General features: G+C 36.7%; 46 protein-coding genes (2 of these 46 running past the window's edge). 27 read left to right on the top strand and 19 right to left on the bottom strand.

Features of this window, described 5'->3' with window-relative positions; genetic code table 11:
• The 8 genes from AQF98_RS05265 to AQF98_RS05230 all read left to right on the top strand — a co-directional run.
• A protein-coding gene (locus AQF98_RS05265) for a hypothetical protein (protein WP_152969639.1) crosses the window boundary here: on the top strand, positions 1-835 show its 3' end. The gene continues 2,771 nt to the left of window position 1, outside the view; only the last 835 of its 3,606 coding nucleotides appear in the window; its start codon lies off the left edge, out of view; it ends in the stop codon at positions 833-835.
• A 1-nt stretch (position 836) separates the two neighbouring features.
• The gene (locus AQF98_RS05260) at positions 837-3,452 is read left to right on the top strand and encodes a hypothetical protein (RefSeq protein ID WP_055130874.1); all 2,616 of its coding nucleotides are present in this window, start codon (positions 837-839) and stop codon (positions 3,450-3,452) included.
• Positions 3,449-7,636: a contractile injection system tape measure protein gene (locus tag AQF98_RS05255; RefSeq protein WP_055130873.1), complete on the top strand. Its 4,188-nt coding sequence runs from the start codon at positions 3,449-3,451 to the stop codon at positions 7,634-7,636. Before AQF98_RS05260 ends, AQF98_RS05255 begins: the two co-directional genes overlap by 4 nt.
• 114 nt (positions 7,637-7,750) lie before the next feature.
• Positions 7,751-9,874, top strand: a complete 2,124-nt coding sequence (locus tag AQF98_RS05250; protein WP_152969638.1) for a hypothetical protein — start codon at positions 7,751-7,753, stop codon at positions 9,872-9,874.
• Positions 9,875-9,877: 3 nt separating this feature from the next.
• Positions 9,878-10,702 carry a hypothetical protein gene (locus AQF98_RS05245; RefSeq protein WP_055130871.1) on the top strand — a complete coding sequence of 275 codons (825 nt, stop codon included), beginning with the start codon at positions 9,878-9,880 and terminating at the stop codon, positions 10,700-10,702.
• A 60-nt stretch (positions 10,703-10,762) separates the two neighbouring features.
• Positions 10,763-11,683 (top strand): hypothetical protein, encoded by a 921-nt coding sequence (locus tag AQF98_RS05240; protein ID WP_055130870.1) that lies wholly within the window; start codon positions 10,763-10,765, stop codon positions 11,681-11,683.
• Positions 11,673-13,031 (top strand): ATP-binding protein, encoded by a 1,359-nt coding sequence (locus AQF98_RS05235; RefSeq protein WP_055130869.1) that lies wholly within the window; start codon positions 11,673-11,675, stop codon positions 13,029-13,031. The genes AQF98_RS05240 and AQF98_RS05235 overlap by 11 nt, the downstream gene beginning before the upstream one ends.
• A 6-nt stretch (positions 13,032-13,037) precedes the next feature.
• The gene (locus AQF98_RS05230; protein WP_055130868.1) at positions 13,038-13,592 is read left to right on the top strand and encodes a hypothetical protein; all 555 of its coding nucleotides are present in this window, start codon (positions 13,038-13,040) and stop codon (positions 13,590-13,592) included.
• Here AQF98_RS05230 and AQF98_RS21800 read toward each other — a convergent pair.
• Entirely contained in the window at positions 13,589-14,356 is a 768-nt protein-coding gene (locus AQF98_RS21800; protein ID WP_082434912.1) for a MarR family transcriptional regulator, read from the bottom strand. The two genes, AQF98_RS05230 and AQF98_RS21800, sit on opposite strands and share 4 nt — an antisense overlap.
• A gap of 102 nt (positions 14,357-14,458) precedes the next feature.
• Here AQF98_RS21800 and AQF98_RS05220 point away from each other — a divergent pair, with 102 nt between their 5' ends.
• Positions 14,459-15,988 (top strand): GNAT family N-acetyltransferase, encoded by a 1,530-nt coding sequence (locus AQF98_RS05220; RefSeq protein WP_082434911.1) that lies wholly within the window; start codon positions 14,459-14,461, stop codon positions 15,986-15,988.
• Between the two features lie 4 nt (positions 15,989-15,992).
• On the opposite strand, the gene AQF98_RS05215 is transcribed toward AQF98_RS05220, so the two are convergent.
• A complete protein-coding gene (locus AQF98_RS05215) occupies positions 15,993-16,961 on the bottom strand; it encodes a GlxA family transcriptional regulator (protein ID WP_055130867.1) in 969 nt (322 codons plus the stop codon).
• A gap of 126 nt (positions 16,962-17,087) precedes the next feature.
• Between AQF98_RS05215 and AQF98_RS05210 the strand changes: the two genes are divergently transcribed.
• The 8 genes from AQF98_RS05210 (at position 17,088) to AQF98_RS22425 (ending at position 21,881) form a co-directional block, all read left to right on the top strand.
• Positions 17,088-17,582: a hypothetical protein gene (locus AQF98_RS05210; protein ID WP_055130866.1), complete on the top strand. Its 495-nt coding sequence runs from the start codon at positions 17,088-17,090 to the stop codon at positions 17,580-17,582.
• Between the two features lie 14 nt (positions 17,583-17,596).
• Positions 17,597-18,103: a DinB family protein gene (locus AQF98_RS05205; protein ID WP_055130865.1), complete on the top strand. Its 507-nt coding sequence runs from the start codon at positions 17,597-17,599 to the stop codon at positions 18,101-18,103.
• A gap of 176 nt (positions 18,104-18,279) precedes the next feature.
• Positions 18,280-18,705, top strand: a complete 426-nt coding sequence (locus AQF98_RS05200; protein ID WP_055130864.1) for a VOC family protein — start codon at positions 18,280-18,282, stop codon at positions 18,703-18,705.
• Positions 18,706-18,777: 72 nt separating this feature from the next.
• Positions 18,778-19,062, top strand: coding sequence for a hypothetical protein (locus AQF98_RS05195; protein WP_055130863.1), 285 nt, complete (start codon positions 18,778-18,780; stop codon positions 19,060-19,062).
• Positions 19,063-19,169: 107 nt separating this feature from the next.
• Positions 19,170-19,604: a DUF2147 domain-containing protein gene (locus AQF98_RS05190; RefSeq protein WP_055130862.1), complete on the top strand. Its 435-nt coding sequence runs from the start codon at positions 19,170-19,172 to the stop codon at positions 19,602-19,604.
• A 42-nt stretch (positions 19,605-19,646) separates the two neighbouring features.
• Positions 19,647-20,663, top strand: a complete 1,017-nt coding sequence (locus AQF98_RS05185; RefSeq protein ID WP_055130861.1) for an oxidoreductase — start codon at positions 19,647-19,649, stop codon at positions 20,661-20,663.
• Between the two features lie 235 nt (positions 20,664-20,898).
• Positions 20,899-21,477, top strand: coding sequence for a peroxiredoxin-like family protein (locus AQF98_RS05180; protein WP_055130860.1), 579 nt, complete (start codon positions 20,899-20,901; stop codon positions 21,475-21,477).
• 119 nt (positions 21,478-21,596) lie between these two features.
• Complete coding sequence (locus AQF98_RS22425; protein WP_055130859.1) at positions 21,597-21,881, top strand: DUF3892 domain-containing protein; 285 nt, start codon at positions 21,597-21,599, stop codon at positions 21,879-21,881.
• A gap of 73 nt (positions 21,882-21,954) precedes the next feature.
• On the opposite strand, the gene AQF98_RS05170 is transcribed toward AQF98_RS22425, so the two are convergent.
• From AQF98_RS05170 to AQF98_RS05145, 6 genes are all read right to left on the bottom strand, one after another.
• Positions 21,955-24,024 (bottom strand): carboxypeptidase-like regulatory domain-containing protein, encoded by a 2,070-nt coding sequence (locus AQF98_RS05170; RefSeq protein ID WP_055130858.1) that lies wholly within the window; start codon positions 24,022-24,024, stop codon positions 21,955-21,957.
• Positions 24,025-24,028: 4 nt separating this feature from the next.
• Positions 24,029-24,985 (bottom strand): FecR family protein, encoded by a 957-nt coding sequence (locus AQF98_RS05165; RefSeq protein ID WP_055130857.1) that lies wholly within the window; start codon positions 24,983-24,985, stop codon positions 24,029-24,031.
• The gene (locus tag AQF98_RS05160) at positions 24,982-25,554 is read right to left on the bottom strand and encodes an RNA polymerase sigma-70 factor (RefSeq protein ID WP_082434910.1); all 573 of its coding nucleotides are present in this window, start codon (positions 25,552-25,554) and stop codon (positions 24,982-24,984) included. Before AQF98_RS05160 ends, AQF98_RS05165 begins: the two co-directional genes overlap by 4 nt.
• Positions 25,555-25,637: 83 nt before the next feature.
• Complete coding sequence (locus AQF98_RS05155; RefSeq protein WP_055130856.1) at positions 25,638-26,435, bottom strand: SDR family oxidoreductase; 798 nt, start codon at positions 26,433-26,435, stop codon at positions 25,638-25,640.
• Positions 26,436-26,439: 4 nt separating this feature from the next.
• Positions 26,440-27,435, bottom strand: coding sequence for an NAD-dependent epimerase/dehydratase family protein (locus tag AQF98_RS05150; protein WP_055130855.1), 996 nt, complete (start codon positions 27,433-27,435; stop codon positions 26,440-26,442).
• A 20-nt stretch (positions 27,436-27,455) separates the two neighbouring features.
• Positions 27,456-28,142: a DUF6134 family protein gene (locus AQF98_RS05145; protein ID WP_055130854.1), complete on the bottom strand. Its 687-nt coding sequence runs from the start codon at positions 28,140-28,142 to the stop codon at positions 27,456-27,458.
• A gap of 240 nt (positions 28,143-28,382) precedes the next feature.
• On the opposite strand from AQF98_RS05145, the gene AQF98_RS05140 reads away from it, so the two are divergent.
• The 4 genes from AQF98_RS05140 to AQF98_RS05125 all read left to right on the top strand — a co-directional run bounded on the left by AQF98_RS05140 (position 28,383) and on the right by AQF98_RS05125 (position 34,949).
• Complete coding sequence (locus tag AQF98_RS05140) at positions 28,383-28,964, top strand: TetR/AcrR family transcriptional regulator (protein WP_055130853.1); 582 nt, start codon at positions 28,383-28,385, stop codon at positions 28,962-28,964.
• A 186-nt stretch (positions 28,965-29,150) separates the two neighbouring features.
• Positions 29,151-30,317: an efflux RND transporter periplasmic adaptor subunit gene (locus tag AQF98_RS05135; RefSeq protein WP_055130852.1), complete on the top strand. Its 1,167-nt coding sequence runs from the start codon at positions 29,151-29,153 to the stop codon at positions 30,315-30,317.
• A 41-nt stretch (positions 30,318-30,358) separates the two neighbouring features.
• The gene (locus tag AQF98_RS05130; RefSeq protein ID WP_055130851.1) at positions 30,359-33,535 is read left to right on the top strand and encodes an efflux RND transporter permease subunit; all 3,177 of its coding nucleotides are present in this window, start codon (positions 30,359-30,361) and stop codon (positions 33,533-33,535) included.
• Between the two features lie 10 nt (positions 33,536-33,545).
• Positions 33,546-34,949, top strand: coding sequence for an efflux transporter outer membrane subunit (locus tag AQF98_RS05125; protein ID WP_055130850.1), 1,404 nt, complete (start codon positions 33,546-33,548; stop codon positions 34,947-34,949).
• A gap of 366 nt (positions 34,950-35,315) precedes the next feature.
• On the opposite strand, the gene AQF98_RS05120 is transcribed toward AQF98_RS05125, so the two are convergent.
• The 3 genes from AQF98_RS05120 to AQF98_RS05110 form a co-directional block, all read right to left on the bottom strand.
• Complete coding sequence (locus AQF98_RS05120; RefSeq protein WP_055130849.1) at positions 35,316-35,666, bottom strand: hypothetical protein; 351 nt, start codon at positions 35,664-35,666, stop codon at positions 35,316-35,318.
• Positions 35,667-36,654: 988 nt separating this feature from the next.
• Positions 36,655-37,833, bottom strand: a complete 1,179-nt coding sequence (locus tag AQF98_RS05115) for a serine hydrolase (RefSeq protein WP_235524171.1) — start codon at positions 37,831-37,833, stop codon at positions 36,655-36,657.
• A 30-nt stretch (positions 37,834-37,863) separates the two neighbouring features.
• The gene (locus AQF98_RS05110; RefSeq protein ID WP_055130848.1) at positions 37,864-39,147 is read right to left on the bottom strand and encodes a pepsin/retropepsin-like aspartic protease family protein; all 1,284 of its coding nucleotides are present in this window, start codon (positions 39,145-39,147) and stop codon (positions 37,864-37,866) included.
• A 183-nt stretch (positions 39,148-39,330) separates the two neighbouring features.
• On the opposite strand from AQF98_RS05110, the gene AQF98_RS05105 reads away from it, so the two are divergent.
• The gene (locus tag AQF98_RS05105) at positions 39,331-41,604 is read left to right on the top strand and encodes a glycoside hydrolase family 95-like protein (protein ID WP_235524170.1); all 2,274 of its coding nucleotides are present in this window, start codon (positions 39,331-39,333) and stop codon (positions 41,602-41,604) included.
• Between the two features lie 37 nt (positions 41,605-41,641).
• On the opposite strand, the gene AQF98_RS05100 is transcribed toward AQF98_RS05105, so the two are convergent.
• Complete coding sequence (locus AQF98_RS05100; protein ID WP_055130846.1) at positions 41,642-44,038, bottom strand: TonB-dependent receptor domain-containing protein; 2,397 nt, start codon at positions 44,036-44,038, stop codon at positions 41,642-41,644.
• Positions 44,039-44,147: 109 nt separating this feature from the next.
• On the opposite strand from AQF98_RS05100, the gene AQF98_RS05095 reads away from it, so the two are divergent.
• Entirely contained in the window at positions 44,148-45,815 is a 1,668-nt protein-coding gene (locus AQF98_RS05095; protein ID WP_082434909.1) for a histidine kinase, read from the top strand.
• Positions 45,812-46,510 (top strand): LytTR family DNA-binding domain-containing protein, encoded by a 699-nt coding sequence (locus tag AQF98_RS05090; RefSeq protein ID WP_055130845.1) that lies wholly within the window; start codon positions 45,812-45,814, stop codon positions 46,508-46,510. Before AQF98_RS05095 ends, AQF98_RS05090 begins: the two co-directional genes overlap by 4 nt.
• A gap of 10 nt (positions 46,511-46,520) precedes the next feature.
• On the opposite strand, the gene AQF98_RS05085 is transcribed toward AQF98_RS05090, so the two are convergent.
• The gene (locus AQF98_RS05085; RefSeq protein ID WP_200911843.1) at positions 46,521-48,956 is read right to left on the bottom strand and encodes a TonB-dependent receptor; all 2,436 of its coding nucleotides are present in this window, start codon (positions 48,954-48,956) and stop codon (positions 46,521-46,523) included.
• A gap of 194 nt (positions 48,957-49,150) precedes the next feature.
• Between AQF98_RS05085 and AQF98_RS05080 the strand changes: the two genes are divergently transcribed.
• Positions 49,151-49,591, top strand: a complete 441-nt coding sequence (locus tag AQF98_RS05080; RefSeq protein ID WP_055130844.1) for a hypothetical protein — start codon at positions 49,151-49,153, stop codon at positions 49,589-49,591.
• 206 nt (positions 49,592-49,797) lie between these two features.
• Here AQF98_RS05080 and AQF98_RS05075 read toward each other — a convergent pair whose 3' ends face one another.
• Positions 49,798-50,586, bottom strand: coding sequence for a sensor histidine kinase (locus AQF98_RS05075; protein WP_055130843.1), 789 nt, complete (start codon positions 50,584-50,586; stop codon positions 49,798-49,800).
• A gap of 735 nt (positions 50,587-51,321) precedes the next feature.
• Positions 51,322-51,744, bottom strand: coding sequence for a hypothetical protein (locus AQF98_RS05065; protein ID WP_055130841.1), 423 nt, complete (start codon positions 51,742-51,744; stop codon positions 51,322-51,324).
• Positions 51,745-52,000: 256 nt separating this feature from the next.
• Between AQF98_RS05065 and AQF98_RS05060 the strand changes: the two genes are divergently transcribed.
• On the top strand, positions 52,001-52,666 hold the full coding sequence (locus AQF98_RS05060; RefSeq protein WP_055130840.1) for a response regulator transcription factor: 666 nt from the start codon (positions 52,001-52,003) through the stop codon (positions 52,664-52,666).
• Positions 52,667-52,882: 216 nt separating this feature from the next.
• A complete protein-coding gene (locus AQF98_RS05055) occupies positions 52,883-53,569 on the top strand; it encodes a hypothetical protein (protein WP_055130839.1) in 687 nt (228 codons plus the stop codon).
• Between the two features lie 130 nt (positions 53,570-53,699).
• On the opposite strand, the gene AQF98_RS05050 is transcribed toward AQF98_RS05055, so the two are convergent.
• The 4 genes in view from AQF98_RS05050 to AQF98_RS05035 are tightly spaced (at most 55 nt apart) and all read right to left on the bottom strand, a layout consistent with a single transcriptional unit that may run on beyond the window.
• Positions 53,700-54,155: a hypothetical protein gene (locus tag AQF98_RS05050; RefSeq protein ID WP_055130838.1), complete on the bottom strand. Its 456-nt coding sequence runs from the start codon at positions 54,153-54,155 to the stop codon at positions 53,700-53,702.
• Positions 54,156-54,210: 55 nt separating this feature from the next.
• Complete coding sequence (locus tag AQF98_RS05045) at positions 54,211-54,906, bottom strand: ABC transporter ATP-binding protein (RefSeq protein ID WP_055130837.1); 696 nt, start codon at positions 54,904-54,906, stop codon at positions 54,211-54,213.
• Positions 54,907-54,916: 10 nt separating this feature from the next.
• The gene (locus AQF98_RS05040) at positions 54,917-56,338 is read right to left on the bottom strand and encodes a DUF3526 domain-containing protein (protein ID WP_055130836.1); all 1,422 of its coding nucleotides are present in this window, start codon (positions 56,336-56,338) and stop codon (positions 54,917-54,919) included.
• 1 nt (position 56,339) lies between these two features.
• A protein-coding gene (locus AQF98_RS05035) for an ABC transporter permease subunit (RefSeq protein WP_055130835.1) crosses the window boundary here: on the bottom strand, positions 56,340-57,671 show its 3' portion. It continues 75 nt past the right edge of the window; 1,332 of the gene's 1,407 nt are visible here — the last part of the coding sequence; the start codon falls outside the window, past its right edge; the stop codon is at positions 56,340-56,342.

The following is a 57,671-nucleotide window of genomic DNA, read 5'->3' as shown; positions in this document are numbered from 1 at the left end:
ACAAGACTTTATGGGCAAGGGCAAAAAGTATTGGTTTTGTATTACCGCAGATACCAGTACCACCACATTTGCCAACGTGGTGTTTTTACAAACCAATGGTTTTGTAGTGCAACGTGAGGGTCACCCGTTTTTGTCAACGCAACTGCCAAGTCAAAGCATTACAAAACCTCAATTTGCTATTCCACAAATTGCAACCCTCATACAACCCTTCCCATCATTTGGCGGTAAGGTTGAAGAAAATACAACGCAAATGAACCAAAGGGTAAGCATGCGGTTAAAAACAAAAGACCGGGTGCTCACCAGTGAAGATTATTTCTGGACAATTAAGCAAAACTATCCTGATGTTTATTATACTAAAACCCTATTTGATAATCGGTTAAAAATAAGCAGGGTATACCTTGTAAAAGCCTATTCAAACTGGCAAGAAGCTAATGCCTTTACACCTTTGCTAAGCACTTGTCAACTCAAAGAAATCAATCAACTTTTAACGGAAGGCGCTTCAGGTTTGTCGCCAATCCAAGTCTCTAATTTTGAATTTAATCCTGTTTACATCACAGCAGATTTACTAATTAAACAAGGTTATGCTTGGGATGGGGTTAAAAGAACAGTGAACCAAGCCTTATGTCTTTATTTATCGCCCTGGATTGTCAGTGATCAACCTACAATTACCATAGATCAAGGGATCGATTTGGCTGCATTAATTACGTTTATCAAAGGCATTCCCGGAGTTGATGAGGCAAAAAATGTGACTTGGAATTATACCAACGAAATCAATTATGGAGCGGGAAAATTGATCGTGTCTTGTATGGAACATCACCTTAGTCAATTGAACTGATATGGAAGCGCAATATTATATCATAGCTGAACAATTGCCCCTTACGCAGGATTTCAAATCGCTGAAAGAGGAAGCTTTGGCTTTTATTCAGGAGCATGGCGGAAACGAGTGGACCAATTTAAACCCGAGTGATCCCGGAGTAACCATTTTAGATCAGGTTTGTTATGCACTTACAGAATTGGGCTATTGTAATGATTTTTCGATCAATGATATGCTTACCGCATCAAATGGAAAACTGAAAATCAAAAATCAATTTTATTTACCAGAACAGATTTTAACCAGCTCTCCAGTTACCCTAAACGATTACAGGAAATACTTAATTGATAATGTGAAGGGGCTTAAAAACGTAATGATCTATGCCAAATGCAATACATTTTATCAGGCCTATTTATCAATTGATGAACATGTAGTACAAGCAAGCGATCAAGACCTTGAAAAAGAAGCTTTTTATTGCCTGAACAAATGTAGAAATACCAGTGAGTTGTTTTTCATGCCCAAGGTGTATGAAAAGGTAAATAGGGTATTGATTGGTGAACTGGCCATTGAAAATGAAAGTGAATTGACCAATATTTTAATCGAGCTCAATACGGCCATTCAGAATGCCATATTTCCAAAAGCTGACCAAGTAAGTTACGATCACTTAAAGCAAGATGGTTACGATACCAATGAGATATTTAACGGGCCCTTGCTCCAAAATGGATGGATTACAACTGCAGCATTGGGTACCAAAAAAGATCAATTGACCATTGCCGAAATCACCAATGTAATGAGGTCAATTAAAGGGATCAGTACAGTTACTGGTTTGGCATTTAAAGAAGGGCAGGATCAGCCAGCAACAAGGGAACATGAAATTCTCCATATTGATTTAAGTGAGCTCACCATCAACTATAAAGGGAACAGTATCAATTTTGATCTCCAATTGGCACTGAACCAAACTAGGCCACCAGAAATGCATATCGTTTTGGGGGCTGCGGTTAACATTCAAACCACTTTGCCAAAAGGTAAATACAGAGATATCAATAACTATTATTCCATCCAAAATACTTTTCCAGAGCTGTATGCCGTGGGTGCCAATGCCATTACTGCTAATGCAACTCCGTTTCAAATAGCGCAATCCAGACAGTTAAAAGGATATTTAACCTTATTTGATCAGGTACTGGCCAACCAGTTTTCGCAATTGGCCAATATCGATCAGCTCTTTTCTTTTAAAAATTCCATTAACGGCAATCCTTCTGATGTTAAAGAATTTTACGACGTGAAAGATGCCTACGAAAAACAGCATTTGGCCTATCCGGCACCATACCTTACTTTTTCGCCCACTTATTATTACCAATCTCTTTACAATGTACCTCATATTGGTCCTTTGTTAAAAGATAACGAGGCTTTGCGAATAATGACCACCGCAGAATCTGACAAAGAGGTAGAGGCTAATGCTTGGAAGGCTTATAAGCAAAATCCATACAACCCATACATTCATGGTTTAATGGAATTGATGGAAGATAAAACGGTCAATTTATCGAGAAGAAATGATTTATTGGATCATTTACTGGCCAGACACGGCGAATCTCCTTTGGTAATTGATGCAGTGATTAAGGGAACGGTTTATACCGGAAACAAGTTAAATGATCAAGTGATCTTGAAAAGCCTTTACCTGCAAAATTTTGGCTTGTTGTCTTATTACCGACAAAAAGCCTATAACTATTTGGCTGCAAATGAAATAAAGGGCTTGGATATCGAAATTCTGGCAACATTCAATAGGGCATTTTTTAGTGGAGATACCTCAGACTTTATTTTTGATGTACAAAAGATAGATCGACTTGAAAAACTAAAAGAATCTGATTTTATCAATTATGCAGCTTTAGAGTTAAAACTTGCTTTGCTTTTTGGTTTAAAAGCTCAATTTAAAAACTATCTCATCCACTATTACCACGAAAGTAGGAACGAAATTGCTTGGAGTTTAGAAATTCAGGTGGCCCTATGGTTAATTCAACACCGAAAAGGTTTCATCCTAATTGAAACTAAAGTGCTTTGGCAATTTATTGGTTTCGAAATGGTGGTAAAAATTGGGCAAGAAAACTGGCAGATAGACACTGCGCTAAATTATCAACAGCTTCTAGAACTGCATGATTTATTGACCCAAAATGGGCAGACTAGTTTAAATACGTTGTCAGACCAGCCTACGCTAAAAACAGCTGAAGTTACCTATCCATTAAAAAGGGTAGCAATTCAGCAAGACAATGATCATTTAAGTGCCCGAATTAAAAATACAGCGTATACCTATACCGTAAAAATAAAGGGAGGAGCACAAATAGACTTAGCAAATGATGACCTCATTTTCGGGAATAAACTAATCTTGATTCTTCCATCATTTCTTAAAAGCAATGACTTTACAGCACGATTGGATCTCTTTTTACAACAGACAGTTCCAGTTGCACTGAGCTGTAGCTATTATTTTAAGGAAAGTAAAGATCTGCTCAATTTGATTAAGGCATTTGTGAGCTGGCATAACTGTTTGATTAACGAAAAACCAAAACAGATTGACCACAACCAATTGCGCACACAAACTGCTATAATTTTAGCTAATCTACTCATTCACTATCATGCCGAAACAAAATGAGAGAAAATTTGAACCATATCATTGCTAAGCTGAGCTGGGACACTTCTTTTGACATGAAGGAGAAAGCTATTGAATTACAAGAACGCTTAAGTACTTGGAGCAAAATTAAAATGCCCCAAAATGTGGTTGATATTTTTGATCAATTTTGCCCGATAGCCCAAACTTGGAAAATTAAGACCTTAGCCATAGATCTTGGTCAAATTAATTTTGATCACCTTGAATTTGAACTGACTACCCAATTGAGAGCTCAATTGAATCGACAATTAATTGAATTGATCATTAATGGCAATAGAGGCAGTTTAAAAATTGAGATAGAAGATCATCCTACTTCCCATCTTCAACTATTGCGTTATTTTCTGCTCAATGGACTACTGCCGTGGAGCTACAAATCTACCGATGGATCAATTAACCAAATTTTAGCAGAACAGTTAAAAAACAACCTTAAAAGTGTAGCTGTCCTATTAAGAGAAATAGGGCAGACTGACTTTGAAGTTAGAAAGAGAATAGCTTGGCAAGCAAATGAAGCCAACTTAAAGATGATTGTGATTGGGCTAGAACCTCATCACCATATACAGGTTATTGATTTTTCAAACGAATTGATCAAAATACAGACGAAAGAAAATGTAGTTCGGGCAAATGGTGTTGATTTTAAGAAGCATCTCTGGTTATGGATACTGGATTACCTTTTAACAGAAAGAGGTACCATCTTTAACAAAGTAGCTTTTATGAAAAGCAATATTGAACAGATGGCGGCTCATTACAATGTAAGTTACGATGAACTTTTAATGTTGATTGAAAGTGCAGCCGATCAAATTAGTTTGCAACATGCCATTCAACACGAGTTTATAACCATTATCCATACCCTTTCTACTGCACATCAGATTGCAAAAGGGAAGCATAAAAGTGAAAAAAGCAAGGAGATAGATTATTGGGAAAGACTAAAGCGTTACTTTTTAAAATACCCGAGCAACCAAGCAAAAGATCAGCAAATTGAATTTAACGAATTAATGGTGAACCTTGCTAGAGCAGATCAATCTAAATTTGAACGTTTGGTTTTAGCACACGCAAATCGCAAAAATTGGTGGAAAAATCTAGCCCAGATTTTAAATGAGGAATCGTTGGAAGTGATCTATAAGGCATTGAACCTAACAAGTGCCAATGACCTGATCCAAAATGTATACTTTTTAACTAGCCTGAATAAAGAACTCCAATTAAATGTACAACGAAATGTAGTTTGGGAAATCGGATTGCAGTTTTTAGAATTCCATCAAAAAAGCACTTTTACCAACGCCCTGTTTTTGGCTTTTTATATCGATCAGTTGAGTAAAAAAAGTGGATTGAAAAAAGAGCAACTCGCCAGTCGATTGCTTGCCGCACATGTTCCAAGCTCAGTCAAAACATTGGTAAATATTGCACATTATAGCAATTTTACAAAGGCAATGGGAGAAGGTGTGGTTACCAAAGGTATAAGTTTACCCACAGCTCACATCACAACGCTGATTGCCAAATTTATAGGTGCATTAAACAATAATTCGGCAACAAAAGAAAGCATTTTGTTGCTGCAAAATCAATTGTCGAAAAGCATTTTACAAAACCCAAAATTAGCCTTAGCAGCGCTGATCGCCTATACTAAAAAAGACGGTTTAGAAAAAATGCTTCCCTATTTGTTAAGTCATCATATTACGCAGGTATTGTTAAAAGAAGTAGGTAATGCCCACACTGTTATTTTCTCGCAATTGAAACAACTAACAGAGCGATTTAAAAAAGGCAAAGGTGATGCCGATTTTAGCCATTGGCTCCATGTAAACATCAGCTACTTTGGCTTAATGGGAATAATCACTCAGCCACAATTGAAAGCCGAAAAACTGGTAGAATTGATCCTGATTAAAATGGCTAAACAGTTGTCGGCTAGTCAAATCAATCAATTTAAACGATTTGTTTATTTGGTAGCTAACACTCAATATGGTGCATTGGTTAATGTTGCTCAACTCTTCCAAAAGGATCAAAAAGAATTTACATGGCAGCAAGTCTATTCGTTAATGGTGCAGGCAGGAGACAATAGAACGGCCGTTGGTGAATTATTGCTAAATGCTTTAACCCGTAGGCAATTGACCATCATTAACCTGCAAAATAAGGTGGCAGGAAAAAAAATAAGCAATTATTTAATGCGTGGGGGCGCCCAACTGATGGAACTTTTGCTAGCGAAATACAATGCCATTTTAGTTAAACAGCTAGGGGAGAGTAAAATAGCAGATATCGAAAAGTTAAGTGCCGAACTGTATTGGAAGTGTTTGTTGGCCTATCAAAACCATATGGGGAATCAAGAAATGCTGAAAAGATCTTTTAAAGCAGCCATTTTATATCATTTTAACCTCTCATTACCACAAATAGAAGGCGAGGAAATTTCAATATCCCCTCTTCAACAAACAAAATTGATCCAGTTACAAAATGGGCAAGAAATAGCCTATAGAGATTTGTTTCTGGCCATTGAAACCTGTTTGAAATTGGGTTCAAATCACATCACAAAAGATGGTGTTGAGTTAAATTTCAATGCGCTTATAGCTATCGCATTAGAAACAGATGCCAAACAGGTTAAAAAAATATTGGCTTCATTTAGCATTTCAAAGAAGCGGATTATATTACTCCATTCGGCCATTTCTTTTGATCAGCTTACGTTATGGATGATTGATGTAAATGATACCACTGCAACACAGTCCATTCAAACATTAAAAGCATGGTTTAACTTGGTTGAGCATTTGTTGGGCGGGGCCATGCCTGAGTTGATCGAGTATCGTTTTTGGAATCTATTATGGAAAACACTGAAAACAAACCGGCTGTCTACTACCGATTTAAATCAGCTGGTGCAAACTTCCTTGTTTGAAATGACAAGACTACACTCATTCCATGTAGCATCGATCATAGCGGCTATAAAGGATAGCCAATTGAACATTACACCAATGTTGGCTAACATACTTGAAGTGCATTTGCCTAATTTTAGCAAGTTAAATCAAAATATACGTCCAGTATTACAAGCCGAAAAAATAGCCAAATCAAAAGATAAAGGATTGCTTTACGAATTGAGTTATCAGCTCATCTGTAAAAAACAAATTCCTAGCTGGTATAACAGTACTCAGGAAGAAGAAGTGCAGGAATTGCTTCATGAAATCATGGTCAATCACCCTGTGCAGTTTTTTCTAGTGCTGAAACAAGAAGTGATTAGCGAAGCACAACTGTGGTGGTTGAGCCAGAATATCGATTTTAAAGTATTGATCAAAGCAGTTACCAATTTAAACAAAGCCCAAAACACAACTTTAAAAGGGATAGAAGCCTTCTATTTTTCATTAGGTAATTTTATGGCTCAAGGCATTTCTGCAAAAGAAATACAATACCTGCTGTTTAAAAAGGCACTAAAAACCTGGTTAAATGGGAACTGGAAAATACTCTCGGCACAGCACATTTGGCAAGAACTGACCTGGGATATTTGCCTAGAAAGAGGGGTAGACAAAACAAAACTGATCCAAAGTTTTGATAGAATCAAACTTCAGTTTCCACCTGCATTACAAATTACATTTGCTCAGCTAGCAGATCAACAGCTGCAAACTAAGCAGACCGTACAAAACCTGACAGTTAAAAAACAGGTTTTAAAGCCTACTTTTATAGATAGTACCGAACTACTTAAAGATAGCATCTATATTCAAAATGCAGGCTTGGTGCTCATTAACCATTATATTCCGATGCTTTTTGAGCGTTTGGGTATCATTTCTGACGATAAAAAATTCCTGACGGATCAACAACAATCGGCTGTACATTACCTGCAATTTGTAGCCACAGGTTTAACCCAAACAGAGGAACCTGCTTTGGCATTGAACAAAATTTTGTGCGGAATTCCATTGAATGAACCCATCACAAATGAAATCGAAATCAATGAAGAAGAAGTCTCCTTGATAGAAGGTTTAATTACCACAATGATTGGCTATTGGGGCGCAATAGGCTCATCGTCTATAGATGGTTTTAGAGGCAATTGGTTGATCCGTGATGGCCTATTGATAGAATATGAAGACAAGTGGGAACTCACGATCGAAAAAAGGGCTTATGATCTACTCATTCATCAATCTCCATTCACGTTTTCGATCATTAAATACCCCTGGATGAATAAACCACTTTATGTACAATGGCCACATTAAAAAATTAAGATAGGATGAAATTAATAAAATTGAATCACAGGAAAATAGACAGTAGCTGAATTTGACAGCAACGATCTTAATCAATAATCATTTATTTAAAAATTAAACAATATTATGAATTCATACAACGAAAATTTAAACGCAGTCGTCGTGACTTCTTTACAAAGTCAGGCCCTAGAAGAGAAAGCAATTTACTCTCAACTTAATGCTTCGATGTTTACACTTTATTATGCCGAAGGAGCCACCATTTCTGCAGAAGAAAAATTAAATGCTGCAAAACATGAAATGAAAATTAAGGCAAAAGTAAAAACACAAGCTGTAGACAATACCAATTTGAGCAATAATCTGTTGGCTTCAGCAAATCAGGCCAACCAGTATTTTAAACAATCGATCAATAACATGGCTGTTTGCGCATCCAACGTACAAATTGCGGCCAATTCTATTGTAAGGTTGGCCAGTGATATTGGTAGTATTTTTAGCATTGTACATGCTGCAGACAGGAACAGTGATATTTTTGCAGATACCGATAAAGTACGTGCCTTGATAGACAATACGGCTTATGAAGCAGAAGAAGCCTCTAAACTGGCCATGGAAACCTCCATGTATACTTCTGAAGTTTCGGCTCCAACGGTGTTTGACAAAGCAAAAAGTGTCAATACGGCCATCAATAACCTACTCCAAATTACATCCACTGATTTTGATACGGTATCTCAAACTGTAAACGCAGATAATGTGACATTGGCAAGTGCCAGTGCCAAAGAAAAACTAGCCGAAGGCGTTTTAGAAGACATTAGTGTCGATTTTAAGGCCACTACAGAAGCTTACGATTCGACCAATGAGGAGTTGAACATCAATTTAATGGTTGGGCAAATAACAGATACCAGTTACATTGTTTCCTTTAAGGCCATCACAAATCCATTTGATTATCTTGAAATTATTGAAGATTACCATGTCATTTTTGTCAAAGAAAACAAAAAATCTATCTTTTCCCTTTCCAATGCCGAAACTATTCGAATCAATAACATTCAGAACCAGTTTATTAAGGTAGACGAAGCAGATGGAAAACTAATGACCGGAATAATTGATTTCAATAACTTTTTGGTCATTTCAAATGTCTCTGAATATACAAAAGTGATTGATTCTGATGGAGAACCGATCAAATTTGGTGTCAACTATGTAGCTTTTGTATTGGCCGTTTATAAAGATGGTTATAAAAGAGAAGTGAATGATTTTAGCGATTTCCTTTCGGCACCTTCAAGGAAATTTACCTTAACCAACCAATTACAGGCAGTTGATGGGGCTAAAATTAAAACTTACGAGATTGGAAAAGTAGCGGATAGCCATGAGAAGCAAAAAATTACTGTTGATGTGAATGCCAATACCATTCCGGTTCTGATGGGCGAAATAGACACTATTGAACAAGTATACGATCTCTCTGATTATACCCGCAAATTGACATTTCAAACGCCCATAAAGGTTGAAAATTCTCCGCTGTACAAATGCCTGTTTTTACCTGCAACCGAAAAGCTCACCAAGGGCCTTTTAACAAGAAAGCGTTTGTTGAGTATCATAGACGAGGCTAAGGTAACTGCAAAAAACAACGAGCGAAAAATTAAGGATATTGAGCTAACGATTAGCAATTACGATGCTGAAATTAAGGATATCAAAGCCCAACAAACAACTGTTAAACACGAATTGCACCAGTTGGCACTGCAGATAGATAAACTTAATGGAGCTAACCCAAAACCTAAAAGTAAAGAGGAGACCGAACTTAAAAAATTATTGGTTCAACAGACAAAGTTGACGCAAAATGAAGCAGATTTAGTATTTGTACTCGAAGAAACCAAAAGTTTCCAAAAAGAAGCAATCGAGAATAAAACAAAAATTATTGCAGCGGTAACCGATACTTACGATGATGGTAATTTAGGTTTCTTCTTTAACCTGACCCTGGCAGAACAAGTATCGCCAAGTAATTATACCACAGTTTACGAATTGTTGGATATTAGCGACGAAAGCGATATCGCCAATAAAAAACGCCATAAAAATTGGGCGGCATTTATCGGTCCAGAAACAACAGATAATTTTGGCAACCTGCTTATTGAAGACAATGCCTATTATCCGGTGATCCTTACCGTTTCTACGGATGCGATCAACAATCCGAATAACTATACCAATGCAATTTCGAGCATTAAGGTTACTGATAGTTTTAAGTATAATGGAAATAACCCTAAAAAATAGACCATGGAAACTCTTGCAATAAAATCTACTTTTCGCACCAGAAGTGGTGTTACCGAACAGAAAAAAGCTGAATTAGATGAGTTGACAATTAAGGTGATCGATGCGCAACACAATGTAGCGCAGTTTCAGGCAATTGTCGATTCTTTAACAGAAAAATCAACTAAAATTCAGGGCTTTTTAGCAACTGACGAAGAGATCAGATCGCAAACGTACAACAACAAATTGTTGATAGAACAAATGGTACAGAATGCGCTAGACCTTAAAAATAATTCTCAGATCGCGGTTACAGAAATGGCCAAAGCAACAACAAACAGTAAAGATTTAGCGCCAAAAATTAAGGTGCTGATTGATAAGCTCATCTATGTTGCAGAAATCATCAACAAACTTTCCAATATCATCATTAGAAAAAAAGCACTGAACCCACTCATTTCCGACGATTTGATTACTATGGTTGGTGTGGCAGGTAAAAATGCGAATGATGCCGTTGCACTGACCTTAATTGCTTTGAAATCTACTTTTGCAGCTCAAGCTTCTAATAGAGAAACTGAAATGGCCATGGCATTAGAATTAGATCAGGCCAAAGATTTTTATCATTTGTTAACTGGTACCACCGAAACCAACAATACTGTAAATAAAACCTCTTTAACCTGGTATCTAGACAATGCCTATACGGTGGCCAGAGGTAATTACAAACAAATGGAAAAAGCTTATAAACTGATCACTAAACAACTTGGCGATGCCAATGCAGATTTGAATAAAGCACAAGTGAAATTGAAATCGTTGCAAGCTGGTTTAGCTGCTGCCAATGCTGCTGCTTTAGCCTCTTAATTTTTTTATGCCCATCGTCTGATCAATTGAGGGCGATGGGTTGATTTTAATCAGCGTGTTATGAATGCAAACTACAAGAATTTTTATAGAAATTTTTATCTGCAAACTGGTGGATTTCTTCCTACAAAGCCGTTGAACCAACAGGTTTATCCTGGAGATTTTTTTCAAATCCGAAATGGAGAAATGATCATATTGGGCAACATTTTTAGAAACAATACCGTAGATCCAGATTCATGTCAAATTGATTACAACGTGAAGCTCAATCCAATTGGCTGGAAATTTCACGATGGTGTAACCAAACCTTATACCAGTAGAGAACGTGGTCACGATTCGGAGGAAGGAGCATACGAGTACAGTAAACAATTGATCTCTTTTGGCGCTACGGGTAGCTTTTTGTTCAAGGCAAATGAACCAGAATCCATTAAAATTATGAACTGGGGATCCATCAAAGATCTGCTCATCATTAGGTTAACCCAAACCCATTTTTCGTTTCGCGAAATTTATGTGGTTACCGAAAGTGTGTCTACATTAGATTGGACCTTGGCCATTTCTAGCGATCATAAGGCCGAATTGGAAATCATTACCGATACCGAAGGCCCCGGATTGATTGATGTTTTTGGTCACCATAGTTCCAAAACCATCCTTTCCAAAGATTTGGAATATTATCACCGAGAAACCAATCGCAAACCAAGTTTTTTTAAGGCCAAAAAACTAATGGTTCAAGACGAACGCTTAGAGGTTTTCATTAGCGAACTCATTGCGCAAAGACAATTTCAGAACGAGTGGGCGAGGAGTTTTTACAAGCACGAATTTCATTACGATAATGAGTATGCACCACAGATTCAATCTCATGCACAGGTTAGCGTGTTAGATATGCTTCAGGCAAATGAATTAAATCCGAATACCGCTTTGCAATATTTTAGGTGGGCCGATGCCAATTTAGATGATATAGAAAAGTTGTTCATCAGTTATGGAAACTAATTTAGCTATACCTACAATTTTTAGAGAAATGAATTGGTTGCAGTGCGTTATTGAGCAAGCAATTAAAACTTACCTACTTCAAGAAGGTCACGAGCAAAATTGGCACGATATTCCACTGCCAGAGCTAGATGGGGCAAACTGTACGTATAGCAAAACTTTAGTAGAGTGGGATTTGGATCTTTATGGCAGACTAGCTTTGGCTCTGGCCATGGCACCACACGTACAACCCGAAATATTAGATATCTTTTTTGGTAAGAACCAAATTTACGATAAAGGTTTTACAGAGTTCGGTGGGGTGGTAGATAAAAATCATAGCGGTTTTTTACCTACAGGCCAAACTTTATGTTTTGTCCTAACAGTTACAGATCCAACCCTCAGAACAGAAGTAATCAAACTATTTGATAAAGAAAGTATATTGGTAAAAGAACAAGTACTCTCTTTAACAGATACAGAATCTTATCTGCCCAGATTCAATGGTATTTTAACCATCAATGAAACTTGGCTCCATTATTTTTTAACTGGTCAAAAAATCCAACCAGAAAGTAGTCCTTCTTTTCCGGCCCAAAAAATTACTACACATCTGGAATGGCAAGATGTAGTGTTAGATGAATTAGTTATGGAACAGGTTACAGAAATTAAGCTATGGCTTGCGCATGGGCATACTTTAATGAACGATTGGGGTTTATTTAAAAAAATTAAGCCAGGTTACAGAACCTTATTTTGCGGTCCACCGGGTACGGGGAAAACACTTACTGCCACCCTAATTGGCAAAGCAGCCCAAAGGGATGTATATAAAGTTGACCTATCGATGATTGTCTCTAAATATATTGGCGAAACGGAGAAAAACCTATCCAAGATATTTGATATTGCCGAACATAAAGACTGGATTTTATTTTTTGATGAAGCTGATGCATTATTTGGGAAACGAACAGCTGCTACTACCTCAAATGATAGACATGCCAACCAGCAAACTGCTTACCTTTTGCAACGGATTGAAGATTTTCCTGGCGTTGTGATCTTAGCCTCCAACTTAAGGGCAAATATGGACGATGCCTTTACCAGACGGTTCCAGTCGATCATTAATTTTAAAATGCCATCAGTAACAGAACGTTACCAATTGTGGTTAAACGCATTTGCTGGAGTTTGTACCTTACATGCTGATATCGATTTACATCAAATTGCAGAAGAATATGAGCTAACGGGTGGGGCTATTATCAATGTACTTCGGTATTGTGCTTTAGCAACCATTGGTAAAAATGAAACGATGGTAAGTAAAATAGATTTGCTTAGCGGCATTAAAAAAGAGTTTAAAAAAGAGAACAAAACCATCAACATTTTCAATAATTAGCATCAAATGGAAAAAAAGGTCGATTTAGGTGCGGTGGTAAAGAAAAAGCCAGTGCACAAAAAGCATAACCAAGCTGTGGTGCTGAGATTGGGCGGGTGGAAGGAGTTGTTTGAAGCCGATCAATGCAAATTGATAATCGCTAGAGCACTAAATAAATGTACTTGGTATGGAGAATTGATCTTAAATGGCTACCTCATTACCAATAGTAGTGTATATCTACTGATCAAAATTGAAGAAGAAAAACTAGATGAAATGTTAACTGCTATATATGAATATTTGAAAATGGAGGTCACAGCACACCATGTAGAGGTTAAGCAACTTGATTTGGATGGTCACTATCACATTGATAATTATCGCACCGAAATGTTATTGTTGCATTTGTTTGAAATATACGCTTTGTATGATGAAGATTTGATCAAACTGATGACTGGTAAATCTATAAACCTACCTTATACTAGCCCAACAATAGAGAAATTAAAGAAAAAGGTTCATACTGCTCAGTATTGCTCTGCCATTGATTATACAGGTGCAAAAAGCCCAGTTATTGTACAGTTGATTTAGGACGTTTTAATCGCTTCCAATAAAGCTTCTTCAATACCCATCGATTTATAATTGTCCAATACAGCCAATTCATCTAAGTTGGCATTGTGGTCTATTAAGCTAATTACTGCGGTGCCAGCAGGTAAACCATTTACAAAAGCCATGTAAAAAATATAACCATCAATAGGATCATATTCATTCAGCTCGCCTTTTTGCAATTGAACTTGCTGTAGAATGGCTTGGGCAATTGCCAATTCTTCTTGGACCTCAATTTTTTTGATAGTGATCAGGTCCGATTTAACCTGTCCTTGGTCAGTTGCTAGGGCTTCCATTCGCTGTAAAAAACTGCTTTCCCTTAATCGGTCTTCCACTTCGTTAATGGCTTCAAATAAATTGTTTTGGTTGCTGGTCAATTTGGTCAATACGTTGATAATCATTTTCCAGATTGGTTTTAACGATTTAACCAAATCTGATCCGGTTGGGGTAAGCTGAATATTCCGTTTCCTTTCATCCTTTTCGTCTTTGATCGATTCGATGAACTTTTTGTTCTCCAACTCTTTTAACAAGGTAATGGTAGTGGGATGACTTAAGCCAATCTCGGCCGAAATTTCAGTTACACTTAAAGGAGATTGAACAGAAAGTACATACATTACCGAGAACCATTTGGTTTCGAAATCAAAACCTTGTGCTTTATAAAAGGTATTTGCATCAATTCTCAATAAATCGTGCACTCTCAATAATCGTGTTCCAATGGCTAAAATGCCTGCTTTTTCAATAATGTTCATCTGAAATTGAATTGAAATCAAATATATGTAATATTTTACGTAAATATTAACATATATAAAATATTTGATATCTTTACCTCATTATTCAAAAGGATTGAAGACATGAAATACAATTTTAAAAACGACTATACTAAAGGTTGCCATCCCAATATTTTAACAGCACTTGCAGAAAGTAATTTCACTGTAGAAGAAGGTTATGGAGCAGATACTTACTCGTTGGCTGCTGCCAAACTAATTACTGATAAGATGGAGCATCCAAGTGCTGCGGTGTATTTCGTTTCTGGAGGTACCCAGGCTAATCTATTGGTTATTTCAGCTTTACTTCGTCCTTACGAATCGGTAATTGCAGCAGAAACAGCACACATTCAAGTACACGAAACTGGTGCCATTGAAGCCACAGGCCATCGGATACAAACGGTAAATACCGCAGATGGTAAATTAAGGGTACAAGATATTCAGGATAAACTAGATTTATTTGAGGAGGTACATACCACCATGCCACGAATGGTGTACATTTCCAATTCAACAGAAGTGGGTACATTTTATACCAAAGATGAACTGAAAGCACTATCAGCATATTGTAAGGAAAAAGGCCTTTTGTTGTTTTTAGATGGAGCAAGACTGGCATCTGGCCTAATGGCAAAAAATAGTGGTTTAACCTTAAAAGATTTGGGCGTTTATACCGATGTGTTTTATATTGGTGGCACCAAAACAGGCGCTCTTTTGGGTGAGGCCATTGTGATCAATAACCAATCGCTTCAACAAAATTTTAAATACAATATCAAACAAAGAGGGGCTTTATTGGCCAAAGGCAGGTTGTTGGGTATCCAATTCTTAGAACTGTTTAAAGACGATCTCTTTTTTAAACTGGGCGATCATGCCAACCAAGCTGCACAAAAACTGCATCAGGGAATAAAAGCACTGGGCTATGCTTTCCTTACAGAGACCCAAACCAACCAATCCTTTCCTATATTTCCGAATGAGGTAATTGCTAAAATTAACCAAGACTATGCCTTTTATGTATGGAAAAAGATTGACGACCAATTTTCGGCAGTTAGATTGGTTACCTGTTGGGCTACTGATTTTAATGCGGTTGATGAATTTATCAAAGATCTGACATTAGTTACACCTCCCGTTAAGGATAAAGAAAAAAACGCCCTATCTGGTGCAATTGAAATTGTAGACTACCAGCCAAAATACAACGCCTCTTTTAGGGCTTTAAATGAAGAGTGGATCTCCAATTATTTTAAAATGGAAGCCAAAGATTATGAATCCTTAGATCAACCAGAAGCCTATATCTTGGCTAAGGGTGGGCATATTAAAGTTGCTTTATTTAACAATGAACCAGTAGGCGTTTGTGCTTTGATTAAACTCACTAACCATGCCTATGATTATGAATTGGCAAAAATGGCCGTGTCGCCAAAGGTACAGGGGAAAAATATTGGTTATTTGCTAGGCCAGGCTATCGTAGAAAAAGCGAAAAGTTTGGGGGCAACAACGCTTTATCTAGAAAGTAATACCATTTTGAAGCCTGCTATTAATTTGTACCATAAATTGGGTTTCGAAAGGGTAGAGGGGCATACTTCTCCTTATGAGCGATCGGATATTCAGATGCTTTTGCATTTAAAATAGAGCCTTACCTTACCTGAAACTTCTCCCTATATTGAGAAGGTGTCATGCCAACACTCTTTTTAAAAACCTTTCTAAAAGCCTTAGGGTCGCTGTAACCAGAGTTAAAGATAATCTCTGTCATTTGTTGCCCGGTACGCTCCAACAATCTTTTTGCTGCGGCAATCCGGGTTTGTTGTAGGTATTCTATTGGAGTAATGCCTGTAATTTGCTTAAATCGGCGTACAATATTTCTGCGACTTGAGGGAATGTCTTTGATCAGTTCTTCAATGGTTGCGGCATCATGGTAATTGCTTTCAATTTTTTGTTGGGCAGAAGCCACCAACTCGTCATTATGGCTACGAGAAGGTTGGAAGGTGCTGAAATACGATTGTTTATCACGATCCATATCGATGGCGAAAACCTTGGCAATTTTAATGGCCATTTCCTTACCACAATACTCATGCACCAAATGTAACAGGAGGTGAAATGAAGATGTGGCTCCACCACTGGTATACAATCGTCCGTCTTGGGTAACGGTTTTATCAGCTTTTAGCTTTACCGCCGGAAAAGCATGGGCAAAACCATTGCTGGCATCCACATGTGTAGTCGCAATCTTTCCATTTAATAAACCACTTGCACCCAATAAAAAAGCACCCGTACAAAACGTACCAAGGCTAGCTCCATTATTATATTGTTTAATGAGATGAGGGATACAAGTACCATTTGCTTGTAGGGTTTCGGGCATGTTATCTGATGTAAAAGCAGGAATTAAAATCATGTCCAATTGTTTAACTTCTTGAATAGATTGTAGGGGATAACCAAAGGCCTCTTGCTGATGGCGCGTGGTTTCTTCTGAAGCCAACAAGTTGATTTCGAAGGGTTGCGCATCTCCAGCTGTCTCATAAAACTTATTTACGGTTTCAAAAACTTCTAAAATAGCAGCTACGCTCAATAACTTATAATTCTTGCTGAGTAAAACACCTAATAGTTTCATACAATGAAATGGTTTGATCAACTAAGATAGGAAAATTGTCTTAAATGCCCCCGAATATTGACGTCTTACGCAAGCATGTTCAAGGTAAAGATGAGCTACCTTAGTGTAAACAAAAAATAGATAAAAATGGAAATTAAAACTGCAAGTAACCGTATGTATGCACTCATTGTATTATATGATATGCATACCACTTATTTCTATAATGCTTTGGCAGGAATTTCGGCCGAGGATGCAACTAAACGTTTAAATACCAAAGCAAACCATATTGCATGGATTGCGGGAAGTTTGGTGCAGGAAAGATATGAGATTGCCAATTTGTTTGGCGCCGAAATCCAGTCGAGCAGCCACGAACTTTTTAAAGACCATCAAGGCATTAAAGATGAGGTTACCTACCCATCTTTGGCTACTTATCAACAAGATTGGGAGCAAATTACACCCATTTTAAGAAACTATATGCTCAATGCTACAGATGCAGTATTGGATAAAGTATTGGAGTTTCCGGGAATGAGTTTTCCGATGTACGAAATGGTTTCTTTTGACATGTACAGAGAGGCCAATTGTATTGGACAGATTGCACTTTGGAGAAGACTATTGGGTTACGAAGGAATGAAATACATGTAATTAAACTAAATGTGATGAACAAAGAAATAATTTTAAAGGATTTTGCGGATACATTTTCCGCCCTAAGCAATTTAATTGCTGCATTTGATGCCGAAAATTTTAATAAGGTTCCTTTCGAAAACAGCTGGACCGCAGGGCAGGTGGCAGAACATTTAATTTTAGCCAATACAGGTTTTGCGGCAGTTTTAAATGCCCAGGTTAAAGAGACCGATAGAGCAATTGATGAACTGGTTCCCCGCTTACAATCAGATTTCTTAAATTTTGAATTTAAAATGCAGTCGCCAGATTTTATCTATCCTGAAAGTAAAGCTTATGATCAAACTGCACAGTTGGCCAAAATAAAAGAGATTCAAGAATTAACGGCGAAGGAAGTTGAAACATTGGATTTGAGTAAAACTTGCCTAGCCTTTGAATTGCCTGTTTATGGCTTTTTAACCAGATTGGAAGCGATCTATTTTGTTATTTATCATACGCAACGGCATACACATCAATTGAAAAATATCAATCAAAAATTGTCTTAAATCACCCTTAAAATTGACTGGTTAGGCAAGGCTGTTTATACCAAATAGCCCCTAACTTAGTCTTACTAAATTTGAAAATATAAAGATCATTCTTATGGCCCCTAGGTCATTGTGATTGCATATTTTAGAACAAAAAATAAATCAATAAAACAATCAAATCAAAAACAATTCGCACTATGGCAACATTACACACGTATTTAAACTTTAACGGAAATACCGAAGAAGCATTCAATTTTTATAAATCAGTATTTGGTGGAGAATTTATCACCCTTCAACGTTTTGATGGAACTCCTGGTTGTGAAGAAGTTCCGGCCGATGAAAAAGATGGCATCATGCATGTAGCATTACCTATTGGTCCAAATAGCATTTTAATGGGTACTGATGTACTTAAAAACATGGAACAAGTAAAATTAGGAACCAACATGTCAATTTCAATTGATACCGATAGCGAAGCTGAGGCAGATCAACTATTTAATGGTTTGGCAGCCGGTGGTAGCGTACAAATGCCTTTACAAAAAATGTTCTGGGGTGCTTATTTCGGAATGTTAACAGATCAGTTCGGTATCCAATGGATGGTGAATTTTGATGAAAGAAAATCATAGATAAACCAATAAAACAAAGCCATAGGAACCTGTTGAGCAAAAACTGAGCAGGTTCCCTAAGGTAAACACCACATGATTGAAGTTTTTAAAACAGATGTAAATACTAGCGAAGCGGCCAAAAGACTCATGCTGCAAATACATGAAAATTTTAAAGACTATCAGGCCAACTTCGATTTAGAAGATTGTGACCATATTTTAAGAATACAATGCCACAATGGGCTAGTTTGTGCCCTAGCTATTATTGAGCTTTTAAAAAAGAATGGATTTCATGCAGAAGTTCTGCCAGACGATTTTATGCCAAAAGCAAGCCCTGCCATGTATTTTTCTTCCCTGATCAGGACCATTCTACCCGATTGATTTGCAGCATACACACAATAGAAATGTCATTTTAGAGTTAGGAATATAGAGAAGTTTTGTTTTCAAAACCTATTCACTAACTTTATAAATAGTTAAATCTATATCCTATGTCGAAGAAATTATCTCTACTGCTCGTTTTCGCAATTTGCACACTCTCTGTTTTTGCTCAAAAAAAGGATGATGTTTTGGGTAAATGGGTTAACCCATCTGGCGAAGGTCAGATAGAAATTTATAAAAAAGGAGATAAATACTTTGGTAAATTGGCTTGGATCAAAGAGCCAAATGATGAAAAAGGCAAACCTAAAACTGACCTTAAAAATCCAAATGCCGATTTAAGATCAAAACCAATCCTCGGCTTGGAAATTTTAAAAGATTTTGTTTTCGAAGATGGTAAATGGACCGATGGCACAATCTACGATCCTAAAACAGGTAAAACTTATAGCTGTAACCTCAATATCAAAAACGACGGACAATTGAACATTAGGGGTTATGTGGGTATCTCCTTAATTGGCAGATCAGAAAGTTGGAAAAGAGCTAAATAATCTTTTCTATTTTGCTATCTTCATGAATTAATTTACCTGACCATGAAAAACACCTTATTTTTCTTTTTACTTTTCCCTGCAATCTGTTTTGCTCAAAGCTATACACTAAAATCGCTCCATACTGGCAAAAATACAAGTATGAGGGGATTATCTGTTGTATCTGATTCTGTGGCTTGGGTAAGTGGTAGTAATGGTTATGTAGGTAAAACCTTAAATGGAGGCAGAACTTGGGAATGGACGCAACCTAAAGGATTTGAAAAACTAGATTTTAGAGATATTGAAGCCTTTGATAACCTTAAGGCCATTGTGGTTAATGCAGGTTCGCCAGCTTATATCCTTTCTACAATAGATGGTGGTAAAAACTGGCAACAGGTTTATAAAAATACAGATTCAGCCATTTTTTTAGATGGAATGGCTTTTTGGGATGACCAACAAGGAATAATTTTTGGCGACCCGATTAAAAATAAAATGCAGCTGCTTAAAACTACCGATGGTGGTTTAACATGGAAAGATATTTCGGCCAATTTAAAGAAAGATTTAAAAATGGGTGAGGCAGGTTTTGCAGCCAGTGGTACTACCATTAGAACTGGTACAGATGGTAAAGTTTGGATTGCCAGTGGAGGTTCTGCTTCTAATATTTATTTTTCTAGCAATTATGGCAAGAAATGGAAAGTATATCCATGCCCAATTATACAAGGCGAAAGTAGTACCGGACCATTCTCTATTGCTTTTTACGATGCTAAAAAAGGATTAGCTGTTGGTGGTAATTATTTAAAAGATAAAGAAAATACCAACAATGTGCTGCTTACCAGTAATGGTGGCAAAAGCTGGAGCAAGCCTACAAAACCAGTGCTGGGCTACCGCTCAGCGGTTGAATATATTACTGATCAATTGTGTTTCGCTACAGGTTCTTCTGGAACAGATTTCTCTACTGATGGTGGTAAAACCTGGACCAATATTTCTACACAAAACTTTAATGCTTTACAAAAAGCGAAAAAGGGTAAGCTGATTCTTTTAACCGGAAACAAAGGACAAATTTCTCAATTGCTAGTGCCTTAGATCAATAGATTAAAAAACTGTTTATACAGGTTGTCACGTTGAGCCTGTCGAAACGCCTTTAAAATCAATCCTTCGACAAGCTCAGGATGACAAGTAAAGTAAAAAACGAACTTTAAACAATTTCTAAATAAAAATATCTTTTTTGTAAGGATCGGTTAACTTTCTCGACTATACAATGCGAAAGCATTTCAGAATGAACTGAGCAGCTTTCCATTTAATCAGAAAATTAATAGACATGAAAAAAATCTTATTCACTGCATTCATCATTTTTACTGCTGCACAATTATTTGCCCAAACCGCTTTAAAAGTAGGAGAGAAAGCCCCATTATTTAGTGCAAAAGACAATAATGGCAAATTGATAGACCTAAAGAAAGTTTTAAAAGAACACCAATCTGTAGTGCTTTTCTTTTATCGTGGCCAATGGTGCCCTTTTTGTAGCAAACACATTAAAAATTTACAAGATAGCCTGCAGGTGCTAACAGCCAAAGGTGCTTATGTAATTGGGGTTTCTCCAGAAAATGCGGCAGGCATTGATAAAACGATCGCTAAAACAAAGGCCTCATTTAGTATCATCAGCGATCGAGATTACGGGATTATGAAAGCTTACCAAGTTAACTATGCCATGGAGCCAGGTTTAGCAGATAAATATAAAAAAGGAGGACTTGATGTGGCCTTAGCCAATGGGCAAGTAGATTATGTTTTGCCGGTGCCAGCTACTTATATCATTGGCCGAGATGGAAAAATCAAATTTGCCTATTTTGATAAAGATTATAAGAAAAGACCTTCAGTAAAGTTATTGGAAGCAGCGTTGTAAATTTCTCTATATAAGTTAGAATTGAATTTTAAATCAGCTGTTTACGGTTAACCATATTTATCAGTATTGCTTAATTGATAATTTGCCAATTCATTTATTAATCATTTAAATAAACTATTATGGCAAGTTATCGAGTTGTTTGCATCACTAAACCTGATGTACAGAGTTCTAATGAACACATCACACGTATCGGATATTACGAGTCCGCATTAAGACCTAAGGTAATAATTACTGTCGAAGAGGCTATTCAACGTATCGATAGAAATTCAACAGAGTTTTATGTTAGTACGCCAGCAGGTACTGCTTATGTTAAGGTAGAAAGACCTAATGGTCGCAGGCCATACATCCGAACAGTACCTGACAGAACTGAAAAAGATAATTTATTAAGTTTACCCCAATGCTAGAATACTAAACAATAAGAGCTACTAATTTATTTTAGTAGCTCTTTATTATCTTAAATTAAATTTAGAATAGGGACTAGAGTAGCGTAACCCCAAAGTTCCAACCCAACCAACCTTTATTCGTATTGCCTATTTTAAAACTGCTCGATCTGTTACCAATAAAATCATAACCATTAATTCGGTTGGTTTGTGTAGAATGATACATGCTTAATGCTGGCCCTGCAGTTATAGCCAACCACTTGCCCAATCGATAACCCACATTGACATCTAATCTGTTCAGTATATTTCTATATTTCCAATCGCCCTGGTAAATGTAACGGCTACTGATTTCTGGATTTAAGGAAAGGTGTTTGCCTATATTAAAATCTTTACCCAAACCGAAACCCAGTGCTGTTAGTTTTTGGTTGTTATTCAGGTTTTTGCCAAATAACAATTGGGTGTATAATTTGTCGTTTCCAGTTTTTAAAGCCGCATTAAAAGCAATACTTTCGTTGGTGCTCAGGCTAATTTTGTGGTATCCTTTTTTAATGAAATTGATCAACCCAATACTATAACCCGAAGAGGAATCGGCTACATTGAGCAATCCAATTTGTAATCCTTTTAGCTTTTTGGCATAATTAAAAATACCGCCCAACTGTAATCCTTTTACCTCTTTATGGGTAAAATTGCCTAACAAAGCAAGTTGGGCACCCCTTACGCTTCCTGTGGTGTTAAAGCTGCCAATTTGCCAACCATCCATATTGTTTTTGGTGCGATTATAGCCTGTCGAAAATTGTAGCCCATTCAAATTGTCATTTACATTGTTAAACAATCCGGCAAACTGTATCCCTTTAAAATTGCCATTGGTTTGGTTGTAAAGCACAGCAAATTGTAAACCTCTGAAAGTTTGAAGTATCCTATTATGGAAACCACCTATTTGTACACCAGACATCGATTTTTTACCAAGATTGTATAACGGATTAAACTGGAAGCCCCTTATATTTTGATGCACCACATTTACAAAACCACCAATCTGAACACCATTCAATTCTTCACGTATTTGGTTGTAGCCAGCAGAAAGCTGAACACCTGCTACACTTTTGCGGATATCGTTATAAAAACCACCGATCTGAACACCATTGAGCGCTTCACGTGTTTGGTTATAGGCAAGCGCAATTTGAACACCATCAGTGCTTTTAAGTACATCGTTATGAAGACCGCTGATCTGTAGCCCTGTAAATTTACCGCCTACCAGATTAAATGCACCACCAAATTGAAAACCCCGAACATTTCTCTTGTCAATGTTATACAGTAAGCCTATTTCCATTCCATCTGCCCCAGCATTGTAATCGCCGGTAATGTTAAAAGAAAACTTGTTGATCACTTGTCCACTTAGTGAGCCGTGAGTGCTCAAACCTGGACCCAAAGAAATTTGAGCAGGGGCGTTGGCAATAAAGCCACCAGTATTAGCAGACTGTATCTTTTGTTTGGAGGTAATTAACAAACGGCCTAAAAATGTTTGATCTATTTCTGATGGCTCATCATCTATATATCTATTGCTGTTTCTCTTTTTGCCTTTGTGTACTGTAATTTCTGGTAAAAAGAAAGAAGTGGCGTCTTTGTAATTTAATTTGCTGATGGTAATTGTAACGGTTTGCGAGATGTTTTTAAGTTTCAAGGTAAATGATCCATCTTGGTCTGTTAAAGTAGATTGTAGGAGGTTTTTTTCATATACACTGGCATTAGCAATGGGTTTGCGACTTTGTTCGTCTACTACTTTTCCAGTAATGGTATAGTGGTTTTGGTCGCCAACAGATTCTTGAACAATTAAAGCCAGTTGTAGCGGGGCATATCGGATAATGATAAAATCATAAGCCTGCCGATATTCATACCTTTGTTTGAGTAATCGATCTAATATTTCTTCAACACTTAAATTCACGGCATTAATGTCAACCAAACTATCCAGTGGAAGAATGGTACTATTGTAAGAAAACCGAAAATTTCCCTGCTGTTCAATGGAGCTCAATACCTTGGCTAATTTTTGTTGACGAGCGGTAATAGAGATGGGCTTGCCTAATATGCTTTGGGCTTTGGTTTCTATTTGTGTTACACATAAAATAGAAAAGATCAATGTAAGGATATAGCAATTTTTAGACAATAGAGTCATCCGCTTACTTTAATAGAATTTGGTTGCCAGCATAAACTACCTGAAGCGCATGGGTTTTAGCAATAATATCTAAAATCTGATTCAGCGTTTCTTGCTTAAAGGTAGTGTTAATTGGTAATTCTAGGAGCGTTGGTTTGGTAATGGTTATTTTTACATTGAATTTTTCGTTTAAAATAGGTACAAGCTCATCTAACCTGGTTTGGTTGCAAACAATTTCGTTGCTGTAATAATAATTATACAACTTACTATTATTGGGCTGTTTGGAGAGTTGCTTGTCTTGGTCGTCAATTTCTATTTTTTCACCCTTGTGCAATTCAATATGCTGATTGGATTTGCTCACTTTTACTATACCTGTTTCAACTACTACAATGGTATGGTTATTTCTGCTCTTTATATTAAAAGAAGTACCCACTACCTTAACCGTAATTTTATTGACTTTAATGATAAAAGGTTTACTTTGATCTGGTTCAACTTTAAAGAAAGCCTCTCCTTTTAATTCAATAGCTCTTGTTTTGCCAGAAAAATTGGCAGAGAGCTGTGAGTTTTTGTTCAAAGTAACGATAGAACCATCTGGAAGTTCTTGTTTTAAGGTAGCAGTGGTAGTTTGGATAGTTATCAGCGATTTGCCTTGGTTCAATAAGGTATAACCTAACCAACCAGATACACTCACAATTAAAATGGCAGCAATTGTTCTTGTCCAAGTAAACCAAGATTTTGGTTTCGCAATTAGCCCTTCTTTTTCCATTCGTTGGTTAAGACGGTCTAGCGCATCATAATCTTTTTCATCTGCGTCTGTCAATTCGCTTTTTTCAATGATGAGCTTAAAATCGTTATAATATTTTTGATTGGCTGGGTCTAAACTGATCCAGTTTTCTACTTGTTGTTGCTCAGTTATTGTAGCTTCATTAAGCAGGTATTTAACTAGCAAGTCATCATTCACGTTAGTAGCATTCCAGTTCATAGGCTTTGAGTTAAATAAATTAAAATAAGGGGTAAAAAATCGACCAATTTTAAACGCAGTGTTTTTAAGGCCTTTCCCATCTGATTTTCTACGGTTTTAACAGATAAATTAAGTTCTTTGGCAATTTCATTGTATTTAAGTTGTTCTAAACGGCTCATTTGAAAGATGATCCGGCATTGTGTTGGCAATTCATTAATGGCCAAATGGATCTGCTTTTCCAATTCAATTGCTAATATTTCTTTAGATAAATCTTGTTCATTCACAGCGCTTTGGTTATGGTGAACTTTAAAATTAGACCTTACATTTTCGTGTTTAAGGTAATTTAAACACTCGTTATGAACCGAACGATACAAGAATGATTTGAGATAGCCGCCCGCATCAAGCTGGTCTCTCTTTTCCCATATCCTGCAAAAAACGTTTTGGATAATTTCTTCTGCATCATCTTGGTTTTTGATAAAATTAGTGGCATACTGATGCAAACGTTTAAAATAATTAAGATAAACGGTATCAAAAGCTGCTTTATCGCCTCTTTTTATCAACGGAATAAGATGATTGTCGGTATGCTCCAATGCTTTGCTAATCGTAATCTAAGGTAAACTTTTGTCTTAAATTTATAGGCAAAATTGTGATTGGAGAAATGCAGTTTCAGTCATTAATGTTGAGGGTTTAAGTTCATGGTCAGTTTTCTTTTAATGATCAATTCTTTGATAAATGTGGGTAATAACATATCGAATGTAACCAATAGCCTATTCATTTGGCCGGGTACAATTTCCTTTTTTCCTTTAAATAATCCGTCGATGGCTGTTTTGGCTACTTGTTCGGGTTCTAAAATGGTGGCTTTAGCCAAGCCTTTTAAAGTATGGTTAAGTACCAATAGCTCTGCTTTGGTATTGATACCACCAGGGCTCAGCAAACTTACATGTACATTGGTGCCCGATTGTTCCAATTGTAAACATCGGGTAAAGTAGCTGATAAATGATTTGGTAGCGCCATAAACCAATTTTCGGGGTACAACGAAACGTCCTCCTAAACTGCCCACATTCAAAATGTAAGATGGAATGCTCTTGTCAACCTGATCTAAAAATAACCGGGTTAACAGCACGGTGCTGGTAATATTTAAGTCGATCTGTTTTTTATAAAAAAAGATATCTTTTTCTTCAAACCACGACCAATTGCCTAATCCAGCATTGTTGATCAAGAGATCGGCTGTGATTTGTTTTTCTTTGAGCTGCGCTAAAATTGCCGAACAGTTTTCTGCTTGCGTCAGGTCATACTCAAAATAAGTAACCTTAATATTGAAATTGACCCTGATAAAATTGGCCAGTTTTGGCAAGCCTGAATTGGGAAGCGCAACTAGGATAAGATCGATGTCTCTACCAGCCAACTCAAAGGCAAAAGCTTTGCCCAAACCTTCGCTGGCACCTGTAATTAATGCGGTTAAATTTTTCATTTGTTTAAGCTGATATGTTTTTTTGTATATAATGAACCGTTCTTTCCAATCCCTCGGCAAAAGGGGTAATTCTATAGTTAAGTTGGGTAATGGCTTTGTGGCTACTGTATTTTTGATCGTACTTTAACCTGTCGGCAAACTCAGGCAGAAAGAAGGGAGCTAGACCCGTAATTTTTGTTTTAAGCAACTCGATATGGCTAAAGAATTTGATGAGTTTCTGAGATACCCTGATCATTTTTTTATGTTGATGAGAAACATTGCCCAAAGTCTCAAAAAATTGATTGAAACTGATATCCTCACCACCCAATATGTACCGGTCTCCAGATTTTCCATACACCATTGCAGCCATATGCCCAGCTACTACATCATCTAAAAAGGCATAATTGGCCACATTTTCTCCAGAGCCTGGGATCACCCTCCAACTTCCTTTCAAATAGCCTTTTACCATTTTGCTTACCGTATTGCTATCTGTTATCGGCCCTTCGCCAAATACACGAGAAGGATTAACAATCACTACATCCAATCCGTTTTGAACATAGGTATTCACTTCTAGTTCTGCCAAGTATTTTGTTCTTTCGTAATCAATAGGGAAACCAGCTATCCTAGGATCGCTTTCAACCATTGGATGTTTAAATGTTGGCCCCCAAACACCACAGGTAGAGGTATAAACAATCCGTTTTACATTTAACTGCACTGCACTTTCCAATAGGTTGCGGGTTCCAATGACATTAACTTGGTAAAAATCGTCCTTGTTTTTGCACCACATTTTTGCAAGGGCGGCGGTGTGGTAAACTTGCTCGCAACCCCGCATGGCATGCCTTAAACTTTCTTTGTCTAAAATGTCTCCAACAAAAAACTGAACATTTTCATGTTGAATGAGATAAGGATGGTCTAACTTTCTGCATAAAGCATGTACCTGATAACCTTGATCGGCCAGTGCAATGCACAACTTTCGGCCAATAAAACCAGAGGCACCGCTAACAAATATTTTTGTTTTCATTTGATGTGTTTTTTGAGTGATTAAACCAATTCCATGGTAATGGTATAAAGAGGGTGATGCACCTTAACCGTTTTGCATACCCCATTCTGAAAGTAATAATCGTTATAGTTGCCATCTGGCAAATTGATGCGGTAAGTATTAGGGGCGGTTCGCTTAATGGCCAAAATTTGTTGGAAACTATCAGAATAAACCTGGGCAATGTTAACAGGCTCTTTACAATACAGCAACATCATATTATAGTTAATGCTACCATTAATGGAGTTTGATTTATTACCGGCCTGGAGCTGATAATTTTGATTGGTTAACTTGGTTTCTTTGTGTTCTTTTTCTCTACCATTTACCTTTCTGTAAACCGCCGAATACATCAATTGTCCATTTTTAAAATGAGCTTCATCAGCTGTTTGTACATTAATTTCAAAAATAAAACGGGTTTTTACCTTCGAGTTCATGGTAAGGTAAGTGTCTGTGCCATTTCTTTTCTGTTTAAATTGCATCTGACCAATCACATCTCCATTTCGCTTAATTTGATAGGTAGAAGTTTCTTCTTGAGCATAAGCAGCCATAGTAAAGAGAAGAACCAAGATGGAGAGTGCAGTTCTCTTCTTTAATAACTTATGAAAACTGTTGACCTGAAATTGAATAATCAAGTTATTGAATACAGGAAATGCATGTTTTTTTAATAACCAAAATAAAAGTGCTGGAACCATAATCTTTGTTTTTATAGGAGTAAAAAATTCGTGTTTCTATACCTAATACAACCGAAAGTATTTTTACCCCTATGGCAATTGATTTTTTTATTTTGAAGGAAGAAATGGGCTGTCAGCAACTAATGATTTTGTCTTTATCAATCCTCTGTCATAAATCGGCTAGTTTTTTGATACAGTAGATTCTTGTAAAAACATATCTCTACTTTTGTCGTTTAACAAAAATGTTAAACATAATTGTAAATGGGGCAGAGAGAAACAGGAACAGAGCAGCACATTAAAGAAACGGCCAAACGGATCTTTTTTTCTGAGGGGAAATTACATGCAACCACACAAGATATTGCAGATGCAGCTGGTGTGAATAGAACGCTTTTAAATTACTATTTTAGATCAAGGGATATTCTTTTTGAACAAGTTGCAACAGAAGCAAGAGCAGAGATGTCGGCAATTATGGATTCTGTTTTTATGGCGGCATTACCTTTCAAAGAGAAGTTGCAACAACTGATTAATGTATTTATAGACCAGACCATTGAATTTCCGTACCGAGAAATGTATGTAATTACCGAACTTAACCGTACGGGATTAGTACCCGAAGAAAAGAAAACACGATCCAAGTTATTTTTAAAAGAGATCGGTGCAGAAATGGAAACTGGCCGAATTCAAAAAATGGATCCTAGACAGTTTTGTATGAACTTATTTGCACTAATGTTACATCCTTTGATTACCAATGGCTTGAACAAAACATTATTTAATGTGAATGACGAAGAATATCTAAAAATGATGAAAGAGCGAAAGCGATTGATTTTTGAAATGGTTTACCGGTAATGGTTAAAGGCGTAAGGTTTAAGGTGAAAGGTTTGGATGCCTAACCCTGCAACTCATAACCCGCAACTCGTAACTAAAGGCAGAAGGTGTAAGGTTTAAACGCTCTAACTTGCAACTCGTAACCCACAACTTATAACTCACAATCCACAACTAAATAAAAAGAACACAAAGTAACCCCACATAAACATGAAAACAACAGTACGACTATCGATTTTATTTTTAGGAGCCATTCTCGCTTCTTGCGGAGGAGGTAAAGATGATAAAGCAGCGAAGGCGGCAGCTGCAGCACAGCCACAGGCCTACCCAGTATTTGCCGTTGCTACCCAATCTACCACACTTGATTCTGATTATCCGGCAACAATTGAAGGTATTCAGGATGTTGACATCAGACCAAAGGTTGATGGTTTTATTGAAAAGATTTATGTAGATGAAGGGGCTGTGGTGAAGAAGGGGCAGTTACTTTTCAAAATCAATGCACCGCAATACGAACAACAAGTTAGAACTGCGAATGCTTCGATCAGCAATGCTGAAGCGAATGTAAATGCTGCACAACTTCAGGTGAATAAAACCAAACCGCTTGTTGATAAAGACATCATCAGCAAATATGAGTTAGAAGCAGCGCAATTAACCTTACAAAGCAGAAAAGCTGCTTTAGCTCAGGCTAAGGCAGAATTGGTAAATGCGAAAGTAAATTTAAGCTATACCAACATTACTAGCCCAGCTGATGGAGTGGTAGGTAGCATTCCATTTAAAACCGGAAGTTTGGTAAGTGGTACTAGCGCACAACCATTAACAACAGTATCTAATATTTCTAAGGTATATGCTTATTTCTCATTAAATGAAAAACAACTGTTAGATTTTGCCAATGTGTATAAAGGCAAAACATTGGCGGCGCAAATGAAAAACATACCTGCAGTAAGTTTGATTTTAGCTGATGGTAGTACTTATGCACAAAATGGAAAAATCGAATCGATCAATAGCCAGATCAATACCAATACAGGTTCAGCAAGCTTAAGGGCTACATTTCCAAACCCAACCGCCATTTTGAAAAGTGGTGCAAGTGCCTCAGTTCGTATTCCACAGCACATTGATAACGTAATTTTAATTCCTCAAAAATCTACCATCGATTTACAGGGAAAGAAATTTGTGTACGTTCTTGGAGATTCGGCTAAAGTGGTAAACACCGAAATCCAAGTAATGGAAATTACCAAAGGCAAGTTTTATGTGGTAACCAAAGGTTTAAAAGCAGGTGATAAAATTGTATTGGAAGGTTTCCAATCTTTAAAAAATGGTACAATGATCAAACCAGAAGAATTGAGCACCGATTCAGTTTATGCTGAAATAAAAAAATAATATTCATTTAGATGCCAGTTGAGCTGGAAGAAATTTAGCATATGTTTAAGAAATTTATAGAAAGACCAGTTTTATCGACGGTCATTTCCATCATCATCGTCATACTAGGGGGATTAGGATTGGTCACTTTGCCAGTTTCTCAATACCCTGAAATTGCACCACCAACCGTACAGGTTTCGGCTTCCTACCAAGGAGCGAATGCCGATGTGGTAATGAATAGTGTTGTTGTGCCGCTAGAAGAACAAATTAACGGGGTAGAGAACATGACCTACATGACCTCATCTGCCAGTAACGATGGTACAGCAACCATTACCGTAAACTTTAAATTGGGTACCAACCCAGATTTGGCTGCGGTAAACGTACAGAATAGAGTAGCAAGAGCAAGTAGTTTATTACCAGCAGAGGTTACACGCTCTGGTGTAATTACAGCCAAAAGACAAGCGAGTAACGTATTGATTTTTGCCATCTATAGCGATGACCTCTCTTATGATCAGAAATTTTTGCAGAATTATGCCAACATTAACATCATTCCGCAAATTAAAAGGATCAATGGGGTAGGAGATGCGAGTGCATTTGGTTTAATGGATTATACCATGCGTATTTGGTTAAAGCCAGATGTAATGGCTACCTATGGTTTGGTGCCAAACGATATCAGTGTGGCCCTTGCAGAACAAAATATAGAAGCTGCCCCAGGTCAATTTGGAGAACAGGGCGATCAAGCTTTTCAATATACCTTAAAGTACACAGGTAGATTAAAAGACGAAAAAGAATTTAGCAATATTATTATCAGAAGTGGGGCCAATGGTCAGGTGCTTCGTTTAAAAGACATTGCCAGAATTGAACTGGGCGCACAGAGTTATGCCAGTTCTGTTAGATTTAATGGTAAAGCTGCTCTAGGTATTGCCATTAACCAAACGGCAGGTTCTAACGCAAAAGAAGTAATCGAAAACTCGATCAAAACTTTAGAAGAATCTTCTAAATCATTTCCAAAAGGCATGCATTACATGTCGTTGGTAAATGTGAACGATTTCCTTGATGCTTCTATTGAAAAGGTAATCCATACTTTGGTAGAGGCATTTATTCTGGTATTTATTGTAGTATTTATCTTCCTTCAAGATTTTCGTTCTACTTTAATCCCGGCCATTAGTGTACCGGTAGCTATTATTGGTACATTCTTCTTTTTAAGTTTGTTTGGCTTTACCATTAACTTGTTAACCTTGTTTGCATTGGTACTGGCTATTGGTATTGTGGTAGATGATGCCATTGTGGTCGTCGAGGCCGTCCATGCGAAGTTGGACCATGGCTATAAATCGGCCAAGAAGGCAACATTAGATGCCATGGACGACATTAGTGGGGCTATTGTTTCCATCACCTTGGTTATGGCAGCGGTATTTATTCCGGTAAGTTTTATTCAAGGCTCTTCTGGTGTATTTTATAAACAATTTGGTTTAACCTTGGCCATCGCCATTATTTTATCTGCAATTAATGCGTTAACATTAAGCCCGGCATTGTGTGCTTTGTTGTTAAAACCGCATAAAGAAGAACATGAAAAGTCGAAAAACTTTTTACAGCGTTTTTATACGGCTTTTAATACCTCTTTCGATCTCATGACCAATCGTTACAAAAAATCGGTGTCGTTTTTATCACGTAAAAAGTGGGTGGCTATATTAGGAATTGCATTTTTTGCAGTGGTTTTGGTTTGGACGATGAATACCACACCAAAAGGTTTCGTGCCCAATGAAGATTTAGGAACAATCATGTCTGATATCTCCTTACCTCCATCAACTTCGCAAGAAGCAACGGCTTTAGTGATTACAAAGATCGATAGTATTGTACATACCATTCCCGAAATAAAAAGCTCACTAAGAGTGGTAGGTAGAAGTATGATCAGTGGTTCAGGAAGTTCGTATGGAATGGTAATTTCTCGTTTAACCCCTTGGGATGAACGTAAACGAGATGTAAAAGCAATTATTGGCGAACTGTTTGCAAAAACTGCAAGTATCAAAGGAGCCAAAATTATCTTCTTTGCACCACCAACCATTCAAGGTTTTGGTACCAGTGGTGGTTTTGAATTCCAGTTGCAAGACAAAACTGGTGGCGACATTAAGAAATTTAATGAAGTTGGAAATGCTTTCTTAGCGGCATTAAGCAAACGCCCAGAAATTCAATATGCCTCTACTTCATTTAATCCTAATTTCCCTCAATATCAGATTGATGTAAACGTAGCCAAAATTAAACAAGCAGGTTTAACTGTAAATGATGTGTTGGGTGTTTTACAAGGTTATTATGGCGGTGTATATGCCTCTAACTTTAATAAGTTTGGTAAACAGTTTAGGGTAATGTACCAAGCCGATGCGCAATATCGTGCAAATCAGCAGAGCTTAAATAGCATCTATGTACGCAATTCGAGTGGTACCATGGCACCGATCAGCGAGTTTATCAACCTGGAGAAAGTTTATGGGCCTCAAGCCATATCACGTTTTAACCTCTTTACTTCAATTGCAGTAACAGGTGCGCCAAATATAGGTTTCAGCTCTGGCGATGCATTAAAAGCGGTACAAGAAGAAGCGGCATTGCACTTGCCTGCAGGTTATGGTTATGAATTTTCTGGCCTATCAAGAGAGGAGATGAGTAGTGGAAGTCAAACCATCTTTATTTTCTTGCTCTGCGTAATTTTCGTTTACTTTTTACTTTGTGCACAATACGAGAGTTACATTTTACCATTGGCAGTATTGATTTCATTACCAATTGGTTTGGCAGGGGTATTCATTTTCGACAAAATATTTGGGGTAGATAATAACATCTATACACAAATTACATTGATTATGTTGGTAGGACTACTGGCCAAAAACGCGATTTTGATTGTAGAGTATGCGGTAGACAGGAGAAGAAAAGGAATGAGTATTGTAAATGCAGCTATTGAAGGGGCAACCGCTCGTTTAAGACCTATTTTAATGACCTCATTTGCCTTTATCTTAGGTTTGTTGCCATTGATGATCTCTACAGGTGTAGGTGCCGCAGGTAACAAGTCTATCGGAACTGGTGCGGTTGGTGGAATGTTGATTGGAACAATTTTCGGGATTTTTGTAATCCCAGCCTTGTTTATCATTTTCCAAACTTTACAAGAGAAGGTGAGTAATAAATCTCCTTTTGATGATGATGTGCATGTAGAACAGTCAGAACTTGAATTCCCAGCTATTGATAGCCGTGAACATTAATTTAAATTTTATGAAACTTAGAAATAAACTTTCGTTTTTAATCATCGGTTTGGTCATCCTTACTTTAAGTGCGTGTGTAACTCAAAAATACAATCGCCCTGAGGTAAAAAGCGACAATCTATACCGTGATCAAAAAACTACAGATAGTACCACAATTGCAGATTTACCTTGGAAAAGTTTATTTGCCGACCCAACTTTACAATCCTTAATAGAGAAAGGGCTGGTAGAAAACTTAGACCTGAAACAAGCAATTGAACGCATTAAAGTTGCTGAAGCTACTTTACAACAAAGTCGTGCAGCCTTTTTACCAAGTTTGCAGGGCGATGTATCAGTAACCGATGCAAAACAATCTCGTGCTGCTTTAAACTTTCCGCCAGGAATTAATATCAATTTAGAAACGCAAACCTACAGGGCGCAGTTGAGCACCAGTTGGGAAGCTGATATTTGGGGCAAATTGAGTAGTGCCAAACGTTCTGCTTATGCTACCTTGTTACAAAGTGATGCAGCAAAACGAGCAGTTCAAACCCAATTGATTGCAAATATTGCCAACGCTTATTATAACCTAATGGCATTAGACCAACAGTTAAAAATTACAGAGCAAACCATCAAAATCAGACAGAAGGGTGTTGCTACTATGAAAGAACTGAAAGATGGGGCAATTGTAAATGGAGCAGCGGTTGTACAGAGCGAAGCTAATTTATATGCGGCAGAAGTTACTCTGCCCGATTTGAAAAGAAGCATTAGGGAAACAGAAAATGCATTAAGTATTTTGATTGCCAGTGCGCCTGGTTCAATTAATAGATCATCATTAGATCAGCAAATAGCCTATAGTAATTTACAAACAGGTGTTTCTGCACAGTTATTGCAAAACCGACCAGATGTACAAGCCGCAGAATTTGCTTTTAGAGCCTCATTTGAAAATACCAATGTTGCAAAAACCTATTTTTATCCTGCTTTAACCTTAACAGCAAGTGGTGGTTTGTCTAGTTTGCAATTGAAAGACTTTTTTAGTCAATCTATTTTTTACAACTTAGTGGGTGGACTAACCCAACCTATTTTTGCAAAGGGACAGAATAAGGCAAGATTAAAGACTGCGCAGGCTCAACAGCAAATGGCATTTTATGCATTTCAACAAAGCCTTTTAACAAGTGGTCAAGAAGTTTCTAATGCATTGTATGCCTACCAAACAGCTACAGAGAAAGAAAGTACCAGGGCAAAACAAATTGCCTCGCTTACCAAAGCGGTAGATTATACACAAGAGTTGTTGCGTTACAGTTCGGCAACTAATTATACAGATGTATTAACTTCAGAGCAAAGCCTACTTGCCGCACAATTGAGTGGTGTTAGTGATAAATTACAAAAATTACAGGCAGTGGTTAATTTATATCGAGCACTAGGTGGTGGTTGGAAATAAAGACTAATCAACTAAAAAGGGTATCCAAATTTTTTGGACACCCTTTTTCTTTTAATGTTGCTTTATTAAAATTGTTTTAAGTAAAATAAATCAAAACTAATAAACCTACATTTGCCGATAATTGAAGTGCCAAAACTGTAAGCACTCTATTAGGTTTTTTGTAATTATCTCTTGTTTTTGAAAAATTAAGCAATTCATAGATAATCATAAGTACGTTTAAAATAAGCAATATGATAATCCCAATCAATAAGTATTTGTTTTGAAATATTCGTCGTTCAAGGAAATAAAGAATATAAGAGATTAAAAATATTGGTGTGATGTAATATCTAAGGTTTATCATTTAAAAGTTATTAATAGTTAAAGTTCTCAATCACCATAGAAACAGTCGGCAAAATCGTAAATCATAAGAGCAATACCAATATAACCAAGATACCTACATCCAATAAGTTTAAGTGCTCCAATTGCAGTTTCAACCGTACCTAGAGCAAGTGTATTTGTCCATAATTCGGCAATACCAGCAATCCCAAGTGCAGCACTGGCACATGACCTAACTCTTGGCCAATCTACAGAAGATGTGCTTGCAGAAACACTCATTACAAATGATAACTGAGCTAATTGTGCGTCATCATAATCTGTTATTTCAACTCGTTCAGCCTCGGTCAATTCTTGCCACGCCGGCGTTTGCTCTAATTGATCAACCATTTCTTCATGATACATACACTAGCAATAATAAGTGGTAATTTTTTTACTTTCATAAGTTGTTTGATGTTTTAATTAATTTTTCTTCGAAAATATAATTTTATCTATTTGATTAAAATTTATTGTACGAAATGCCTTTCAACGAGTACGAAATGCCTTCCACAATATATATCTTCGTTTTTTCTTTCGTGGATATTTAGTTTTTACAGTACCTTCATATTACTTCTGAGAAGTGACAAATCCATATAGGGACAGATCAAAACGTTAATCAATAGCTTCTCAGGTCAGATGCTAATGATCAGTAAATTATGGTAGAAATGAGGGTAATAATGGAAGAATTACAACCTGCGGTATAATCATTATGTAAGAAGCTGTTTGAAAAGGTATATTTTGCTGTTTAATTGTGTGTTGCATCGTCCTGAATTTATATCTGGGCGACATACAGACCTTTTCGGACAGCCTCTTTTTTTTGTTAAATGATTCGGTAACCTATTTTTTAGCTCAAATTAGCTTCTTAGACTCCTGTAATGGTTTAATCGACTATCTATTGTTGTTCATCGATTAGGTATGGATTAAAACTTCTTATTTAGCAATTTTAAGTCGCGATAATTCAATCATTATTGTTGATAAATTATAATAATTTGATGGAATACTCTTAAATAGTATTAAGGGTGCTAGGTAATTGTATTCCTCAAATTATTTTTGAAATCTATTGGAATACAAATGATTGAAAAAATAAAATAACAAAACTAGATGCATTTTTTGCTGTTAATTAAATAACCATAATGGTTGTTTAACTTAAATAAATTATGGACAATACATCATTAGCCTGGCTTAAAGAAGACAAGAGATACCAAAAATGCCCATATTGCAAGAAAGGTAATTTAAGTGAAAGGATTAAATCTTTTCGTTTATATAAACTGATACCTTTTGTTAGGGTTAAAAGATACAGATGTGACAATTGCGACAAAACAATCCACCTGTTTATCAAAAACAAATAAGCACTTTATTTAATTAGGTTATTGTAAAGTGCATTAATGGTGCTTTTTAATACAGTATTCATCCCGTCGGCGTAAATAGGATTACAGCCATTTGTAATAACTACAATTCCAAACTTTTCATTAGGTTCAAAAAACATGGCGCTATATAATCCGTAGGCAGAACCAGTGTGCCCCTTTAAGATTTTGTTTGGAATAAGGTTGTCAATTGTTCTGATGGCCAAACCATAACCTTCTTCGTCTGAAATTTTGGTTTGCATAAGTTTGGCACTTTTTTTAGAAATGATTTTAACCCCTTTATACTTCCCATAATTCATGTGCATGGTCATGTATTTTGCCAAATCTGTTGCAGAAATTTTCATTCCACCAGTTGGCGAAAATGCGGGTGTACTGTAACCTAAGGTATAATTTTTAATTTCCTCTCTACGTGGAGCGTAAGCTGCTGGGGCTGCTGTAAATTTCTTGGGGTTGGCACTATATTCATAAAGCGTAGCAAATCTGCTACTGGCCAACGAATCGACACAATAGCCTGCATCTAATTGTAATGGATTTAAAATATGCTGTTTTACATAATTGTCAAAACGTTGGCCTGTTGTTTTTTCTATCACAGCGCCAATTAAATTAAAGTTCAGATTGCAATATTGATACTTGGTACCGGGTTCATAATCATTGTAACATTTAGCCCAATCGCTGCTTTTGTCTGCATTAATTACGGCCAAGTCGAAATAGCCCTTGCTGTCATTGATACTAGAGGTGTGAGAAAGCACCATTTTGAGGGTAATTACTTTATCTGGATATTTTGGATTTCTGACTTTGAAACCAACCAGTTTACTAAAATCATCATCTAACGCTAATTTTTTAGCCTCTACCAATTGCATAATCGATGTTGCCGAAAAAGATTTGGAGATGGAAGCAATCCTGAATATGTCTGTATTACGCAGTGCAGTATTACTTTCAATATCTTTTAAACCAAAAGAATTGTTATAGATCAATTCGCCCTTTTTTACCACAGCAACAGAAAGCCCAACAACATCGAACTTTTTGATGAGCTCTTGTATTTCTGCCTCAGCTTTTTCTTTTTGCGCAAAGCTAGCCGTTGAAAAAAAACATACAATAAATAAAGTAAAAAGAGATTTTAAGCGATGGGTATAATACATTGAATTGGGATGAATACCTAAAGTTAACATTTTAAATGAATGATATTGATGCAATTAAAGCTATTTTTTTGTTTTTGAGGCTTTCCAATACTTGACCCATTTTCTGATACAAATGACAAGCGCAGCAATTAAAAGTAATGTTCCGATAAAGAGATACAAAGCTGTTGCTTTGAGCTCATTTAAATCGGCATAATTTTTTTTCTGTAAACTATTTGGTTTTAAGTAGATGATCCCATTTACATTATCTAAAACCACATTGAAATGATTTAATAATTCATTTCCCAATAAGGTAGGCCTTTCTGAATTGCTTTTAGGGCTTTGTGCATTGGTAACAATATCGGTAAAGCTCAATTTTCCTATAGTCGTTTTAGGAATGACCACTATTTTTTTATCACCCAAACTTAAAATCGTTTTAAACTTATCCCATAATCCAAATTTAGTTACAAAAGATTTACCGATTACCATTGTACCAGCTCTACCAGTGTCAAACAAAAACCAGTCTGTATAGTCTTTTCCATTAACATGGATGGTGGCCTGTATACTGGGGCGATGTTGCTCAAATATCACATCATGTTTGGTGTAGCCATTTGTTATGTTGGGAAGTTGATCATGTACAATCAATATTTTCAGATCATAGTTCAGTTCAATGATCTTATCCGCAAATAGAGAATTTCCTATAATTACATCCTCATCGTTGTTCATGTTTTTAACCTGAACCATTGGTACATCTTCCCATCTTAAGCCCGCAATGCTAATTGCATTTTTGTTACTGGTAGGTTCTTCATTGGTGCCATGGCTATTGGTAACTAGTGTTTTTCCATCAAATTTTATCCCCGCCTTAGCCACTGATTTGTAATTGATACATGTTGCTCCTGCACCAAGGTCTAATTGAAAAGAGAGGTTCTTCTTTCCGTTTACTTGTCCGTTTAAATAAATGCGACTGTTATGAAGGGTAAAAGGAATGGTATCGGAGCTGTTGGTCTGTTTTTTGATTTTAATGGGGCTATTGATGCCATCATAATTAGCAGATATGCGGGTATAACAAGTATCCTTATTATTTAAAAGCACTATAAAATCGTAGGTTTTACCATATTTTACATTAAAAGAAATGGAATCTATATCGCTAATAAAAGTAACCTTGCCTTCTTTTTGAGGAAGCCCTGTATAATAGATATCTAGTTTTGCTTGCGGTGTTAATTTCCAAGTATTTTTCCGATAATTTTTTCCATCGCGAATGGATACCACATTGGAATTGGTTTTCAATATTGGCAAGGGTTGCTGAGCAGTCAGTTGTTGTGCGATCAATACACACAAAGCAAGAAGTACTATAGGCTTAATTTTCATTTTTGCTTGATTGTTTATGTAACCCAACAAAGATATATGCTTTATATAGTATTATGCAATACATAGTACTATATAATATTTTTAATTGGAGTTAAAACATTGATATTTAGTTATTTATTTTTTTTAGCTATTTTTAATGTCATATAAATGTTATATTGGTTTAATATTTAAATATTAGAATCTATGATGAAAAGTAGCCTCCAAAATTTGATTCTTACGTTAGGTATGCTACTAGTTTCGGTAGGTACAATTAGCGCTCAGGTAGGTAGCGCTAATCATTTGTCGTTTACGCAACTGGCTACGCGTTGGGATGAGGCCATGCCCTTGGGAAATGGCCAATTGGGCGCTTTGATTTGGGGTAAAAATAATCAGCTCCGTTTGTCGTTAGATCGGGCAGATTTATGGGATGAACGCAAGGCCCTTGATCTCTCTAAACTTAATTTCAAATGGGTTAAAGAGCAGGTTTTAAATAAAAATTATGCAGTGGTTCAAAAAGTTGGCGATGAACCTTATGATCAGATCCCTTATCCAACCAAACTTCCGGCTGCTGCCATTGAATTTAATATTGCTCCATTTGGTAAAGTAATCACCAACACTTTAGATATTAAAACAGCCATCAATACCATTAAATTTGAAGATGGTACTGTTTTTAACTGTTATATCCATGCCATTGAACCTAAAGGCGTTTTTAGCTTCAGTAATTTAAAAACAGATCAAATTATTCCAGAACTTATTGTTCATAACTACAACAGCACCAACCAAGGTACAAATGACAATAGTCATGCTGGAGAAGGTTTGCAAAAACTAGGTTATGCCAAAGGGAAGGTAACTCAAACTGCAAATAGCATCAGTTACGTTCAGCCTACGGCAGAAGGGAAATTCTATGAAGTTAAAATTGTATGGAAGAAAATTAGCCATACTAAAATAGTAGGTGCTTGGACGATCAGTAATACCAAAAAAGCAGTATTGTCACCTATTAGAACTCTTGATCAAGAAAAGCTTGATTTGATGAGCCACCTCAATTGGTGGAGAAATTATTGGGGCAAATCTAACATCACTTTACCCGATTCGCTAATTGGAAAGCAATATCAGCTCGAAATGTATAAACTGGGCAGTGTAGCCAGAAAAGGAGCGCCCGCTATTACCTTGCAAGCGGTATGGACAGCAGACAATGGAAGTTTGCCACCATGGAAAGGTGATTTTCATAACGATTTAAATACGCAATTGAGCTATTGGCCAACATACACTGCCAATCATTTGGCAGAGGGTGCAACATTTACAGACTGGTTGTGGAAAATTAGAGATCGAAATTTAGCTTATACGAAACAATATTTCGGGGTAAATGGCTTAAACGTACCTGGGGTAGTAACTTTAAATGGAGATCCGATGGGTGGCTGGATCCAATACTCTTTATCGCCAACAGTAAGCGCTTGGACAGCCCAACATTTTTACTGGCAATGGAAATATGCCATGGACCAAAAGTTTCTTAAAACGAGAGCTTATCCCTACATCCATGATGCGGCGACCTATTTAGAGAACATTACTTATTTAGAAAAAGGCGTACGTAAATTGCCTTTAAGTTCAAGTCCAGAATACAATGACAATAGCATTAATGCTTGGTATTTAAACTGGAGTAATTTCGATTTGAGCTTAGCCAAATTTCTATTTAAGGCAGCAGCAGAGGTAAGTGCTGCAAATAAGCAAAGTAAAGAAAGTTTACATTGGCTAACGCTGTTAAAGCAATTGCCAGATTATGAAGTAAATGAAACTGGATTTACCATAGCTCCACAACAAAATCTGAATGAATCACATCGACACATGTCTCAATATATGGCCATTTATCCATTGGCTTTATTGGATGTGAACTTGCCAAAAGATGGGGTTAAGATCAAAAACTCTTTAAAACGGATAGAAGAAAAAGGAACACGAGCATGGACTGGTTATTCTTTCAGCTGGATGGCATCATTATATGCCCGTGCTTATGAAGCAGAAAAGGCAGTAAAACAATTACAGATTTTTGCCGCTAATTTTTGCTCGCCCAATAGTTTTCATTTAAATGGAGATCAAAAAGGTGGTCAATATTCAAGTTTTACCTACCGACCTTTTACCTTGGAAGGTAATTTTGCCTTTGCGCAAGGGGTGCAAGAGCTATTGGTACAGTCTAGAAATGGTTATATCCAGGTTTTTCCTGCGGTTCCAAAAACATGGAAAGATGTATCTTTTACCAATTTACGTACAGAAGGTGCTTTTTTGGTAAGTGCCAATAAAGAAAATGGGGTGCCTACTCAGGTAAAGGTTTATGCCGAACAAGGTGGTGACCTCTATATTAAATTACCATTCAGAACATTTATTGTCAAAGATACCCCCACAGCAATGGCAAATGTGAATGGTATCCAAGTGGTTAGTGTACATCTTAAAAAGGGACAAACTGTGGTGTTTGAAAATGGCTATGAATAAAATTAATCCGCTCTCCATTTACAAAGAGCGGATCTGTTTAATTTCTATTTCCAGTTTTAGCCTGTCTAACACTTTGGTTCTCTTTTAGGTTTAGTCGGTATACAAAGGTTAAACGATATCTTGCGGCATTTGGCCTATTGGTTTGTGCCAATACATAATTAACTCCGGTGGTGGTAGTGGTAAACTCACGAAGGTCGAATAAATTGGTCACATCAAATAATAAGGTTGCTTTGTCTTTAAATAGGTTTTTACTGGCACCAAAATCAATATTGTGTACAGCTTGCGTACGGCTTTGTGCATTGCTTTGTGCCCCAGTAAAATTATAACGTACCTGAAAAGCTAATTTGTTGGGCAATTTTAACTGTGTGCCAACTCTACTGGTCAATGCTTCACCCGTAAAATCGAAGTTTTGATCCTTATAACTTCCAATTTGTTTGAATTGGTAGGCATTCATTTCGAAATTAAACTGCAACCATTTTAAAGGATTATACAAGGTTGAAAGTTCTATTCCCATGCGGGTTTCGCTAGTGATATTGATCGGTGAGGTAATGAATATTCCTTGTTGGTTTCTGGTAGTATACTCTACAATAATCTGATTGTTTTTTTGAAAATAAACAGATGGATTAAAGGTAAACTTAGACCAATTTTTAAGATACCCTATTTCAACCACATGGGCAAAAGAAGGGTCTAATTCTGGATTACCTACAAATTGGGCATTAAAATCTGTAAGCTCATTAAATGGATATAACAAATTTAATGATGGTCTATTGATCCTTCTGCTGTAACTCCCTTGTAAGGTTGATGTATTAGAAAATGGATAACTCAAGTTTAGGGTTGGAAATAATCGGGTATAGTTCTTGTCGTTATGATAAGTTCCGGTTCTATCTTCTATCTTAATTTTGGTAAGTTCAGTGCGTACACCCAACTGATAAGCTATTTTTCCCAGTTTACTTCCATATTGTGCGTAAGCGCTACCAATTAACTCATTATAAGCCAGTCTATTGTTAATGCCTTGAAAAACAGCCCAATCATTATCTTGTTGTTGCTCTGCTTTAAAATCGCTAGTTACTCTTCTATTCTCCATTTTTAAACCAAGTTCTAGTGTAGCAATACTATCTAGCGGCTGTATAAAATCGGTTTGTAGCAGTAAATCTTTACTGGTGCCAATAGAGCTGGTGCGGATACCTGCTTTATTGATTGTAGCTGGCGATAATTTGCTGGTACTTAAGCTCCAATCCTTGTCGCTGTTCCAAAAATCGTACTGCATATCAATAGTGTATTTTTGGCCTGGTTTTAAAAATGTTTTGGTGTAGTTAAATTCCAATTGATTGTAATTGCGTTTTTCCCACGATTCGCCTTTGCGAACCAAACTGCTGTCACTTCCTTTTCCTGCAGTTGCATAAGCATAGTTCAGTACCGTTTTGTCGTGATCATTCGTTGCATTTTTTAAAAATGCGGCAGTAATGGTATTGTGGTTGTTCAAGATCACATCTGCGCCTAAATAGAGCATTTTGGCATCATCATGTCGGTTTTCATCTTGCACCTGATTCAACAAATTGGTGTTGGTGCCATTTTGTATCGCTTGTTTGGTTTTATAAAGGCCAACATAATCAGACAAGCGAATACCGAAGGTAGAGAAAAGGTTAATTTTGTCTGATTTATAATTTAAACTGGGTGTAATTCGTGTTTCGTTCGGAATACCACCTACTAGTCTCAATTGTCCATTGATACCTGCTTTTTTATTCTTTTTTAAAATGATATTGATAATTCCGGCAGAACCTGCGGCATCGTATCTTGAAGAAGGGTTGGTAATGACTTCAATGCGTTCAATCTGATCTGCTGGTAATTGTTCTAAAGCATTGCCCTCAACCACACCAGAGCGACGACCATTGATCAGCACCAGTACATTTCCGTTGCCTCGTAAACTGATGGTCCCAGTAGGGCTTACACTTACAGCGGGTACGCTATTGAGCAAGTCTGTTGCCGAACCCGTTTGCGACAAAATATCTTTTCCAGTTTCAAATACTTTTTTGTCTAATTTAAGGCTGATTGCAGATTTCTCGCCAACCACAGCAATTTCTTTAAGCAACAAAGGATCGGGGATAAGTATCATTGTGCCAAGGTTCATATTGTCGCTGGCTGTAATCTGTAAGGGTTTATTCAGGGTTTGATAACCCATTAGGCTAAATTGGATAGTTAAATTACCCGCAGGGATGCCTTCCAGTTTAAAACTTCCTTTTTCATCACTAATTGATCCTGCAATCAATTTGGCCGATTGATCTAAAATACTTACTGTAACATAAGCAATTGGTGCTTTGGCCTTCTGCTCATGTACCAAACCATGTACTGTTATTCCTTTTGTTACCACAGTTTGTTGTGCCATGCTGCACATCCAGCAAAAGAAGATTGATAAAGTGAGTAATAATCGTTTCATGCTGCAAGTTTAATTCCTGTTTTTGATGAGATATAAGAAAAACATGCCAATGGCTCTATGGCCTTTTGAAATGCACTATTCTGCACTATCTTAGTGCTAACTTTACGCTATGCAAAGGACCCTGTTTTTTATTGTTGCGCTATTATTTCTATCCTCTTGTGAGTCTGTAATGAAGTACAAGGCTGATGAAAACCGCTATCAAATTGGGGATGATCAATTGTGGGCAAGTAAAGATTTTGATGATTCGAAATGGACAAGCGAAAGGGGAGAGACCGGTAACCAGGTTTTTTGGGTTCGATCTACAGTTAAATTAATGACGATTCCAGATGGACCACTTGGTTTACACATCGAATCTTTCGGTGCATTTGAGGTGTATTGGGATGGGGTATTGATTGGGCGCAATGGAAAAGTAATAGGCAAAAACAGCCCTGAAATACCGGGCACAGTAACTACTTATTTAAATGTGCCAGATTCGTTAACCAAAATAGGGATGCACACCGTAGCCCTTCGAATGTCGCAATCTTATCTGCCACAGGTGAAAAGACCAATAGGAATTAAGCTTGATAATTATGTCACCTTATTAAAAAGACCACTTATTATCATTTCTTTTATGAACCTGATGGCTGGTGCTTTTCTCATTGCAGCAATCTACTATTTTTTCTTATTCCTGAGTAGCCGTAATAAAGTTTATGCAGTGTTAATTTTTGGCGTCATCTGCTTGTTTTTCTTTGCCTTATTGATGATGGAGTATTTAAAGTTTTATATCGATATTCCTTATACCAAGTTCTTTTGGCGTTTAGAAATTATAGGCTGGCTAACTTTTGCTATTGCCTTGTTGGTACCTTCTTATTTTACCATCCAATTTAATTTTTATAAAAAAGGATGGTTACTTATTGCACTTTTCTTGACCTTAATTACAGTTTATATTGTTAACTATCATCATTACGATTATACTGCTTTCACTTACAGTTTTGTAATGTGGCTTACTTCGGTCTTTATTGTATTAATAGCCATTTATAAAAAGGAGCGAGGCGCCGTAATTGTATTTTTTGGCTTGTTTGCTACAATAATTGTTCACCAATATCTAGGATATGATTTTGGACTGTTTATTAGCTTCACCATTATTGTGCTGTGTATGCTCTATCTCCATGCCTTGCGCACCAAGGCGATAGAAGAAGAATATCAATCTTCGCTCTTACTTTCTTCGAGGTTAAAATTAGAGCTGATCAAAAAGAATATTCAACCTCACTTTCTTAAAAATACCTTAACCTCTTTGATCGATTGGGTAGAAGAATCGCCAAAGGAAGGCGCAGCATTTATACAAGCATTGGCAGGTGAGTTTGATATCATGAACTCGATTGCAGAGCAAAAACTGATTCCTATCGAACAAGAAATCGCCCTTTGCAAAACCCATTTAACCGTAATGCATTATAGAAAGGAAATTCAATATACCTGGGACGATGAAGGGATAGATAAAAATGAAGAGATCCCTCCAGCTTTGATTCATACCATTTTAGAAAATGGGATTACCCACAGCATACCATTGGCCGATGGTACAATTGGATTTAGCTTGAAGTTTAGGAGAACAGAAGAAAGTAAAGTGTATGTTTTTAAGACCAAAGCGCAAAATAGACCGAATACCAGTGGTACAGCAGATGGCAATGGCTTTGGTTATGTTAAGGCCCGTTTAACCGAAAGTTATGGAAACAATTGGCAGTTTTTTTCTGAAGCAATAGCTGATGGCTGGGAAACCACAATTAAAATTTACAACAAATGAAGATATTGATTATTGAAGATGAAGCCAGGATAGCCAAGAGGTTGGAACGGATGACACGTAAATTCTTCGAACACAACTTATCATCATTAGCTATTTGCGATTCTTTGACAAAGGGATTGAATTATATAGCTCAACACCCCATTGATATCTTGTTGTTGGATTTAAATTTAAATGGTGAAGATGGTTTTACGGTATTGGAAACTGTAGTGTCGGGATCTTTTCATACCATTATAGTATCTGCCAATACAGACAAGGCAATAACAGCTTTTGCCTATGGCGTGTTAGACTTTGTACCCAAACCATTTGATGAAACGAGATTGGATCAGGCATTTAAAAGAATAACCAGCTCTGGTGTAAAAATTGAAAATGAGATCAAGTTCCTCGCCGTAAAAAAGGCAGGTAACGTCTGCTTAATTGATATTCAAGAGCTGTTTTATATCAAAGGTGCAGGTATTTATAGCGAGTTGCATTTAAAGAATGGCCAAACAGAGTTGCATGATAAATCATTAGAAAAACTAGCGCAATTGCTGATGGGTTCGTTTGAACGTATCCACAAATCTTACCTTATTCCATTGCAGGTAGCAGAACGAATAATTGTGCAACCTGGAAGCAAATATCACCTATTGCTTAAAAATGGAGAGATCTTGCCCATTGGCAGGTCGAGGTATAAAGAACTAAAACATAAAATGATCTAAATTGAGACTCTTAAAATTCGAAAATAAGTCCAATAGATGGAATTAGATTGCCAGATTTTGTATTTAAGATATAGGGTATTGCATTAGAACCATCTGCTTGTAAAGGTTTGTTGTCAGTAGTTAAAAAAGAAGCATTATCTGCACTACGTTTAAAAGTATATTTAGGGAAGTTGGCATTCTGGTTTTTCAGTATGTTCTGGATATCTACATACAAGTTCAAAGCAGTTTTGTTGAAATTGATCCTTTTGTCGACACGAAAATCTAATTGACTAAAGGCAGTTAACCGCTCACTGTTTAATCTACTGTAATCTGGCACGCCTGTACCTAAAGTAACATAATTCTGTTGCGATGCCAACAAATTGAATGGCGTATATGGAGAGCCACCAGCGTAACGATATTTAAGACCTAAGTCCCAATTGCTTTTCAGCTTATAACCTAAAGTAAGTGATAGTAGGTGTTCATTATCCCATGAAGAAGAGATGAGTTTGCCATCAAGTCCTGAAAACCGACTTCTTACATAAGAATAACTGGCTACATAGAACAGATTTTTGATCAGTTTTTGTTGTGCAAAAATTTCAAACCCATAAGTTTCTCCATCACCCATACTGATGAGTCGTTCACTGCCCACAGAGGCATATTCAGCACCTTGATTGGCCAATGAGATGCCTGTAGCAGCAGAAACAGGATAATTATGGTATTGTTTATAAAAGGTTTCAAAGGTAAAACGCAGGTCGTTTTTAGGAAGAAATTGAGTGCCCAAAACATAATGGGTAGATTGGATGTATTTCATGTCCTTATTCGCAGCCAATCGATTATTGTCTAAATACCCTAGTGCAGTATAAGGTGGGATTTTAAAATAAGTGCCAACAGAAGCGTTGATGTCCCATTTAGAAGTAACATGATAGGCAACAGAAAGACGAGGAGATAATGTGCTTAATGGATTGTTTCCTCCAGTAGTAAATGTATTCATGTCAGTTCTAATTCCACCAGAAACCAGAAGGCGCTCATCGAAAATGTTCTTTGATGCTTGCAGAAACAATCCGTATTTCCAAAAACTGAAATCATTGTTGAAACGAATTACCTGCTCCGGACTGATCACATTTCCTTGTGGGTCTTTGAGCGCATTCGAAACTTTATTGTATAGGTTGCTGTGGTAACCAACCAATTGTGTCATTACACCTGCAGAAAGTTTCCAACCATTGATAAATTTATTGATGTCGAAGCGAAATTTATTTTCCACTTCTTGAGATTCTACCAATAAACTTCTTTTTGCCTCTATTTTTTGTTCATCTTCAAATTTGTCTAGGGTATTGTTAAATACATTTCGGCTGATGGTAAAATTCATAAAACCATCTTCGATTTTCCGATTAAGGTTAAAACCTACTGTATAGTTCCATTGGTTAATATAAGGGGTAGATCTTAAAACGTAAGTGTTTTCTAAGGTTGATTCTTTGGTTGGTGCAAAAGAGAAACGATCTACAGCTGCTAAACCTATTGCGGTAAGTGTGGTTTTGTCATTAAATTTATGAGTTACTTTGTATTGGTAGTCATTAAAGTCGGGCCTGATTGGAAGATCGATCAATTTGAATAAAAAACTAAGATAAGATTTTCTGGTTGAGGCTAGGAAAGTGGTTTTTTTAGAAAGAGGGCCTTCTAAAGTCAATACAGATTCGGTAAAACTAATTCTAACATTGCCAGATAAACGTTCGGAATTGCCATCTCTTTGTTTAATTACAAAAGTAGAGGCTAAAGGATTATCATATCTTGAATCGAAAGCAGATGAGGAGAGTTTTAAGCTTTCAATAAAAGAAACATTAAGTATACCCTGTGCACCGCCAGAACTGCCCTGTGTTTGGAAATGGTTAAGTACCGGAATTTCTATTCCATCTAAGTAATAAACATTTTCGTTAGGTGCGCCACCCCTGATAATGATGTCATTGCGTTCGCCTACGCCATTACTTATACCAACGCCAGGCAGCGTTTGTACCACTTTAGATACATCGAAATTGCCACCTGGACTACTTTTAATCTCTTCCGTAGTCAATTGTTGTACAGATAAAGGGGTTACCATATCTGCTGCAATTGCCGATTTGTTTCTGTTGGTTTGTACCACAATTTCGCTCAATGCTTTTGCTGCAGTTTGAAGTTCAAAATTGACCAATTGAACATTACCTGAGCTTACCACAATGTTGTATTTTGTTTGCGAAACATAGCCTACATAATTGGCCGTAATGCTATAGGTGCCAACGGGTAGCGAGAGTTTGAATTTTCCAGAGGTATCTGAAAGTACAGTTACATTGGTTCCATTGATGAGGATACTTGCCTTGGATAATAGTTCATTGGTGTTTGCATTTTGTACAGTTCCGGTTATCAGACCTGTTTTTTGGCCAAAGCAGGCCATGCTGATCAATAAAGCAATAAAGCTTAAGGTAAATTTAATTCTCAAGGCAAATGATATATGTTAAAACTCTGGTAAAGTTACGAAAATGGGAGAGATTTGGTTTGGAGCAACATTTTCTTTACCTCATTAATAATTGAACAAAAAGATCGATTAACATAGAAAAAACACTGCTTTATTGAACAAAATGAATAGGCATTTATTCGCCTCTAATGAGCTTATTTGTGGATATAAGTTCAAACATGACGAAGAGTTCAAAAATTATAATTGTTTTTCTACTGTTCTTTATACCATGTCTCAATGCATTCGGACAACAGGTTCAAGGCTGTGTATTGCCTAGCAACACTAAAGTTATCTACACACAAAAAGTTAGTGGTGCACTCACTTCATTAATTAATGCGCTTTTGGGTGGTAGCCCACTTTATTCAGAATCAACTACCCAAGTTTTATCTAACGAAAACTGTAACTACGTACCCAGTAGTGGAACAGTGGTGTGTAAAGTTTGCCCGGGTGGCTTAGATTATAATCTTTTGGGTCTCATTAGTGGTTGTAATGGAGGCATGGCCAGCGGTTATGAGGGTTTTTATGTAGTAGAATGTAGTTTAGATAACTATGTCTCCATTATCGTGTTATTGATCTGTGGGCTTGGTTGGAAAAGTATCAAAGACAAAAATAAATCCTGAATCCAATTTAAAATCAATAAAAAATAAAATTTCTTTCTTTAGATATACGATTTCTTTCCATTTAACGTCTTATAATAGAGAGCGTATAATTTAAGATGGGCGAGAATGATCGGACGGATTGTTCTCGTCCTTTTTTATAACTTTTTGTCAATAAAAAAGCCCTGATTTCAACCAGAGCTTTGAATTCAATGTAGTTAAATGGCTGATTAATTTACGCGATCAATAGGACAAATGATATCCATTTTAAATCCGTTATTTAAACTTGTAGTGAGGGTATAATTGGCATCGATCATTTGTAATCTACTTTTGATGTTTTGCATGCCTATTCCTTGTTTGGCATTTAATACAACTGGGTCGAAACCTTTTCCATTATCGCTGTAATTGATCTCCATTTTTTGATCAGTCGGTTTGAAACAAATTTCTATTCGGGTTGCATTGGCATGTTTTAAGGTGTTGGCTATCAGTTGTGTAATGATCCTGAATAACGCCAGCTCTGCTTTGTCAGAAAGTAGTCTTTCTTCTATTTGCGGATCATGGGTAATTACAACTTCAATCTCACCAGTATTGTTAATTAAAGATACAAAGCCTTCAATTGTGGTGTAAAGACCAAACATGGTTAAACCTGGAGGCGAAAGATCGTGTGCAATATTGCGCACATCTACAATCATTTTATCTATGAGTTGTTTTGCAGGTAAAACTGAATCCTGATTAACGCCATCTTGTTGTTTCAAAGCACCCAACATTAATTTGATGGCAGACAAAGTGCCTCCAATTTCGTCATGCAGATCTTCACCAATCCGTTTACGTTCTATTTCTTGAGATTCGATTACCGCACTCAGCAACTGCTTTTGTTGAAGAATTTCGGTTTCCTGAAATAACCTTCGCTGTTGCCATAACATATTCTGGTTGCGAATATATAATACCAAGAAAAATGTAACCATGATAAAAATGGCGATTACACTATAGAAAATAAGGATGTAAATATTATCGCCCATTTCCAATTAACTTAAAGCCCCTAGCCCAAATGAGATACATGAAAAGTACCAATGCCGCATGGATATTCCATACCATTGTATTCATACTTGAATTTGAGCTTTTCGTTAAATAATTTGATAATATAAATATAATGAAGGCAGCAGGAAAATAGATTAAAATACCACCATTAAACCAATTATTTGGTTGACGTAACCAATTTTCAGAAAAGCCACTCTTATATAGATGTAATAAGCAGAAAAAAGTAATCAATATGGCTTCTAATGGTCTGGTATAGGTATTAAAGGTATAGATGCTCTGTAAAAAGGTGAAATTCAATATACAGACGATGGGGAATATAAAAATGATCAATAGCAGTATCTTTTTTATTTTAGGTTCTACAAAAATTTGCCTTAGATAGCTTAAAATAAACACGGCCTCAACAATGGTATATAAATGTAATAACGGTAAGTTGCTTACATGGTAACGTCTTACTACAATAGCAATTGTATTAATTATTCCAGATATTAAGAGATAATAAAATAGTAAGCGAGCCTCTTTTTTAGCAATTTTAAATTTAGGAAGAAATAAGAATATAGGTATCAGTATACTACAAGGAACTATAATCGCATGAAAAATATATTTGATTGGCATTATGGCTTTTTTGGAGAGTTTGGTTTTATAGATTCACTTTTCTAACCAGAAAAGTGAATCTATGGTTTATAAGAAAGGTTATCCTAAAGTGATTTACTTAAAGATTATCCTGGTTGTCCAACAAATAAAGGGCTTTTCACATCACATTCAGTTGGACATGGTGTTGTAAAGTCATAAATTTCAGAACCATCATCATCTCCATCACCTAACCCTGGAGGAGTGGTGATAATGTCATCTCCTTGAAGATTAACAGGTACAATCAACGCTGTGATATCATCTGGTAGATCTTCATCTTCTCTTTTAACTGCAAAATAAGCACGTACACCTTTTAGGGCAACTGTAATGTCTCCTTTTGGGGTTATAGTTTGGTACTTGTTTACAATTGCTAAAATATCAGCAATAGGGATTAAAATTGCTCTCGGAATGTTAGCTTCAGGTACTGAACCTGCTAATTGTGCTCTGAAACGCGTAACTCTTGCTACTGCATCTGGAAGTGGAATGGTTGGTACGGTAATTTGAGATTTCATAATTTGATTTTTTTATAAAACTAGAAAAACAAATCTACATTATATATGCTCAAACATATTTTTTACAGTTTTTAACCCCAATAAACAAGAATTATTGAACATTCGAAAAAAAATCAATCCTGTAGTTATCACTTATTAACCAGAAGCAATGTCAAGAGAAAAAACACAAGCAATAAGAGCTAAACTCTAAAAAAAGAGCTACGATATGCTTAAATGGTTTGTATTTTTTCTACTTTCAGGTTTTAAACACGCTAGAATGAAAATTAACGTTGCTATTGCCGACGATCAAAAACTTTTTAGAAAAGGAATGGCCGCATTGATCAGCTCATTTGATCAAATGTCGCTAATTTTTGAAGCTGGAAATGGAAATGAATTACTTCAATTATGTGAGCAAGAAGTTGAAAAGCCAGACATCATTTTACTTGATCTTTCCATGCCAGAGCTCAACGGATTGGAAGCCTTAAAAATATTAAAAGAAAAACACCCCGCAATTAAAGTAATAATCCTCACTATCCACGAGGTAGAGAACTTTATTTTGGCAACCATACAGGCTGGTGCCAATGGTTACCTAGCCAAAAATGCAGAGCCTGAAGAGGTAGAGTTGGCCATTAGAGAGGTTTTTAAAAACGACTTTTACTTTACCATGCCCATGTTAGAGATCATGCGCAAAGGTTTGGTTAAAAAAGCGCCCACAACCCTCGAAACTGAAAACAAGTTAACAGGCCGAGAAAAAGAAGTGTTAGAATTGATTTGCAAGCAATTTAACAGTCATGAAATAGCAGAAAAACTATTTCTCAGCAATAGAACGGTAGAAGGACATCGAAATAACCTCTTGTTAAAAACCAGTAGCCGTAATACCGCTGGCTTGGTATTATATGCCCTTAAACATAAGTTGATCGAGCTAGATGGTTTCAACCATTAAGCTGCTTCTTACCATATCAAATCAAAACCAGGTATTTTTACCTGTATGCCCGCGTTAATTTACCTGATTATCCGTTTAGGCGAAACTACGCTCAAATCTCTTCAAAAAAAACTGTCATTTAGCTTCGCTAAGTATTCATGCCTATAAGCCGTCTTAAACTGGCCTGAATAACTAGCTAATTAATAAGATTTCGATTTTACGCTAAATATTAAACAGATGACCTCTTCAGACAAAATTAAAGCCTTACAACTTAAAGCTGGTATTGAAGCCGATGGTGAAGCATCGTCAAAAACATGGCTTAATATTTATTACCTATTGTTTAACTGCTTGCCCTACGACATCAATATTAATTCGCTAATTAAAGCTATACAACAAAAAATAGATGTCAGGGCAGATGGTTACCCTTGGTCTAAAACATGGGATGTGCTGTACGATTTATTAATTGATAACGAGCCTGCTACAGATGAAGGCACTTTGTCAATTGATTTGTACAATGACAGCATTCTACAAACCATGACAAAAGAAGTAATGCCATTTGCAAAGGAGCTGATCAAATTGGCTACTGCTAAAGGCATACAAATTAGGTTAATGAATTGCTTATGTGAAGATGATGACCAAAAAAAATCAAGTGATTATAACTTTGGCCTCACCTTTGGCATCGGGATTTTTGAAAAAACTACAACAGGAGAATTTACTTATAGAGACGACTCGCCACACTACACAGAATTGGCCGTGTTGGGAGAATCTATAGGTCTTACCTGGGCTGGTGATCGCAAAACCTTTACCAGTCAACCTCACTTTCATTTGCGACCAGCTTGGGCAGCAACCATGAAAGAGAGCGACATGTTAAAAGAACTCAGTAGAAGAAAAGAAGCAAATATCAATTTGCTCGCTATACTTTAATCGTATTATTTCTAGTTAACGCCTCACTTGTTAATAGTAATAATGTTCCTTATCTCATTTACATTGTGGGTATTGGAAAAACAAAAAGCCCTAGCGCAATCTAGGGCTTTTGTATGTTTTACTTTTCCAATCAATAGCGTTGGTCGGGTATTAATTCTGCATCGGCTAGGGTAATTACAGTTTGATTACTTCCTCTGGGCAATTTAAGTATACCCTTTAAGCGGATAGGTTTATCGGTAAATGAAATGGGGTTTTTCATTTCAACCAAAATCATTGATGGCACACCATTTTTGCCACAGAAAAAACATTGGCTAATGGGTAAAGATGCCAATAGAAAACGTTCATGTTTCAACTTGCTTTTTATGGGAATTAAATAGCCCAATAAATCAAAAGACTTGTTCTCGAACCTAAGAATCAATTCGGTATAAATAGGCGAAAGTTCATTTTTCTCTGTTAGCACATAAGTTACACTTCCAATCGCATCCCAATTGATAGACCTGATCTGGTCATTTGGATTGTGGGTCCTTTGGGCAAAAGCATAGGTAAAGCAGAACCATAAGCTTAGGCTGAAAAATATTTTGATCATTTTTTAACTATTAAATATACACCAGAAGAAATTTCTATTGTTTGTTACCCATACATTAAATGGTTTCCAGATAGAGTTTTTGTAAATCGTTGGCATCTAGGTTTTCTGTCGACATTTCGTGAACCAGTTCGCCTCTTCTCATAATTCCTATTCTGGTACCCACATTTACAGCATTGAAAATGTCGTGGGTAGCCATTATGATGGCCTTACCTTGCTTACCCAGTTCTTTAACCAATTCTGTAAACTCATTGGTAGCTTTAGGATCTAAGCCAGAAGTTGGTTCGTCCATTAACAATACATCTGCGTTTTTGGCCAAAGCAATTGCAATGCCTACTTTCTGACGCATCCCTTTAGAATAGCCCCCCATTCTTTTGTCGAATGCTTCTTGTTGGAGACCAACTGTGGTTAAAAATTTTTCCAGTTCTTTTCTCGAATATTTAAACCCTGCCAATCGACTAAAAAAATCTAGATTTTCAATACTGGTCAAATTGGCATACAGCATGACAACCTCTGGTATATAGGCTAAATGTTTTCTGGTAACTGCCGGATCTTCTGCTACAGAAGTGCCATAAATTAAAGCTTGTCCGGTACTAGGTGCGATAAAACCTAAGAAAAGATTAATTGTAGTGGTTTTTCCTGCGCCATTCTGGCCTAAAAGACAAAATACATCTCCTTGATTAATGGTGAGATTAAGCTTGTTTAAAGCCAGTTGATCATTATATTTTTTTGTTAAATTAATTGCTTGTAACATTTTGTTCGGTTTAATTTTTTTTGTTGATCATTAATGAGAGCATTAGAAATAGCATAGTACCTATCCATAAGCTTAAACTGCCCATCCAAATGGATAAATTATTTGTATCATTTTCTAGCTTAAACTTTGGTAGCTGTTTCAATTCTGCTGGAGTAAAATAAGTGCCTGTTAATTGATAACGGAGTAGGTGATGTTTCCATTCTTTTTGAAAACGGCTTACTGCTTGTTTGAAGTTTTGATGATCATTTCGCCCTGTATGGGCCAAAGCATTGAATAGGTATTGTAATTGGATGCTCGGATTAATTACAGCTAGCTGAGCCGCCATTTGATTTTTTTGAACCAATTGCTGGTCTATGTGTTTGGCAAACCTTGCTACTTTTCGTTCCGATAGATCGTAATATCCTGCTATAAACCTTTCTCCATTTTTGGTGCTGTCTTTGGCCAAATTGATCGAAGAATTGTATTGTGGGTTGTATCTGTTAAAAGAATCGGCCAGTACAATAGGCTTCATTTCCCATACTTCTTCACTTACATGCCTTTGGTACGAAGCCAAGCTTGCCCTTAATGGTATGGGATGTTTAAGGCTGATGTAGCTGTTAGTTAACGAAGGGAGCAGGATCAGAAAAAACAACCAAGCACCTATCAATTGTAAGGCCGTAACAATAGAACTTCGTTTAAACTGCAAGAAAAAATAACAAATGGCAAACCAAAAAGCAATGTAGGCCAAACTCAACCATAGCCATAACATAGCTGAGCTTAAAGAGAGTACGGTTTGTTGCCCTGCAACTGCAAAACCTACCAAATTGAGTAACAAGACCAAACCAAGCACAACTGTTAACCTGAACAAAAGTTTATAGTTCAAAATGGTGGTTAAATTACTTGCTTGAATGCTCAATAGCGCATAGGTGCCCTGTTCCTTTTCTTCGGCATAGGTAGGGTAACAAAGTGTAATAATTAGTAAAGGCAGCAGATAGATCAACACAAAAGCGAGATCAAAATTTCCGGCAAAAAGCTGGGCAGGGTTACTGATCTCTACATTTTCCTGATCTAGGTAATTAACAGAAGATTTTACCTTTTGATAATACGGGTTCACATCACGCTGGCCAATGGATAATGTTGCTAAAGCATGAGGATGGTCTAGGGCCAAAGGTGGCATTCGAAAATTAATAATTTGGGCCATTCCTGCCTGTGCAGCTTGCGCCTTTGTTTCGGCGGTTAAAGTATCCGTGAATTTTTGTAGGGTCAACACATGGTCTTGGTTATACTGCTGTTGCAATTTGGTAAGAACCAAGTTTTGCTTTTGAATGGTGCGATGGCCAGCATAGGTGGCATAACATCCAATTATAAAAAAGACAAATAAGCTGATCCATTGTGTTTTTTGCCTTTTAAGCTGTATCCATTCAAAATGAAAGATGGTGTTAAATAGTTTCATATCAGTTAATGGCTATTTTTTTAGAAATAATTGGAACAAGAGATAGGGTAACAGCTAACCACAACAACAAGGCATAAAGGGCATATTGGTGTTTTTGAAGAGCCCAACCTAATTGGGGTTGTTGGTACTCAAAATCGTGCATGGTTTTAAAGAAGTCAGGGCCAACCTGATAGTCATATTTGAGATAGTTTTTGTCACCATAAGCCATCTTGAAATTCAGTTTTCGGATAAACTCATCTCGGTATTGTTGTGCATGTTGATGAAAATTGATATGATGCTCGTAATCAGTGCCAGCGTAGGCCATAGATAATTGCTGGATACTCAAAAAAGGATCGATAAAAGCAAGCACCTGCTGAACGAATTGTTGTTGTTCAATCTTCTTTTCTACTTCTTTGGCATAATTTAAATAGACCTTGGTTAAGTAATCTTCACCATTTTGCATGTTCAAACCATCAAAATTGATGGGCAGTTGACTGGCACTATCTACCTTATACTTAGCCAGGGTTTGGCTCAGGTAATCTTTATAACGACCCATTCGGTCTTTATCACCATTAATGCCTTCTTTGGTTCCTGTTTCTATGGCTTTATTAAATGCACCCCGTGATGGTAAACTGTACCAATTGTTGGCTAAACCCGTAACAATTTTGGGCAACATTACACAAAAGAAAACCCAAAGCCCTAAGCTTGTTAAAAGCGCATTTTTAGAGCTTTTGCTCAATGCAGAGACATAAACAAAAATGCTGATCAGTATTAAAAAGTAGAGCAGATAACAAATGCTAAAAGCAAGTGTTCTGGCCAATAGACTCGGTTCTTTAAGGCCTACGGCCAATAACATGATTAAAAATGCAGGAATGGTAATGAAGCCTATCAATAAATAATTACCTGCAATTTTACCCCATAACAAGGATGAAGGCTTTAATCCTTGTGCATACAAAAGTTTTAGCGTGTGGTTTTCGCGTTCTTTGCTTACCGATTGAAAACAAAGAAAAATAATCAAAAGTGGTAAAAATAGCTGTAAAAGTGAAGCAATAGTCAATTCGCCAAAGCGCATCTCGGTATCGCTATCTTGTGCAGCAGCATAATTCATCTCTGCTTGATGGTGTGCCTCCACTCTATAAGAGGTGCCAGTATAATTGTTTAGGCCAGTATCGAATAAACTCAATAGAGAAAATGGCTTAAATAAATACGTGCCAAAATGTGCAGCAGAATGTGGATTGGCCTTTTGTTCTACCCATTCTTTTCTGAACATGGCTTTGGCCTGTTCTCTGTTCTGGTCTGCGAGCGTATAGTTTTTAAATCCACCAAATGTGGCTACCACAATGAGTAACCAAAA

Source organism: Pedobacter sp. Hv1, from assembly GCF_001412215.1.
GTDB lineage: Bacteria > Bacteroidota > Bacteroidia > Sphingobacteriales > Sphingobacteriaceae > Pedobacter.
Note: the sequence above shows the minus strand (reverse complement) of the source record. Positions and strands in the feature narration are given on the sequence as shown.

Excerpts from the sequence above, each read along its gene's own strand:
- AQF98_RS05260 (WP_055130874.1), top strand. The coding sequence starts at position 837 with ATGGAAGCGCAATATTATATCATAGCTGAACAATTGCCCCTTACGCAG.
- AQF98_RS05255 (WP_055130873.1), top strand. The coding sequence starts at position 3,449 with ATGAGAGAAAATTTGAACCATATCATTGCTAAGCTGAGCTGGGACACT.
- AQF98_RS05250 (WP_152969638.1), top strand. The coding sequence starts at position 7,751 with ATGAATTCATACAACGAAAATTTAAACGCAGTCGTCGTGACTTCTTTA.
- AQF98_RS05245 (WP_055130871.1), top strand. The coding sequence starts at position 9,878 with ATGGAAACTCTTGCAATAAAATCTACTTTTCGCACCAGAAGTGGTGTT.
- AQF98_RS05240 (WP_055130870.1), top strand. The coding sequence starts at position 10,763 with ATGAATGCAAACTACAAGAATTTTTATAGAAATTTTTATCTGCAAACT.
- AQF98_RS05235 (WP_055130869.1), top strand. The coding sequence starts at position 11,673 with ATGGAAACTAATTTAGCTATACCTACAATTTTTAGAGAAATGAATTGG.
- AQF98_RS05230 (WP_055130868.1), top strand. The coding sequence starts at position 13,038 with ATGGAAAAAAAGGTCGATTTAGGTGCGGTGGTAAAGAAAAAGCCAGTG.
- AQF98_RS21800 (WP_082434912.1), bottom strand. The coding sequence starts at position 14,356 with ATGAACATTATTGAAAAAGCAGGCATTTTAGCCATTGGAACACGATTA.
- AQF98_RS05220 (WP_082434911.1), top strand. The coding sequence starts at position 14,459 with ATGAAATACAATTTTAAAAACGACTATACTAAAGGTTGCCATCCCAAT.
- AQF98_RS05215 (WP_055130867.1), bottom strand. The coding sequence starts at position 16,961 with ATGAAACTATTAGGTGTTTTACTCAGCAAGAATTATAAGTTATTGAGC.
- AQF98_RS05210 (WP_055130866.1), top strand. The coding sequence starts at position 17,088 with ATGGAAATTAAAACTGCAAGTAACCGTATGTATGCACTCATTGTATTA.
- AQF98_RS05205 (WP_055130865.1), top strand. The coding sequence starts at position 17,597 with ATGAACAAAGAAATAATTTTAAAGGATTTTGCGGATACATTTTCCGCC.
- AQF98_RS05200 (WP_055130864.1), top strand. The coding sequence starts at position 18,280 with ATGGCAACATTACACACGTATTTAAACTTTAACGGAAATACCGAAGAA.
- AQF98_RS05195 (WP_055130863.1), top strand. The coding sequence starts at position 18,778 with ATGATTGAAGTTTTTAAAACAGATGTAAATACTAGCGAAGCGGCCAAA.
- AQF98_RS05190 (WP_055130862.1), top strand. The coding sequence starts at position 19,170 with ATGTCGAAGAAATTATCTCTACTGCTCGTTTTCGCAATTTGCACACTC.
- AQF98_RS05185 (WP_055130861.1), top strand. The coding sequence starts at position 19,647 with ATGAAAAACACCTTATTTTTCTTTTTACTTTTCCCTGCAATCTGTTTT.
- AQF98_RS05180 (WP_055130860.1), top strand. The coding sequence starts at position 20,899 with ATGAAAAAAATCTTATTCACTGCATTCATCATTTTTACTGCTGCACAA.
- AQF98_RS22425 (WP_055130859.1), top strand. The coding sequence starts at position 21,597 with ATGGCAAGTTATCGAGTTGTTTGCATCACTAAACCTGATGTACAGAGT.
- AQF98_RS05170 (WP_055130858.1), bottom strand. The coding sequence starts at position 24,024 with ATGACTCTATTGTCTAAAAATTGCTATATCCTTACATTGATCTTTTCT.
- AQF98_RS05165 (WP_055130857.1), bottom strand. The coding sequence starts at position 24,985 with ATGAACTGGAATGCTACTAACGTGAATGATGACTTGCTAGTTAAATAC.
- AQF98_RS05155 (WP_055130856.1), bottom strand. The coding sequence starts at position 26,435 with ATGAAAAATTTAACCGCATTAATTACAGGTGCCAGCGAAGGTTTGGGC.
- AQF98_RS05150 (WP_055130855.1), bottom strand. The coding sequence starts at position 27,435 with ATGAAAACAAAAATATTTGTTAGCGGTGCCTCTGGTTTTATTGGCCGA.
- AQF98_RS05145 (WP_055130854.1), bottom strand. The coding sequence starts at position 28,142 with ATGGTTCCAGCACTTTTATTTTGGTTATTAAAAAAACATGCATTTCCT.
- AQF98_RS05140 (WP_055130853.1), top strand. The coding sequence starts at position 28,383 with ATGGGGCAGAGAGAAACAGGAACAGAGCAGCACATTAAAGAAACGGCC.
- AQF98_RS05135 (WP_055130852.1), top strand. The coding sequence starts at position 29,151 with ATGAAAACAACAGTACGACTATCGATTTTATTTTTAGGAGCCATTCTC.
- AQF98_RS05130 (WP_055130851.1), top strand. The coding sequence starts at position 30,359 with ATGTTTAAGAAATTTATAGAAAGACCAGTTTTATCGACGGTCATTTCC.
- AQF98_RS05125 (WP_055130850.1), top strand. The coding sequence starts at position 33,546 with ATGAAACTTAGAAATAAACTTTCGTTTTTAATCATCGGTTTGGTCATC.
- AQF98_RS05120 (WP_055130849.1), bottom strand. The coding sequence starts at position 35,666 with ATGTATCATGAAGAAATGGTTGATCAATTAGAGCAAACGCCGGCGTGG.
- AQF98_RS05115 (WP_235524171.1), bottom strand. The coding sequence starts at position 37,833 with ATGTTAACTTTAGGTATTCATCCCAATTCAATGTATTATACCCATCGC.
- AQF98_RS05110 (WP_055130848.1), bottom strand. The coding sequence starts at position 39,147 with ATGAAAATTAAGCCTATAGTACTTCTTGCTTTGTGTGTATTGATCGCA.
- AQF98_RS05105 (WP_235524170.1), top strand. The coding sequence starts at position 39,331 with ATGATGAAAAGTAGCCTCCAAAATTTGATTCTTACGTTAGGTATGCTA.
- AQF98_RS05100 (WP_055130846.1), bottom strand. The coding sequence starts at position 44,038 with ATGAAACGATTATTACTCACTTTATCAATCTTCTTTTGCTGGATGTGC.
- AQF98_RS05095 (WP_082434909.1), top strand. The coding sequence starts at position 44,148 with ATGCAAAGGACCCTGTTTTTTATTGTTGCGCTATTATTTCTATCCTCT.
- AQF98_RS05090 (WP_055130845.1), top strand. The coding sequence starts at position 45,812 with ATGAAGATATTGATTATTGAAGATGAAGCCAGGATAGCCAAGAGGTTG.
- AQF98_RS05080 (WP_055130844.1), top strand. The coding sequence starts at position 49,151 with ATGACGAAGAGTTCAAAAATTATAATTGTTTTTCTACTGTTCTTTATA.
- AQF98_RS05075 (WP_055130843.1), bottom strand. The coding sequence starts at position 50,586 with ATGGGCGATAATATTTACATCCTTATTTTCTATAGTGTAATCGCCATT.
- AQF98_RS05065 (WP_055130841.1), bottom strand. The coding sequence starts at position 51,744 with ATGAAATCTCAAATTACCGTACCAACCATTCCACTTCCAGATGCAGTA.
- AQF98_RS05060 (WP_055130840.1), top strand. The coding sequence starts at position 52,001 with ATGAAAATTAACGTTGCTATTGCCGACGATCAAAAACTTTTTAGAAAA.
- AQF98_RS05055 (WP_055130839.1), top strand. The coding sequence starts at position 52,883 with ATGACCTCTTCAGACAAAATTAAAGCCTTACAACTTAAAGCTGGTATT.
- AQF98_RS05050 (WP_055130838.1), bottom strand. The coding sequence starts at position 54,155 with ATGATCAAAATATTTTTCAGCCTAAGCTTATGGTTCTGCTTTACCTAT.
- AQF98_RS05045 (WP_055130837.1), bottom strand. The coding sequence starts at position 54,906 with ATGTTACAAGCAATTAATTTAACAAAAAAATATAATGATCAACTGGCT.
- AQF98_RS05040 (WP_055130836.1), bottom strand. The coding sequence starts at position 56,338 with ATGAAACTATTTAACACCATCTTTCATTTTGAATGGATACAGCTTAAA.